Annotated in this window: 18 protein-coding genes; 5 read left to right on the top strand and 13 right to left on the bottom strand. The window is 70.5% G+C overall.

The features are described 5' to 3' along the window. The 3 genes from KO481_RS42205 to KO481_RS42195 form a co-directional block, all read right to left on the bottom strand. Positions 1-4,499: type I polyketide synthase (locus KO481_RS42205; protein ID WP_215924320.1), on the bottom strand; the 4,499-nt coding region annotated here is incomplete at its 3' end. Between the two features lie 15 nt (positions 4,500-4,514). Continuing rightward, positions 4,515-18,689 (bottom strand): type I polyketide synthase, encoded by a 14,175-nt coding sequence (locus KO481_RS42200; protein WP_215924318.1) that lies wholly within the window; start codon positions 18,687-18,689, stop codon positions 4,515-4,517. Between the two features lie 46 nt (positions 18,690-18,735). Continuing rightward, entirely contained in the window at positions 18,736-36,588 is a 17,853-nt protein-coding gene (locus KO481_RS42195; RefSeq protein ID WP_215924316.1) for a type I polyketide synthase, read from the bottom strand. Positions 36,589-37,035: 447 nt separating this feature from the next. Between KO481_RS42195 and KO481_RS42190 the strand changes: the two genes are divergently transcribed. Next, positions 37,036-38,466 carry an MFS transporter gene (locus KO481_RS42190; protein ID WP_215924314.1) on the top strand — a complete coding sequence of 477 codons (1,431 nt, stop codon included), beginning with the start codon at positions 37,036-37,038 and terminating at the stop codon, positions 38,464-38,466. A gap of 141 nt (positions 38,467-38,607) precedes the next feature. Here the strand turns inward: KO481_RS42190 and KO481_RS42185 are convergent, their stop codons facing one another. The 9 genes from KO481_RS42185 to KO481_RS42145 all read right to left on the bottom strand — a co-directional run bounded on the left by KO481_RS42185 (position 38,608) and on the right by KO481_RS42145 (position 46,108). Next, positions 38,608-38,979, bottom strand: a complete 372-nt coding sequence (locus KO481_RS42185; RefSeq protein ID WP_215924312.1) for a hypothetical protein — start codon at positions 38,977-38,979, stop codon at positions 38,608-38,610. Positions 38,980-38,997: 18 nt separating this feature from the next. After that, complete coding sequence (locus tag KO481_RS42180; RefSeq protein WP_215924310.1) at positions 38,998-39,366, bottom strand: response regulator transcription factor; 369 nt, start codon at positions 39,364-39,366, stop codon at positions 38,998-39,000. Between the two features lie 930 nt (positions 39,367-40,296). Beyond that, on the bottom strand, positions 40,297-41,709 hold the full coding sequence (locus KO481_RS42175; protein ID WP_215924308.1) for an MmgE/PrpD family protein: 1,413 nt from the start codon (positions 41,707-41,709) through the stop codon (positions 40,297-40,299). Beyond that, positions 41,706-42,539: an HpcH/HpaI aldolase/citrate lyase family protein gene (locus tag KO481_RS42170; protein ID WP_308166998.1), complete on the bottom strand. Its 834-nt coding sequence runs from the start codon at positions 42,537-42,539 to the stop codon at positions 41,706-41,708. Before KO481_RS42170 ends, KO481_RS42175 begins: the two co-directional genes overlap by 4 nt. Before the next feature lie 32 nt (positions 42,540-42,571). Then, entirely contained in the window at positions 42,572-43,030 is a 459-nt protein-coding gene (locus tag KO481_RS42165) for a nuclear transport factor 2 family protein (protein WP_215924306.1), read from the bottom strand. 50 nt (positions 43,031-43,080) lie between these two features. Continuing rightward, positions 43,081-43,224, bottom strand: coding sequence for a ferredoxin (locus tag KO481_RS42160; RefSeq protein ID WP_245402308.1), 144 nt, complete (start codon positions 43,222-43,224; stop codon positions 43,081-43,083). Positions 43,225-43,249: 25 nt separating this feature from the next. Continuing rightward, positions 43,250-44,440, bottom strand: a complete 1,191-nt coding sequence (locus KO481_RS42155) for a cytochrome P450 (protein ID WP_215924302.1) — start codon at positions 44,438-44,440, stop codon at positions 43,250-43,252. Between the two features lie 7 nt (positions 44,441-44,447). Continuing rightward, positions 44,448-45,281 carry a cyclase family protein gene (locus KO481_RS42150; RefSeq protein WP_215924300.1) on the bottom strand — a complete coding sequence of 278 codons (834 nt, stop codon included), beginning with the start codon at positions 45,279-45,281 and terminating at the stop codon, positions 44,448-44,450. Next, the gene (locus KO481_RS42145; RefSeq protein ID WP_215924298.1) at positions 45,278-46,108 is read right to left on the bottom strand and encodes an HpcH/HpaI aldolase/citrate lyase family protein; all 831 of its coding nucleotides are present in this window, start codon (positions 46,106-46,108) and stop codon (positions 45,278-45,280) included. Before KO481_RS42145 ends, KO481_RS42150 begins: the two co-directional genes overlap by 4 nt. 271 nt (positions 46,109-46,379) lie before the next feature. Between KO481_RS42145 and KO481_RS42140 the strand changes: the two genes are divergently transcribed. From KO481_RS42140 to KO481_RS42125, 4 genes are read left to right on the top strand one after another with little or no spacing between them, the layout of a single operon-like run. After that, positions 46,380-47,585, top strand: a complete 1,206-nt coding sequence (locus tag KO481_RS42140; protein WP_215924296.1) for a cytochrome P450 — start codon at positions 46,380-46,382, stop codon at positions 47,583-47,585. A 23-nt stretch (positions 47,586-47,608) separates the two neighbouring features. Beyond that, positions 47,609-47,803: a ferredoxin gene (locus KO481_RS42135; protein ID WP_215924294.1), complete on the top strand. Its 195-nt coding sequence runs from the start codon at positions 47,609-47,611 to the stop codon at positions 47,801-47,803. A gap of 4 nt (positions 47,804-47,807) precedes the next feature. Further along, entirely contained in the window at positions 47,808-48,668 is an 861-nt protein-coding gene (locus tag KO481_RS42130; protein ID WP_215924292.1) for a hypothetical protein, read from the top strand. Between the two features lie 10 nt (positions 48,669-48,678). Next, a complete protein-coding gene (locus tag KO481_RS42125; RefSeq protein ID WP_215924290.1) occupies positions 48,679-49,728 on the top strand; it encodes an aldo/keto reductase in 1,050 nt (349 codons plus the stop codon). Positions 49,729-49,807: 79 nt separating this feature from the next. Here KO481_RS42125 and KO481_RS42120 read toward each other — a convergent pair whose 3' ends face one another. Next, positions 49,808-50,653 (bottom strand): methyltransferase domain-containing protein, encoded by an 846-nt coding sequence (locus tag KO481_RS42120; protein WP_215924288.1) that lies wholly within the window; start codon positions 50,651-50,653, stop codon positions 49,808-49,810. Between the last annotated feature and the right edge of the window lie 134 nt (positions 50,654-50,787).

Genomic DNA, 50,787 nt, shown 5'->3' with positions numbered 1-50,787 from the left:
GGTCCCCAGGCGATGGTGGTGGTGTGGGGGTGGTGGTGGGTGAGGGCGTCGAGGTAGGCGTTGGTGGCGGCGTAGTTGGCTTGGCCGGGGGAGCCGAGTGTGGCTGCGGCGGAGGAGAAGTGGATGGTTCGGGTGTTGGGGTGGTGTTGGTGGAGGTGCCAGGCGGTGGTGGCTTTGGGGGTGAAGGTGTGGTGGAGGTGGTGTGGGGTTTGGTTGGTGAGTGTGGCGTCGTGGGTGGTGCCGGCGCAGTGGATGATGGTGAGTGGTGGGTGGGTGGGTGTGGTGGTGAGGGTGTGGGTGAGTTGGTCCGGATCGGACAGATCGCACACAACGGATTCGACATGCGCCCCGGCGGCCGTCAGGTCGTCCAGCAGATCCGCCGGAATCGGGCGGCGTGCGAGCAGTACCAGCTCGCGTGCGCCGTGCCTATGCACGAGGTGCCGGGCGACGAGCCCACCGAGCGCACCGGTCGCACCGGTGATCATGACCGTGCCCGCGGTCCAGTCCGGACCCGCGGACCTGCCCGGTGTCGCGCGTGCCAGCCGCGGGACGTACGCCTCGCCGTGCCGGATGGCGATCTGCGTCTCACCCGCGGTGACGGCGGCGGTGACCAGGGCGTGCCACGACGAGTCCGGTTCGTCGACATCTACCAGGACGAACCGGTCGGGGTGTTCGGACAATGCCGACCGCATCAGCCCCCACACGGCCGCATTCGCCAGCGCGGCCGGGACGTCGGGCGGAGCGTCCCTGTCGAGCAGGGCGGAGCCGGTGGTGGTCACCGCGAGCCGGGTGGTCGCCGATCGCTCGTCGGACAACCAGTCCTGAGCTATCGAGAGTGCTTGGGCCGCAGCTGTTTCTGCGTCCACGCCGTTATGGTGCAGCGCCACGAAGACCGGCTCCGGCGCGGTGGCGGGCGCGCCGTGCGCCAGGCGTACCCAGGACACCCGGAACAGCGAACGGGTGAGATCCCCGGGCTCTGCCACTTCGTGGGGCAGCGGACGAAGCGTGAGCCGGGCGACGTCGAGCACCGGCTGTCCCGAGGCGTCGGCGATCAGCAGCGAGACCGCGTCCGGCGCCGTCCGGGTGAGGCGGACCCGCAGCCGCCGGGCGCCGATCGCGTGGGCGGCAACGCCTTTCCACACGAACGGCACGAGGGGGGAGTCGGTGGAGTCCAGGAATGGGCCGAGCCCGAGGGGATGCAGTGCGGCGTCCAGCAGCGCGGGGTGAACGGCGAAACGGTCGTCGTGCCGGACGTCGCCCAGGTCGATCTCGGCGAACAGCACACCCTCCCGGGCCCATGCACAGTGCAGCCCCTGGAACGCGGGTCCGTAGCGTGGCTCGGACCGGTCGGTGTATCGGGAATCGGTGTCCAGCAGTTCGGCCCGGTGCGGCGGCCACGTCGTCAGGTCGGCGCCGGCGGCGCCGGCGGCGCCGGGATCCGTTGCGGTGAGCCGGCCGACGGCGTGCCGGGTCCACGGATCGTCCGGGGAGGCGTCGGCCGCGCGGGAGAAGATGGTCACCGCGCGGCCGTCGGCGTCGGGCTCGTTCACCAGAACCTGAAGGTGCACCGCGGTATCCGGGGACAGCGCCAGCGGCACATCCAGGGTGAGCTCGGCCAGGTACGGATGATTCGCGCGGTGTGCGGCGTGCACCGCGAGTTCGACGAATGCGGTGCCCGGCAACAACGCCCGGCCGTTCACCGTGTGATCGGCGAGCCACGGATGGGCGGCGAGAGACAGCCTGCCCGTGAGCACTATCCGGTCGCCGCCGGCCAGCCCGATGGCGGTGTCCAGGAACGGATGATCGGACGTGCCGGTGGATTCGGCGGATTCGAGCCAGTAACGGCGTCGCTGGAACGGATAGGTGGGCACCGGCACCGGTCGTGCGCCGGAGCCGGCGAAGTAGTTGTGCCAGCGGGGATTCGCGCCGCGGACCGTGAGCTGCGCCAGGGCGGTGGCGAGGGCCTCCACCTCGGATCTGCCGTGGCGCAGGGAGGCGACGCCGATGCCGGGGAGATGGGAGGTCAGGGCGGCGTTGGGTCCGATCTCGAGGCAAGTGGCGGCGGTGAGGTGCGCGGTGGCCTCGGCGAAGCGAACGGTGTTGCGGGCGTGCCGGACCCAGTGGCCGGGGTCGCGGAGGGCGGTGTGATCGGCCGGCGCGCCGGTGACCGTGGAGACGATCGGGATCGCGGGCGGGTTGAACGACAGGCGTGCGACGACGGCGCGGAATTCGTCGAGGATCGGATCCATCAGGGGCGAGTGGAAGGCGTGTGAGACGCGCAGCCAGGTGATGCGGTGATCGCCCAGCGTGTCGGTGATCCGGACGAGCGCGGTGTGATCACCGGACAGGACAAGGGATTTCGGCCCGTTGACCGCCGCGATCGCGACCACGTCCTCGTGTCCGGTGAGGTGGGGGAGGACCTCGGGCGCGCCGATGTCGACGGCGACCATGGCACCGCCGTCGGGGAGCGACCGCATCAGTCTGCCGCGATGGGCGATCAGCGTCGCGGCATCGGCGAGGGTGAGGACCCCCGCGACGTGGGCGGCCGCGATTTCACCGATCGAATGTCCCGCCACGACGGTGGGTGCGATGCCCCAGGATTCCCACAGCCGGTACAGGGCGATCTGCAGGGCGAACAGGGCGGGCTGGGCATAGTCGGTGCGATCGAGCAGTTCCGGGTCGTCGCCGAACACGACGCCCCGAAGTGGCTGGGGGAGATGGCGATCCAGTTCCGCGCAGGTGCTGTCGAAGGCGTCGGCGTAGACCGGGTAGGCGTCGTAGAGTTCGCGCCCCATGCCGAGCCGCTGGGTGCCCTGTCCGGAGAACACCATCGCCGTGCCGTCCCCGGAGCCGTGGCCGGTGACGAGTGCGGGGTGGGGCAGCCCGTCGGCCAGTGCCGCCAGGGCCTGCCTCCGCTCGCCGGGGTCACCCGCCAGCACTATCGCCCGTTCCTCGAAGGCGGTGCGGGTGGTCGCCAGCGCACAGCCGATATCGAGCACCGACGCGTCGCCGTCGGCGAGTTCCGCCAGCTGTGCGGCCTGGGCCCGCAGCGCGACCTCGTCGCGCGCCGACACGACCCATGGCAGCACCGCCGGATCCGTGCCGCGGTCGCCGGCGATTTCGGTCTCCGCCTGCTCGAGGATCACGTGTGCGTTCGTCCCGCTGAAACCGAACGACGACACCCCCGCCCGGCGGGTGCCCTCCCGCTCGTCCCAGGCGATCGGGTCGGTCAGCAGCGAGACCGCGCCCGAATCCCAGTCGATCTCGGTGCTCGGCGCGGCGACGTGCAGGGTGCGGGGCAGTACCCCGTGCCGCATCGCCATGATCATCTTGATGATGCCCGCCACGCCGGCCGCCGCCTGGGTGTGGCCGATATTGGACTTCACTGAACCGAGCCACAGGGGCCGGTCCCGATCCTGCCCGTAGGCCGCCAGCAATGCCTGCGCCTCGATGGGGTCGCCGAGCCGGGTGCCGGTGCCGTGCGCCTCGACCGCGTCGATCTGATCCGCGCGCAGCCCGGCATCCAGGAGGGCATCCCGGATGACCCGCTGCTGCGACGGTCCGTTCGGCGCGGTCAGGCCGTTGGACCGGCCGTCCTGGTTCACCGCGGTGCCGCGGACGACGGCCAGGATCGGATGCCCGTTGCGCCGGGCATCCGACAGGCGCTCGACCACGAGAATGCCCGCGCCCTCCGCCCAGCCGGTGCCGTCGGCGGTGCGGGAGAACGATTTGCACCGGCCGTCCGAGGACAGGCCCTGCTGCCTGCTGAAGTCGATGAACGGCGCCGGGCTCGCCATCACCGTCACGCCGCCGACCAGCGCGAGCGAACACTCCGATCGCCGCAGGGCCTGACCCGCCAGGTGCAGTGCGACCAGCGACGAGGAGCACGCCGTATCGATCGTCACGGCCGGACCCTCGAGGCCGAGGATGTACGCGAGCCGGCCCGAGGCGATGCTGCCCGACGTGCCGGTGCCCAGGTATCCCTCGACGACGTCCGGGATCCGGGCCAGCCGCGAGGCGTAATCGTGGTACATCATGCCGACGAAGACGCCGGTTCGGCTGCCCCGCAGCGTGTCCGGGACGATCTGTGCCCGTTCGACAGCCTCCCAGGCCGTCTCCAGCAGCAGCCGTTGCTGCGGATCCATCGACAATGCCTCCCGCGGCGAGATGCCGAAGAACCCGGCATCGAATTCCGCTGCGTCGTAGAGGAATCCACCCTGCAGGGTGGCGCTGCCGCCCGCCTCTCCCGAGCGTGCGGACCGCAGCCCGTCGATATCCCAGCCCCGATCCCGGGGGAACGCGCCGATGGCGTCCCGCTCGGAGGCGACGACCTGCCACAGCTGTTCCGGGGTCCGCACGTCACCCGGATACCGGCAGGCCATTCCCACGACGGCGAGCGGTTCATGGCCGCTGTCCTGTACCTCGCGCAAGCGCTGCCGGGTGTCCCGCAGCTCAGTGGTCAGCCGCTTCAAGTACTGAAGGGTCTTGTCCTCGTTCACATCAAGCCATTCCCGTCAGGACAAGCCCAGCTCGTCGTCGATGATGTCGAACATGTCTTCCAGGTCCGCGGCGGACAGTGCGGTGTCGACGTCGGCGCCGTCGGCCGGGCTCTCCCATGCGCGCAGCAGAGACTGCAGGCGACTGCGTATCCGCGTCGCATACTGCGGCCCTGCCTGTGCGAGATTCGCCTCCAGCCGGTCGATCTCGGCGAATATCGCCTCCGGCGCCGCGGGCCGATCGGACACCAGTTGAGCCAGCAGATGCTGCTGCAGCGCCGCAGGTGTCGGATGATCGAAGATCACCGTGGCCGGCAGCCGCAGCCCGGTGACCCCGCCGAGCGCGCCCCGCAGCTCGACGGCGGTCAGCGAGTCGAAGCCGAGCTCGGTGAACGGGCGATCCATCGAGATCGCCTCGGCGGCACCGTGACCCAGCACCGCGGCGGTACGGCTGCGGACCAGATGTGCGACCCGGTCCTGCTGTTCCTGGGGCGGCAGACCGCGCAGGGCGTCCCGTAGGGACTGCGCGCGCGCCGTCGGCAGGGTCGTGGCGCGCGCCGTCTGCGGCACGAGATCGCGGAGCACCGCGGGCAGGTGTCCGTCGGCGGCGCGGCGGCGCAGCGCTTCTCGGCTCAGCGGCAGCGCGACCACGTTCGGTGTGCCGGCCGCGACGGCCGCATCGAACAGGGCGCATCCGGTCTGCTCGTCGATCGGGACGAGGCCGCCGTCCGTCATCCGCTTGCGGTCCGCGGTGTCGAGGTGTTGTGCCATGCCGGTGGTCCATGGTCCCCAGGCGATGGTGGTGGTGTGGGGGTGGTGGTGGGTGAGGGCGTCGAGGTAGGCGTTGGTGGCGGCGTAGTTGGCTTGGCCGGGGGAGCCGAGTGTGGCTGCGGCGGAGGAGAAGTGGATGGTTCGGGTGTTGGGGTGGTGTTGGTGGAGGTGCCAGGCGGTGGTGGCTTTGGGGGTGAAGGTGTGGTGGAGGTGTTGGGGGGTTTGGTTGGTGAGTGTGGCGTCGTGGGTGGTGCCGGCGCAGTGGATGATGGTGAGTGGTGGGTGGGTGGGTGTGGTGGTGAGGGTGTGGGTGAGTTGGTCCGGATCGGACAGGTCACAGGCGATCTGCGTGACCTCGGCGCCGGCCGGTTCCGGTGCGTCGCCCCGGCGGCTGAGCAGCACCAGTCTCCGTGCTCCGTGCGACTCGACCACATGGCGGGCGATGAGCGAGCCCAGCGCGCCGGCGGCGCCGGTGATCAGGACGGTGCCGGCGCTCCAGTCCGGCGTGCGCTCCGCCGCGGCGGGCACGGGAACGAGCCGGGGAACGCGGATCTCGCCACCGCGCAGCGCCAATTGTGGCTCGCCACAGGACAATGCGCGGGGCAGCGCCTGCCACGATCGCTCGTCGTCGTCCAGGTCGACCAGCATCAGCCGGCCCGGCTGTTCCGCCTGCGCGGTGCGCACCAATCCCCAGACCGCCGCGCCCGCCGGGGCGGGAGCGTTGTCCACCGCGACCGCACGGGATGTCACGACCACGAGCGGGCGCTCGTCCGAGAAGGCCTGCAGCGTGCCGAGCACCCGTGCGGTCGTCGCCTGCGCCGTCGCGGGATCGAGGTCGTCACCGTTGTGTACCAGTGTCAGGACGTGGGTAGCGTCATCCGGCCCGCCGTCCTCGCCGAGGATGCTGAATGCCGTTGTCGTATCGGGCGTTTCGATCGGGATCCAGGCCTGCTCGAACAGTGGCCGCTGTCCGCTCGTGAGCAGCGCGCCCGCGACCTTGCGCAGGGTCAGGCGCTCGATCTCGGCCACCGGGCGGCCCGTGCCGTCGGCGATCCGCACCGCGATCGTGTCCTCGTCCCGAGGCGACAGCACGGCCCGCAGCGCCGTGGCGCCCGCGGAGTGCACGGTCACGCCCGCCCAGGAGAACGGCACCCGTGCCCGGCCGTCCGCGCCGAGTATCCGGGCGGCGCCCGCGCCGTGCAGCACCGCGTCGAACAGGGCCGGGTGCAGGCCGAATCCGGGGGCGGGCTCCCGGTCCGGCGGCGGTGCCACCTCGACCGCCACCTCCGAGCCGACCCGCCAGGCCGCCCGCAACCCTCGGAATGCCGGGCCGTAATCGAGCCCGGCGGAGGCGAATTCGGTATAGACATCGGTGATGTCCACTGCGGTGGCGCCGGACGGCGGCCAGACGCTCAGCGACCACGAGGGCTCGGGGGCCTGCACGCCGCCGAGAACGCCGACCGCGTGCGATTGCCACGGGGACTCCGCATCGGGCCGGGAATGGACGGTCACGGCGCGGCGGTCGTCCGGGCCCGGCGCGGTGACCGCGACCTGCAGCTCGACGGCGCCGTCCGCGGGCAGTACCAGCGGACTCTCGACCGTGAGCTCCTCGACACTCCGGTGCCCGGTCAGGTGGGCGGCGTGCCTAACGAGCTCGACGAACGCGGTGCCGGGGAAGACGACCGCGCCGGCGAGGACGTGGTCGGCCAGCCACGGAGGGGAGGTCGCGGAGATCCGGGCGGTGAGCAGCACCCCGTTGTCGTGCGCCAGTTCCACGCTGGAGGTGAGCATCGGATGCCCGGCATCGAGCGCGCGGCGGGACTCGGTGGAGGTCTCGGGCCAGTAGCGGGTGCCCTGGAATGGGTAGGTGGGCAGGGGAACTCGACGAGCTCCGGTACCCGAGAAGTAGCGCTGCCAGTCCGGGCGTACGCCCTCGGCGACGAGCCGGGCCAGCGCGGTGGACATTGTCTCGGATTCGGGGTGCTTCGCCCGCAGCGAGGCGATCGCCGCACCCGGGATGTGGGGCGCGAGCGCTGCCCCGGGCCCGATCTCGAGATGGGCCGATGCCGTGACGTGTCCGAGTGCCTCGGCGAATCGGACGGTGTCGCGGGCGTGGCGGACCCAGTACTCGGGCGCGGCTAGGCCCGCGCCGTCGATCGGCCGGCCGGTGACAGTGGAGACGAACGGCACCCACGGGTCGGAGAACGTCAATTGTGCGATGGTGCTGTGGAATTCGGCAAGGATGGGTTCCATCAACGGTGAGTGGAAGGCATGGGAGACGCGCAGCCGGGTGGCCCGGCGCCCGGGTAGTGCGTCGAGGATCGCCGTCAGCGCAGTGTTCTCCCCGGACAGGACAAGGGATTTCGGGCCGTTGACGGCGGCGATGCCGACCAGATCCGCGAACCGTTCGAGGTGGGGCCCGATCTCGTGCTCGGTCGCGTCAATGGCGACCATGGCCCCGCCCGCCGGCAGCGATTGCATGAGCCGCCCGCGCGTGGTGACGAGATGGGCGGCGTCGGCGAGGCCGAGCACCCCGGCCGCGTGTGCGGCAGCGATCTCGCCGATGGAGTGGCCGACCACGACCGCGGGGCGCACGCCCCAGCTCTCCCACAGCCGGTACAGCGCGACCTGCAGCGCGAACAGCGCGGGCTGGGTGTACTGCGTGCGGTCCAGGAGAGCCGCATCGTCACCGAAGACCACATCGCGCAGCGGGTGCGGAAGTTCGATTGCGGCACAGGCGTTGTCGAATGCCTCGGCATAGACCGGGTAGGCATCGTAGAGTTCCCGGCCCATGCCGGGGCGCTGGCTGCCCTGCCCGGAGAACACCATCGCCACTCCCGCGCCATCGCCGTCCCCGACGAAGATTCCGGAGGGAAGCTCGCCGCCGGCCAGCGCCACGAGTGCCCGTCGGCGTTCGTCGAGGTCGCCGTGCGCCAGGACCGCGCGATGATCGAGTGCGGCCCGGGAGGTGGCCAGCGCGTAGGCGATGTCGGTGATCGAAGTGCCCTCGGCGAGCCGGTCTGCCAGCCGCGCCGCCTGGGCCCGGACCGCCGCATCGTCCCGCCCCGAGAGGATCCACGGCAGGGCGGGAAGATCGGCCGAGGGGGCCGCGGGCTCGGTGGCGGGCGCCTGCTCGAGGATGAGGTGGGCGTTGGTGCCGCTCACCCCGAACGAGGACACCCCGGCCCGCCGCGGCCGCTCGTCGGCCGGCCACGGGGTGTTCTCGGTCAGCAGCGACACCGCACCCGCGGTCCAGTCCACGTGCGGCGTGGGCTCGGCGACATGCAGTGTGCGGGGCAGGATCCCGTGCCGCATGGCCATGATCATCTTGATGACGCCCGCGGCGCCCGCCGCGGCCTGAGTGTGGCCGATGTTCGACTTCACCGATCCCAGCCACAGCGGCTGCTCGCGGTCCTGCCCGTAGGTGGCCAGCAGCGCCTGGGCCTCGATGGGGTCGCCGAGCCGGGTCCCGGTGCCATGGGCTTCGACCGTGTCGATGTCGCGCGGGCGCAGGCCGGCATCGGCGAGGGCCTGGCGGATGACCCGTTGCTGCGAGGGCCCGTTGGGTGCGGTGAGCCCGTTGGAGGCGCCGTCCTGGTTGACCGCCGAGCCCCGGAGCACCGCGAGCACGGAGTGATTGTTGCGACGCGCGTCCGAAAGCCGTTCCAGCAGTAGCAGTCCGACGCCTTCGCCCCAGCCGGTGCCGTCGGCGGCGCTCGAGAACGCCTTGCAGCGGCCGTCGGGTGACAGGCCGCCCTGGCGGCTGAATTCGGTGAACGTGGTGGGCGTGGACATGACCGTCACCCCGCCGGCCAGAGCCAGCGAGCATTCCCCGTTGCACAGCGCCTGCGCGGCCAGGTGCATGGCGACCAGCGACGACGAGCAGGCGGTGTCGACGGTGGCGGCCGGGCCCTCGAGCCCGAAGGTGTAGGAGATCCGGCCGGACGCCACGCTGGTCGTGTTGCCGGTGAGCAGGTATCCCTCCGCGCCCTCGCGCAGCAGCGAGACGTAGTCCTGGCTGTTGCCGCCGATATAGACCCCGGTTCGGCTGCCGCGCAGCGACCGGGGGTCCAGGCCCGCGTGTTCGAAGGTCTCCCAGGATGTTTCGAGCAGGAGGCGTTGCTGGGGATCCATCGCGAGGGCCTCGCGCGGCGAGATGCCGAAGAACTCGGCATCGAATTGCGCCGCGTCGTAGAGGAATCCGCCCGTGCCGGCGGTGCTGGCGCCGGCCGCGAGATCCCAGCCGCGGTCGGTGGGGAAGTCCGATACGGCGTCGCGGCCCTGCGACACCAGCTGCCACAGGTCCTCCGGACCACGCACACCACCGGGGAAGCGGCAGCCGATGCCGACGATGGCGATCGGGTCGCCGGACTCGGCGACGGTCACCTCCCGGTCCTCGTGCGGTTCGGCGCCGAACAGCGAGGCCAGGTGGGCGCCGAGCTGTTCCGGACTCGGAAAGTCGAAAACGACCGTCGTGGGCAGCGCGACGCCGAGCGCAGAGCCGAGCCGGTTGCGCAGTTCCACCGCGGTCAGCGAGTCGAATCCGAGGTCGCGGAAGGCCCGGTCGGGCGCCAGGTCGCCGGCCCCGGAATGGCCCAGCACCGCCGCCGCCTCGGTGGTGACCACCGTCAGCAGCCGAGCCCGGCGCTCGTCGCCGCTCAGTGCCGAGAACCGGTGCGGGACGGCGCCTTCGGTGGCGATCGGCGCGTCGAGCGCCGATCGCGCCTCCGGGAGGCCGGCCAGGAGCGCACTGGGACGTGCGGAGACGAACGGCGGCGCGAACTCCGCCCAGCGCACGTCCGCGACGGCCGGACAGGGGTCGTCGTCGCCCAGCGCCCGCTCCAGCGCCGCCATCGCCACGTCCGGCGGCAGCGGAACCAGGCCGCGGCGGCGCATGTGCGCACCGGATTCGCCGCGGGCCATGCCGTCTCCGGCCCACGGTCCCCAGGCCACCGATGTCGCGGCGAGCCCGCGGTCGCGACGGTGGCGCGCGAGCGCGTCGAGATGGGCGTTCGCCGCGCCGTACGCGGTCTGCCCGCCGGTGCCCCAGACCCCGGACACGGAGGAGAACAGGACGAACGCGTCGAGTTCTCGATCGCCGAGCAGTTCGTCGAGATGCGTCGCACCGGCCGTCTTGGCTCGCACGATATCCGCGAATTCGTCGATTCCGGTGTCCGCCAGGGGTTTCAGCTGGCCGATGCCGGCGGCGTGCACGACCGCGGTCAACGGCCGATGCGGCGGCACCGCCGCCAGCAGCTCCGCGACCGCCGCGCGATCGGACACATCGCAGGCCGCGACGGTCACCTCCGCTCCCGCCGCCGACAGCTCCGCCTCCAGCGCCGCGGCGCCGGGCGCCTGCGGTCCGCGGCGCCCGACCAGGAGCAGATGCTCCGCACCGCGCCGGGCCAGCCATCGGGCGACATGCGCGCCCAGCGCACCCGTGCCACCGGTGATCAACACCGTGCCGCGCGGCGCCCATGGAGCGTCCGGCGAAACGCGCTGCGGCGCATGCGCGAGACGGCGGGCGAAGACGCCCGAGGCGCGCAGGGCGAGCTGATCCTCACCCGCGGGGTCGGCCAGCAGCCCCGGCAACCGGGACAGTGCCCGGGCATCGATCGTCGCGGGCAGATCGATGAGTCCGCCCCAGCCGTGCGGCCATTCGAGCGCGACGGCGCGCCCCATGCCCCAGAACTGTGCGTGGGCGGGAGTGCGCAACGGCTCGGCGCGGCCGATGGAGACGGCGCCGCGGGTCAGGCACCACAGCGGCGCGCTCTCCCCGTCGCGGTGCATCGCCGTGATCAGGGCGGCGGTCTCGGCCAGACCGTGCGACAGCACCGGATCCGCCCGGTCGGGCCGCTCGTCGAGTGCCAGCAGCGAGACCACGCCCGCGATGCCGGAGACATCGCCGATCTCGGCGGCCTCGGCGACCCGGACCTCGGCGCCACCCGCGCGCAGGGCGGCGCACACCGCCGCCACCTCGGGACGCTCCCGCTGTGCGGCGCCGACGACCGCCAGCCAGACGCCGGAGAGCCGGGACAGCGTGGGGGACAGCGGAGTCCAGGTGATGCGGTAGCACAGCGAATCCGTCAGCGACTGTGCGCGCCGCCGGCGCCGCCAGTCGGCGAGCACGGGCAGCGCGACGGACAGCCGCGCCTGTTCCTCGCCGCCCACCGCCCGCGACAGCGCGGGCAGATCCTCCCGCTCGATCGCGTCCCAGAACCGGGATTCGGCCGTGTCCGCCACGGTGCTCGGGGCGCCGGAGCGCTCGTCCGGGTCGAGCCAGTAGCGTCGGCGCTGGAACGGGTAGGTGGGCAGGTTCGTGCCGCGCGCGCCGGTGCCGGCGAAATAGCTGTGCCAGTCGGGGTTCGTGCCGTTGACGGTGATCCGGGCCAGGGCGTGGACGAGGGCCTGGACTTCGGGGCGGTCGTGACGCAGCGAGGCGACGGCCGTACCGGGGAGGTGGGTGGTCAGCGCGCCGTCGGGACCGATCTCGAGGTACGTAGGATTCCGCCCGGCGAGGTGGGCGATGACGTCGGCGAAGCGAACGGTGTTGCGGGCGTGGCGGATCCAGTGGTCCGGATCGGCGAGCGTGGCACGGTCGACCGGCCTGCCGGTGACGGTGGACAGCAGCGTTATCCCCGGCGCGGAGAACGACAGCCGCGCGACGACCCGGCCGAACTCGTCGAGGATGGGGTCCATCGCGGGGGAGTGGAAGGCGTGTGAGACCCGGAGCCACCTCGTCCGGTATCCGGTGAGCCGCTCGGTGATCGCCGCCAGGGCGGTGCGATTGCCCGAGAGGACAAGCGATGTGGGGCCGTTGATGGCGGCGATGCCGACGGTGTTCGTGAATCCTTCGAGGTGGGGCAGGATTTCGTGTTCGGTGGCGTCGACGGCCATCATGGCGCCGCCGGGTAGTGACTGCATGAGCCTGGCGCGGGTGGTGACGAGTGTGGCTGCGTCGGTGAGGGTGAGGACTCCGCAGAGGTGGGCGGCGGCGATCTCGCCGACGGAGTGGCCGGTCATCGCGGCGGGACGAACACCCCAGGATTCCCACAGCCGGTAGAGCGCGACCTGCAGGGCGAACAGGGCGGGCTGGGCGTATTCGGTGCGATCGAGCAGTTCCGGATCGTCGCCGCACACCACATCCCGAAGTGGTTGGGGGAGATGACGATCCAGTTCCGCGCACGCGGCGTCGAAAGCGCCGGCGTAGACCGGGTAGGCGTCGTAGAGTTCGGCTCCCATGCCGAGGCGCTGGGTGCCCTGCCCGGATAACACCATCACCACCTCGCCGTCGCCCGCACGACCCGCCACGATGCTCGCCGCGGCGTGCCCGTCGGCGAACGCCCGGAGTGCTCGCCTGCGCTCGTCCGGATCGCCGCCGACCACGATCGCCCGCTCCGGCAGCGCGCTGCGGGCGGTCGCGAGCGAATACCCGGCATCGAGCACGGTGGCATCGACGGGCAGGCGATCGGCGAGGCGGCGGGCCAGGGCCGTCAGCGCGGCCGTGTCGTGCGCCGACAGGAGCCACGGAACGGCCGGTGGCAGCGCTGGAACCCGGTCGGAAGGCGTTGGGGGCGGGCACTGTTCGAGAATCACGTGCGCGTTCGTGCCGCTCACGCCGAATGCGGACACCCCCGCCCGGCGTGGGTGCGCGCCGTCCGGCCACGGCTGCTGGTCGACGAGCAGCCCGATCGCCCCGGAGGTCCAGTCGACGTGCGGGGTGGGCCGGTCGATGTGCAGCGTGCGCGGCAACGTGCCGTGACGCATCGCCATGACCATCTTGATCACGCCCGCGATGCCGGCGGCGGACTGGGTGTGCCCGATATTGGACTTGATCGAACCCAGCCACAGCGGTCGCTCCCGGTCGCCGCCGTACGTGGCCAGCAGCGCCTGCGCCTCGATGGGATCGCCCAGCCGGGTACCGGTGCCGTGCGCCTCGACCGCATCCACCTCCGCGGCCCGCACTCCCGCGTCGGCCAGCGCCTGGCGGATCACTCGCTGCTGGGCCGGGCCGTTGGGTGCGGTGAGTCCGTTGGAGGCGCCGTCCTGGTTGACCGCCGAGCCCCGCAGCACCGCGAGCACGGGGTGGCCGTTGCGATACGCGTCCGACAACCGTTCGAGCAGAACGACTCCCGCGCCCTCGGCCCAGCCCGTCCCGTCCGCGGCGGCGGCGAAGGATTTGCATCGTCCATCGGCGGCCAGGCCCCGTTGGCGGCTGAATTCCACGAATGCCGCGGGCGTCGACATCACGGTCACCCCGCCGGCGAGCGCGAGCGAGCATTCGCCGCCGCGCAGCGCCCGCGCGGCCAGGTGGAGGGCGACCAGCGACGACGAACACGCGGTATCCACGGTGACGGCGGGCCCCTCGAGCCCGAACGTGTAGGAGATCCGTCCCGATATCACCGCGGTCGCCGTGCCGGTGAGCAGATAGCCCTCCGTGCCGTGCCCGGCGTCGTGCGTCGCATAGTGCGAGGTGGCGGCGCCGATGAAGACGCCGGTTCGGCTCTCCCGCACCGTATCCACGGCGATCCCCGCGCGTTCGAAGGCCTCCTGGGAGGTCTCCAGCAGCAGTCGCTGCTGCGGATCCATCGCCAGCGCCTCCCGGGGGGAGATCCCGAATGCCGCCGCGTCGAATTCGGCAGCCTCCGAGACGAATCCGCCCTCCCGGGCGTAGGACGTGCCCGGGCTGTCGGGGTCCGGATCGTAGAGCGCGTCGATGTCCCAGCCGCGGTCGGCGGGGAACTCCGACACCGCGTCGCGGCCGTCGGCGACCAGATCCCACAGCGCCTCTGGGGAATCGGCGCCGCCGGGGAAGCGGCAGCTCATCGCGATGATCACCACCGGATCGTCGTCACCGCGCACCGACTCGCCGGTGGGATCCGCCGCGGCGGGCGCGCCCAGCAGCTCGTGTTCGAGGTGGGCCGCCAGCGCCACCGGCGACGGGTGGTCGAACACCAGCGTGGTGGGCAGCGCAAGTCCCGTCACCGTCTGCAGCCGGTTGCGCAGCTGCACCGCGATCATGGAGTCGACGCCGATGTCGCGGAACGCCGCTCGCGATGACACCTGGTCCGGCGAGGAGTGTCCGAGCGCCGCGGCGACCTCCTCGCGCACCAGGTCGAGCAGGAGGCGGGCACGTTCGGCGTCGGTCGTTCCGGAGAGTCGCCGGCGCAGTCCGTGCTCGCCGCTGTCGGCGGGTGATCCGTGCACCGCCGCTCGAGCCTCGGCGAGGTCGCCGATCAGGGGACGGGGTCGGGCGGCGCTCAGCATGGGGGCGAAGATGTCCCACGCGATGTTCGCGACCGTCACGGCGGTGTCGCCGTGGTCGAGCGCCCGGCTCATCGCGGTCACCGCCAGCCCGGGGTTCATGGGGAGTAAACCGCTGCGGCGCAGCGATTCTCCGGCACCGTCCGCGGCGGCCATGCCGCCGCCGGCCCAGGTTCCCCAGGCGATGGCCAGGGCGTGCAGGCCGCGGTCGCGCCGGGCTTGTGCCAGCGCGTCCAGATAGGCATTGGCGGCGGCGTAGGCGCCCTGCCCCGCGCCGCCCCAGACACCCGCACCCGACGAGAACAGGACGAAGGCGTCCAGTGCCGGGTCGGCGAACGCCGCGTCGAGGTTTCGCGCGCCGCGTGCCTTGCCGTCCCAGGCGTGTGCGAGCAACGCCGGATCGGTGTCCCGCAGCGGTGCCGCGGTGCCCGCGCCCGCGGTGTGGAATACCGCGGTGATCGGCGTGTCCATGCCGTCGAGCAGACGGCCCAGCGCCGCGCGGTCGGCGATGTCGCAGGCCTCGATGCGCACCCGGACGCCGGGCGCCATCCGCTCCAGTTCGGCGCGCAGCTCGCTCGCGCCCGGAGCCTGGATGCCACGTCGGCTGGTGAGTACGAGATGCCGGACGCCGCAACGGATCAGCCAGCGCGCGACGTGACCGCCCAGCGCCCCGGTCCCGCCGGTGACGAGCGCGGCGCCCGCGGTGGACCACCGAGGCCTCCCGGCGGTGCCGGGGGCGCGGATCAGCCGCCGCGCGAAGACGCCCGAGGGACGCACCGCGAGCTGATCCTCGGCCCACTGCCCGGACAGGATCGCCGCGAACCGCGCCGCGGCCCGATCGTCCATCCGTTCCGGCAGGTCGATGAGCCCGCCCCACCAGCGTGGATATTCCAGGCCCGCGACCTGCCCCAACCCCCATACCGCGGCCTGATCGGGATCCCGCAGGCGGTCGGCGCGACCGATGGATACCGCTCCGGACGTCAGGCACCACAGCGAGCCCTCGAGCTCGGCATCCGCACAGGCGTGGAGCAGGGACAGGGTCGCGGCGGCCGAGCCCAGCGCCAGCAGGGACACGACCCGCGCCGGCCGATGCCGGGCGAGCAGTTCGGCGAACTCGTCGCGAGTGTGCTTGTCGCCGCACGAGATTCGCACGGCATCGGGCGGCAGCGCGCGCAGGACGGCGGATATGGCGGGACTCTCGTCGTGGTCGGCCGGAACGAGGATCAGGTAATGCCCGTCGTTCGCCGGCGCCGGAACGGGTGCGGCGAGCGGTCGCCAGACGACCTGGTATCGCCACGAATCGACGGTGTCGTGGGCCGCCTGCTCGCGTCGCCAGCCCGACAGCAGCGGCAGTGCCGGAGCCAGGGCCTCCCGCGGGTTCGCCTCGCCGTTCGTCAGCATGGCCGTCAGGGCGTCGAGGTCCTCGCGCTCGACCGCGTGCCAGAAGTCCGTGTCGCCGCCGCTGGCCGAGGTCGGCGCGGCGGGGCCGTCGAGCCAGTAGCGGTTACGTTGGAAAGCGTAGGTGGGCAGGGGAATCGGCCGGGCTCCGGTTCCGGAGAAGTAGCGTCGCCAGTCCGGGCGGACGCCGCCCGCGACGAGCTGTGCCAGCGCGGTGGCCAGTGCCTCGGTGTCGGGCCGGTCGGGGTGCAGGCTGGGGATCGCCGCGCCGTGGATGTGGGTGATGAGCGTTGCGCCGGGGCCGATTTCGAGGTGGATCGCGGCGGCGGAGTGTTCGAGGGCGTCGGCGAAGCGGACGGTGTCGCGGGCGTGGCGGACCCAGTAGCCCGGGTCGGCGAGGGTGGCGTGGTCGGCTGGTTGCCCGGTCACGGTGGAGATGATCGGGATGGTGGGTGGCCGGAATGTGAGTGTGGCGATGGTGTTACGGAATTCGCTGAGGATGGGGTCCATCGCTGGGGAGTGGAAGGCGTGTGAGACGTGGAGCCAACGTGTCCGATGTTCGGTGAGCCGCTGGGTGATCGTGGTGAGTGCGGCATGGTCGCCGGAGAGGACCAGTGATGTGGGGCCGTTGATTGCGGCGATGCCGACGGTGTCGGTGAATCCTTCCAGGTGAGGCTGGATTTCGTGTTCGGTGGCGTCTACGGCCACCATGGCGCCGCCGGGCAGCGACTGCATGAGCCCGGCGCGGGCGGTGACGAGTGTCGCGGCGTCGGTGAGGGTGAGGACCCCCGCGATGTGCGCCGCGGTGATTTCGCCGATGGAGTGGCCGATGAGTGTGGTGGGGTGTATGCCCCAGGATTCCCAGAGTCGGTACAGAGCGAGCTGGAGTGCGAACAGGGCGGGTTGGGTGTATCGGGTTTTCTCGAGCAGGTCGGTCTCGTCGTCGAAGATTACGTCTCGAAGTGGTTGGGGGAGATGGGGATCCAGCGCGGCGCAGGCAGTGTCGAATGCTTCCGAGTAGACAGGGTAGGTGTTGTAGAGCCGGTGTCCCATGCCGGGGTGCTGGCTGCCCTGTCCGGAGAACACCATGACCACACCGCTGCCGGAGTCGTGACCGGTGAATACCTGCGGAGGGGTCCGGCCGTCGGCCAGCGCGGCCAGCCCCCGTCGCCGCGCGTCGAGGTCGCCGTCGGCGATGACGGCGCGGTAGGCCAGCGGGGCACGGGTAACCGCGAGTGAATAGCCGAGGTCCCGCGGCGATACATCGTTTCCGGAATACTCTGCGAGCCTTGCTGCTTGGGCGCGTAGGGCCGCCGGGGTGTGTCCCGAGACGACCCACGGCACCGGAGCGTGGTCCGGTTCGGTGGTGTCGGGTTCGGTGGTGGGGGGTTGTTCGAGGATGATGTGGGCGTTGGTGCCGCTGATGCCGAAGGAGGAGACCGCCGCGCGCCGGGGGCGATCGTTGTCCGGCCAGGGGGTGTTGAGGGTGAGGAGCTGAACTTTGCCTGCGGTCCAGTCGACTTGGTGTGTGGGCTTGTCGACGTGCAGTGTGCGGGGGAGCAGGCCGTGGTGCATGGCCATGATCATTTTGATGATGCCGGCGGTTCCGGCGGCGGCCTGGGTGTGGCCGATGTTCGACTTCACCGAGCCCAGCCACAATGGTTCGCTGCGGTCTTGTCCGTAGGTGGCCAGAAGTGCTTGGGCCTCGATGGGGTCACCGAGAGTGGTTCCGGTGCCGTGGGCCTCGACGGCGTCGACGTCCGGAGGCTGGAATCCGGCGTTGGCCAGGGCCTGGCGGATCACTCGCTGCTGTGCGGGTCCGTTGGGTGCGGTGAGTCCGTTGGAGGCGCCGTCCTGGTTCACAGCCGAGCCGCGGATGATGGCGAGGACGGGGTGGTTGTTGCGCTGTGCGTCGGAGAGTCGTTCCAGGAGAAGGAGTCCGGCGCCCTCGCCCCATCCGGTGCCGTCGGCGGTGTCGGAGAAAGCCTTGCATCGGCCGTCGGGGGCCAGTCCGCCTTGGCGGCTGAATTCGACGAAGGTCCGGGGTGTGGACATCACCGTCACACCGCCGGCCAGGGCCATCGCGCATTCGCAGTCGAGCAGTGCCTTCGCGGCCAGATGCACAGCGACCAGGGATGAGGAGCAGGCGGTGTCGATGGTGATCGCGGGGCCCTCGAGCCCGAAGGTATAGGAGAGGCGGCCGGAGGCGATACTGCCCGCGCTGCCGTTGCCGAGGTGCCCGGCGACTTCTTCGGGGGCGTGGGTGAAGCGGCCGGCGTAGTCGTTGTACATGACTCCGGTGAAGACGCCGGTCCGGCTGCCGCGCAACGAAGTCGGGTCGATGCCCGCGCGTTCGAAGGCCTCCCAGCAGGTTTCCAGGAGCAACCGCTGCTGGGGATCCATGGCCAGCGCCTCGCGGGGTGAGATGCCGAACAGGGCAGCGTCGAATTCCGCCGCATCGTGCAGGAATCCGCCCTCCCGGGCCACCGAGGCCCCCGGACCCTGCGGGTTATCGGCGAACAGGTCGGTCAGCGGCCACCCGCGATCCTGAGGAAAGGCCGACATCGCGTCCCCGCCGGAGGCCACCAGGTTCCACAGCGACTCCGGGGAATCCACGCCGCCGGGAAATCGGCACGCCATCGCCACGACCGCGATCGGCTCGCGGTCGCGACTCTCCAGCTCCGACACCCGCGCACGCGCCTGCTGCAGATCGGCGGTGACCCGCTTGAGATAGCCGAAGAGCTTGTCCTCCTGCGCCATTGCGCACAACCACCTGTCGTTTCGAACGGACTGGGACGGGACTGCGTCACAGGTTGCGGTCGATGAAATCCATCAGTTCCTCCGGAGTGGTGGTGCCGGCGAGGTCGCCGTTGCGGTTCGCCGAGTCGCGTCGATTCCACTCGGCCAGTAGATGTTCCAGGCGGTCGGCGATGCGCGCATGGTCCGCGCTCTCCCATTCCGCCGCCAGCAGCTGCGTGCCCACCCTGTCCAGTTCGGTGACGAGAGTGTCGGTGGCGCTGGGCAATCGGCCGTCGAGGAACCCGGCCAGCGCGTCGGTCGACGGATGATCGAACACGACCGTCGCCGGCAGTGCGATACCGGTGAGCGCCGCGAGCCGATTGCGCAACTCGACCGCGGTGAGCGAGTCGAAGCCCAGGTCGGTGAAGCTCCGTTGGGCGTCGACCGCGGTCGGTCCGGCATGGCCGAGCGTGGTCGCGACCTCGGCGCGAATCGCGTCGGCGAGCAGGTCACGGCGCGCCTGTCCGGTGAGCCCGCCGATCCGGTCCCGCAGCGTCGCCGTGCCGTTCCGGGACGGTTCGTGCGTCGGAGCGCCGGGAACTTCGCGGAGCACGGCGGGCAAATGCGTGCCGCGGGCGCGCAGCGCGGCACGATCGAGCAGCAGCGGGACGATCGTTGCATCCCGAGACGTCATCGCCTCGTCGAACATCGCCAGGCCATGGTCCTCCCGGATCGGTAGCACGCCGGTGCGTGCCAGCCGCCGCCGGTCGGTGTCGCCGAGCTCGCCCGCCATGCCGTCCTCGACGTCCCACAGGCCCCACGCCAGCGACACCGCGGGCAGTCCCTGCGCGCGCCGGATCTCGGCGAGCGCATCGAGGAACCCGTTGGCGGCCCCGTAGTTCGCCTGCCCGGCCGACCCCAGCACACCGGCGGCCGAGGAGAACAGGACGAATGCCGACAGATTCAGCTCGCGGGTCAGCTCGTGCAGATGCCAGGCGCCGACGGCCTTGGGCCCGAACACGGTTCGTAGCCGCTCGGCGGATTGTCCGGCGAGGGCGGCGTCGTCGACGACACCCGCGCAGTGCACGACCGCCGATATCGGCCACCGCGCGGGCACCGATGCCAGAATCCCGGCCAACGCGGGCCGATCGCTCACGTCGCACGCCGCGAATTCCACCGCGGCGCCGGATGCGCGCAACCGCGCGGCCAGTTCGTCGCTCCCGGGCGAGGACTCGCCCCGGCGGCTGACCAGCAGGAGCCTGCGGACACCGTGCCGCTCGACCAGATGCCGTGCGACCCGGCCACCGAGCGCCCCGCCCGCCCCGGTCATCACGACCGTCCCCGGACGCCAGGGCGAATTCGCCACCGGGGACGACCGGCGCACCAACCGCGGCACGAATGCCTCCGTGGCGCCCAGTACGACCTGGGGCTCACCCGAAGCCACCGCGGCGGGGAGCCGATCATCGCCGTCGGCCAGTACTACCCGCCCCGGGTGCTCGGCCTGCACCGACCGCACCACACCCCACACCGCGGCCGCGGGCAGGCGGCGGGCCGGATCGTCGGAGGCGATGCCGTCGGTTACCACGACCAGACGCGACCGCGGATCGGTCTGCCGGGCGAACCAGTCCTGTACCGACCCGAGCACATACTCGGCCGTGAACCGGGCCGATTCAGCGATATCGCCCGAATCGGCGTGCTGCGCAGCCGCGTTCAGCACGGTGGTGTCGGCGGGCAACACGGTCGCCGACGGCAATGTCACGGGATGCCAGTCCACCCGAAGCGAGCCGACGCGCGCCGGTGCGTCGGAGATCGGCCGCCCGGCCAGCGAGGAGACCGAGGCGACGGGACTGCCGGACGGATCGGCCAGCTCGAGGGCGACCTCGTCGTCACCCCGCCGGACCAGCCGGACCATGAGCCCGGTGCCGGCGCGGCCGTGCAGCGTGACCCCGGTCCAGGAGAACGGGAGATGCGCTCGTTCCCCGCCCGCCTCGATCGCGGTGAGGTGCACGGCGGCGTCGAACAGGGCCGGGTGCACGGCGAAATCGCCGGTGCCGCCGTCCATTCGGATCTCGGCATACAGCTCGTCGCCGCGCCGCCACACCGCCCGCATACCGCGGAAGACCGGACCGTAGACGATGCCGGATTCGGCCATCCGGTCGTAGAAGTCACCGATGTCCAGCGCCGTCGCGTCGGCGGGGGGCCAGTGCACGGATTCGGCCGCACGGGAGACGTTTTCGGCATCCAGGACGCCCGAGCAGTGCCGCGTCCACGGCTCGCCGGGCGCGGCGCTCTCCGGGCGCGAATACACCGCCACCGCGCGGCGTCCGTCTCCGGGTTCGCCGACCTCCACGCGCACCTGCAGGCGGTCCGACTCGGTCAGAGCCAGCGGCACGTCGAGGGTGAGCCCGGCCACGCCGGGGTAGCCACTGCATCGTCCGGCGTGCAGCACCAGATCCAGGAATGCCGTGCCGGGGAACAACACCGCATCGTGTACCCGGTGATCGGCCAGCCAGGGCAGCGAGGCGAGCGAGACCCGACCGGTGAACAGCATCCGGCCGGACGAGGGGAGGGTCACCGATGCCTTGAGGATCGGGTGATCGGCACTGTCCAGACCGGCCGCGCCGAGATCCACCACCCCGGCCGGCCGGTTGTCGAGCCAGTAGCGCTCGTGCTGGAAGGGATAGGTGGGCAACCTCGTGCCGCGGGCGCCGGTATCGGCGAAGTAGTTGCGCCAGTTCGGGTCCACACCGCTTACCACCAGCCGGGCCAGGGCGGCGGCGAGCGCGCTCGGCTCGGGCCGATCGTGCCGCAGGGATGCCACGGCCGTGCCGGTGACGTGTGCGGTCAGCGCCGCGGTGGGGCCGATTTCCAGATGGACGGCCGGGCCGAGTTCGGCCATGACCTCGAGGGCGTCGGCGAAGCGAACGGTGTTGCGGGCATGGCTGATCCAGTAGCCGGGCTCGGTTAATTCGGCGCGCTCGATCGGGCGCCCGGTGACGGTGGAGACCATCGGGATGGTGGGCGCCGTGCTCGGCAGCTGCGCGACGACCCTGCCGAATTCGTCCAGCATCGCGTCCATCAGCGGTGAGTGGAAGGCGTGCGAGACCCGCAGCCAGGTGATCCGATGACCGTCGAGGGCGCCGGTGATCCGGGCCAGCGTGGCGTGATCCCCGGACAGCACAACGGATTTCGGGCCGTTGACGGCGGCGACGGCGACCGATTCCGGGAATCGGCGCACATGGGGCAGGATGTCGTTCTCGGCCATGTCGACCGCGACCATGGCGCCGCCCGCGGGCAGGGCGTGCATGAGCGTGCCGCGGGCGGCCACCAGGGCCGCGGCATCGGTGAGGGTCAGCGCCCCCGCGATGTGTGCGGCGGCGATCTCGCCGATCGAGTGACCCGCCACCACCGCCGGGGTGACGCCCCAGGACTCCCAGAGCCGGTAGAGGGCGACCTGGAGGGCGAACAGTGCCGGTTGGGCGTACCGGGTCTGGTCGAGCAGCTCCCGGTCGGCACCGAACACGATGTCCCGCAACGGCTGTGCGAGATGGCGGTCGAGTTCCGCGCAGACGGTATCGAATGCGGCGGCGTAGACGGGGTAGGTGTCGTAGAGCTCGTGGCCCATGCCGGTGCGCTGGGTACCCTGGCCCGAGAACACCATCGCCACACCGGTTCCCGTGGCCCGCCCGGTGATCACCGCCGGGTGCGAGGCGCCCCGGGCGAGCGCCTCGAGCGCCTCGGCGCGATCGGTGCCGCCGCCTGTCAGCACCACCGCTCGGTCGTTCAACGCCGCCCGGCCGGTCGCGAGCGACCAGCCGATGTCCAGGGCCGAGTCCTGCGGCCGCACCGCCGCGGCCAGCCGGGCCGCCCCCGCCGCACGCGCGGCCGGCCCGCGACCGGAGATCACCCACGGCACGATCGGTGGCGTGTGCCGGTCGCTCGGAGGAGAGTCGGATTCCCCCGCCTGCTCGAGGATGATGTGGGCGTTGGTGCCGCTGACGCCGAAGGAGGACACCCCCGCGCGCCGGGGTCGGCCGTGATCCGGCCAGGGCGTGTTCTCGGTGAGCAGCTCGACGCTGCCCGCGGCCCACTCGACGTGGGGCGTGGGCTGGTCGACATGCAGTGTGCGGGGCAGGATTCCGTACCGCATGGCCATGATCGTCTTGATGACGCCCGCCGCTCCGGCGGCGGCCTGGGTGTGGCCGATATTGGATTTGACCGATCCGAGCCGCAGCGGCTCCGCGCGGTCCTGCCCGTAGACGGCGAGCAACGCCTGTGCCTCGATCGGGTCGCCCAGGCGCGTGCCGGTGCCGTGCGCCTCGACGGCGTCGATCTCGGAGGGCTGGAGCCCGGCGTCGGCCAGGGCCTGGCGGATCACCCGCTGCTGGGCGGGGCCGTTGGGTGCGGTGAGCCCGTTGGAGGCGCCGTCCTGATTGACCGCCGACCCGCGCAGCACCGCCAGGACCGGGTGATTGTTGCGCCGCGCGTCGGAAAGGCGTTCCAGGAGAACGAGTCCGGCGCCCTCGCCCCACCCCGTCCCGTCGGCCGCCGCGGCGAACGCCTTGCACCGTCCGTCCGGGGCCAGGCCGCGCTGCCGGCTGAACTCGACGAACGGCGCGGGCGTCGCCATCACCGTGACGCCGCCGGCCAGGGCCATCGTGCATTCGCCGTTGCGCAGCGCCTGCGCCGCGAGGTGCATCGCGACCAGTGACGAGGAGCATGCGGTGTCGACGGTGACGGCGGGACCCTCCAGGCCGAAGACGTACGCGACCCGCCCGGACGCCACGCTGCCCGCGCTGCCGTTGATCAGATAGCCCTCGACGTCGGCGGGCACGTCGGTCAGGCGGGCACCGTAGTCGTGGTACATCACCCCGGCGAAGACTCCGGTTCGGCTGCCGCGCAACGACATCGGGTCGATGCCCGCACCCTCGAAGGTCTCCCACGCGGTCTCCAGCAGCAGCCGCTGCTGCGGATCCATCGCCAGGGCCTCGCGCGGGGAGATCCCGAACAGATCCGCGTCGAAGCCGGCGGCGTCCGGCAGGAACGCGCCCTCGGTGCACAGCACCGAGCCCGGTGTGGCGCCGGTGGGGTCGTACATCCCGGCCGGATCCCACCCGCGGTCGGACGGCATGGCCGCCACCGCGTCGCGGGCGTCACGGACCAGGTGCCACAGCGCTTCCGGCGAGTCGGCGCCGCCGGGAAACCGGCAGCCCATACCGACGATCACCACCGGATCGTCGGTATGGGCGGTGACCGGCGCGACGGCGGCCGGCGCGTGCGACGCCCCGGAGAGAGCCCGCTCGATGTGCTCGGCCAGGGCCGCCGGGCTCGGATGATCGAAGACGACCGTGGCCGCAAGTCGCAGGCCGGTCGCGGTATTGAGGCGATTGCGCAGGTCGACGGCGGCGAGCGAGTCGAATCCGAGGTCCCGGAACGCCCGGGTCGGCGGAACCTCCTGCGCCGAGTCGTGACCGAGCACGGCCGCGGCCCGGGTCCGCACCAGCTCGAGCAGGCCCCCGGGGGTCCGGTCACGCAGATCGGGTGCGGGGAGGGCGTGGTCGGCGGGACGGATTGCCCTGCGTCGCACGGGCACCCGAACCATGTCGCGCAGCATCGCGGGCACCGGTCCGCCCGCCGCGGCCAGCGCCGCGGAATCCATCCGCATCGGGACCACGGCCGCGTCGGCGCCGCCGTTCCAGGCGATGTCGAACAGCGCGAGCGCGGCGTCGGTCGCCATCGCGCCGATGCCCAGCCCGGACAGTCGTCGCACATCCGCGTCGGTCAGCGTGGCCGTCAATCCGCTGCTCTCGTCCCACAGCCCCCAGGCCAGCGAGACCGCAGGGTCGCCGTGGCTGCGCCGGTAGCAGGCCAGGGCGTCCAGATAGGCGTTCGCCGCCGCGTAGCCGGCCTGACCCGCCGAGCCGAGCACACCGGCGGCCGAGGAGAACAGGACGAAGCGAGGCACATCGTGCCGGCGCGTCAGCTCGTGCAGATGCACCGCGGCGGCGATCTTCGGGCGCAGCACCCGGACGACCCGATCCGGGGTGAGCGAGTCGATCGTGCCGTCGCCGAGCACGCCCGCGGCGTGGACGACCGCGGTGATCGGATGGGTCGCGCCCAGCCGGTCGAACAGGCGTGTCAGCGCACTCCGGTCGGCGGCGTCGCACGCGAGGATGTCCGCGTGGGCACCCGCGGCCCGCAGATCGGCGAGCAGTGCGGCGGCGCCCTCCGCCGCCGGCCCCTGCCTGCTGATCAGCAGCACGCGTCGCACGCCGTGGTGGTCGATCAGGTGCCGGGCCACGAGGCGGCCGAGCGTTCCGGTGCCGCCGGTGATCAGCACGGTGCCCTCGGAATCCGCAGGGGCAGCGGCCGTCTCGGCGACCCTCGCGCGGATCAGCCTGGGCAGCATCGGCCGTCCGCGCCGGACGGCGATCTGCGGCTCGCCCCCGGCGACCACGATCGGCAGGATCTGATGGGAGGCATCGGCCTCGTCGACATCGGCCAGGACGAACCGGTCCGGATGCTCGGTCTGGGCCGAGCGCACCATGCCCCAGACCGCCGCGAATCGGGTGCGTATCGGATCGTCCGGCACTGCCTGTACGGCATGCCGTGTGACCAGCACCAGCTGCGATTCATCGAACACCGGCTCGGCGAGCCACGTGCGCAGCAGTTCCAGGATCCGCAGCGCCTCGCCCTGTGCGTGCTCGGCGCAGGGCGTGTCCGGCTCGTCTTCGTCCTCGCGACGGTCGAGGCGTGCGAACACGAGTGCCGGTGGCGCGGTGGCGAGTTCGGTGGCCAGCGTGGCGAGTTCGGCCGCGTCCAGCACATCGGCACGGGAGATCAGATCCGCGGGCACCACCGAGGGCGGGGTGAATTCGCTCCACTCGACGCGAAACAGCCCGTCGCCCAGGCCGGCGCGCGCGAGCTCAGCGGGGTTCACCGGGCGCAGCACCAATGCCCCGGCCTCCGCGATCGGGACGCCCGCGGTGTCCATGAGTGACAGGCGGGCCTCGGAGGGACCGGCGGTGCGCAGGCATACGCGCGCCGCCGTGGCGCCGGCGGCGGAGACCGCGAACCCGCGCCACTCGAACGGCAGCACGGAGGGCATCTCGTCTCCGGTCGCGGCGGCCAGCAGCACGGTCTGCGCGGCCGCGTCGAGCAGACCCGGATGCAGCGTGAACTGTTCGGCGGACGTCCACTGTTCTTGCGGCAGCGCGATTTCCGCGAAGATCTCGCTCCCGCGCCGCCACATCGCCCGCAGTCCCCGGAACGCCGGACCGTAGGAGTAGCCGTTCGCGGCGAGGCGCTCGTATGCCGAATCCACGGGGATCGAGGTGGCGTCCGGCGGGGGCCAGGTGCCCGGCGCCGCCGGGGCCGGTGTCTTCGAGCGCGTCAGTGTGCCGCCGGCGTGCAGGGTCCAGGCGTCGTCTCCGGGTGCGTCCTCCGGCCGGGCGTACACGCTGAACCCACACCGCCCATCGCGGGCGGGCTCCACCCGCACGTGCAGCTGGACGCCGCCGGATTCGGGCAGCGGGAGCGGAGCGGTCAGGGTCAGGTCCTCCACGAGGTCGCACCCGACCTCGTCGCCGGCCCGCACGGCCATCTCGAGCACGGCCGTCCCCGGCAGCAGCGGCACGCCCGCGATGACGTGGTCGGCTAGCCACGGGTGCGTATCGAGCGCGATTCGGCCGGTGAACAGCGTCCCCTGCCCGTCCGGGTTGTCGATGCGGGCCGACAGCAGCGGATGGCGCACGGGCCGCTGCCCGGCTGCCGCCAGGTTCGACGGGCCCGCGCCCCGATCCTCCATCCAGTAGCGGGCGCGCTGGAAAGCATAGGTGGGCAGGGGAATTCGGTGCGCACCCGGGAACTGGGAGGTCCAGTCGACGGGCAGGCCGTGCGCCCAGGCCTGTGCCGCGGAGGTGAGCAGGCGGGTGAGGTCGCCCTCGTTGCGGCGCAGGGTGCCCACGACGGTGACGGCCTCGGAGGATTCCTCCAGGGGCGCGGTCAGGATGGGGTGGGCACTGGGTTCGATGAAGGTGGTGTGGCGATCGGCGATGAGGGCCTCGACGGCGGGATGGAACAGAACGGGCCGGCGCAGATTGCGATACCAGTAATCGGGGGTGAGCTCGCCGCCGTCCAGCCGGGCGCCGGTGACGGTGGAGTAGAAGGCGATATCGCTCTCGCGCGCGACCACGTCCGCGAGCGCCGCGTCGAGTTCGGTGCGAATCGACTCGACCGCCGCGGTGTGCGAGGCGTAGTCGACGGGGATGCGACGGACACGAATGCCGTTGTGCTCCATTGTCCTCAGCAGTCGATCCAGCTCCGGCTCCGGGCCGGCGACGACCGTGGACCGCGGCCCGTTGACGGCCGCGATATCGATGCCGGGATGGGTGGGCAGGTGGGGCCGGACGCCGTCCACGGGCAGTGCGATCGATGCCATCCCGCCCTGTCCGGCGAGCCGTTCGGCGATGATGCGGCTGCGCAGCGCGACGATGCGCGCGCCGTCGTCGAGGGACAGCGCGCCCGCCACACACGCCGCGGCGATCTCGCCCTGCGAATGCCCGATCACCGCGGCGGGTTCGACTCCGAGGGACCGCCACGTCTCGGCGAGGGAGACCATGACGGCCCAGAGGGCGGGTTGCACGATGTCGACGCGATCCAGCGGAGAGTCGGTGTCGCGCAGGACATCCGTCAGCGACCAGTCTACGAACGGCTCGAGGGCGCGCGCGCAGCGACCGATCCGATCCGCGAAGACGGGCGAGCTGTCCAGCAGCGCGGCGCCCATGCCGGGCCATTGCGAGCCCTGGCCCGGGAAGACGAATACGACCTTCCCCGCCGCTGTCGCCGAGCCCTCCACGACGAGTTCCGCCGGTGAACCATCGGCCACCGCGGCCAATCCGGTGATGAGCTCGTCGCGGGTGCGGCCGAGGACGACGGCGCGGTGCTCCAGCGCGGCGCGCGTGGTGGCCAGCGAGTAGGCGACATCGGCGGGATGCGGGTCGCCGAGCTCGAGCAGGCGCTGCGCCTGGGCGCGCAGCGCCTCGGGGGTCTTCGCCGACACCACCCACGGGGTGACGGCGGGTTCCGGTGCGCTGGTGGCCGGTACGGCGGCGACAGGCGGTTGCTCGAGGATGACGTGTGCGTTGGTGCCGCTCACACCGAACGACGACACCGCGGCCCGGCGGGGCCGCTCGTCCGCGGGCCAGGGCAGGTTGTCGGTGAGCAGCGCGATCGCGCCGGCGTCCCAGTCGATGTCGGGCGCCGGGTGCTCGGCGTGCAGGGTCCGCGGCAACAGGCCGTGCCGCATGGCCATGACCATCTTGATGATGCCCGCGGCGCCCGCGGCGGCCTGGGTGTGGCCGATGTTCGATTTGACCGATCCCAGTAGCAGCGGGCGTGCGCGGTCCCGGCCGTAGGTGGCCAGCAGCGCCTGTGCCTCGATAGGATCGCCGAGCCTGGTTCCCGTGCCGTGGGTTTCGACGGCGTCGACATCGGCGGGCCGGAGCCCGGCGTCGGCCAGCGCCCGGCGGATGACCCGCTGCTGAGACGGGCCGTTGGGTGCGGTGAGGCCGTTGGATGCCCCGTCCTGATTGACCGCCGACCCGCGCACCACCGCCAGGACCGGGTGCGCCAGGCGCTCGGCCCGCGACAGTCGCTCCACCAGCAGCAGGCCCACGCCCTCCGCGGCGCCGAACCCGTCGGCGTCGCGGGAGAACGCCTTGCAGCGGCCGTCGGGGGAAAGTCCCTGCTGCCGACTGAATTCGGTGAACATGTGCGGTGTCGCCATCAGCGCCACGCCGCCCGCCAGGGCCGCGGTGCACTCGCCGCGCCGCACCGCCTGCGCCGCGAGATGCAGGGCGACCAGCGACGACGAGCACGCAGTATCGATCGTCACGGCCGGCCCCTCGAGCCCGAAGGTGTAGGCGATCCGCCCCGAGGCGACACTGGCCGTCACGCCGGTCAGCAGATAGCCCTCCAGCTCCCGCGGCGGTTCGGCGACCCGGGTCTGATAGTCCTGATAGGTCAGGCCGACGAATACCCCGGTTTCGCTACCGCGCAACGACTTCGGATCGATGCCCGCGCGTTCGAAGGTCTCCCATGCGGTTTCCAGCAGCAGGCGCTGCTGCGGGTCCATGGCCAGCGCCTCGCGCGGTGAGATCCCGAACAGCGTTGCATCGAAATCCGCGGCGTCGTAGAGGAATCCGCCGCGACCGGTCACCGAGGCGCCGGGGCCGTCCGGGGTCTGCCGCAACCGCCGCAGGTCCCAGCCGCGATCGGTGGGGAAGTCCCCGATGGCGTCGCCGCCGTCGACGACCAGACGCCACAGCTCCTCCGGCGAGCGGACATCGCCGGGGTAGCGGCAGGCCATCGCGACGATCACCACCGGGTCGTCGTCGCCGGGCTCCGCGGTGGCGGCGACCGGCTCGGGCTCCTGCGCGCCGGTCAGCAGGGACTCGATGTAGCGTGCCGCGGCGGCCGCGGTCGGATGGTCGAACACCAGGCTCGACGGCAACCGCACGCCCGTCTCCGCGCCGAGCCGGTTGCGCAGCTCGACGCCGGTGAGCGAGTCGAATCCCAAGTCGTGGAAGGGCTTTTCGGCGTCGATGTGCGGTGCGCCGGCATGTCCCAGGACGGCCGCAACCTGGGCGCACACCGCCTCGAGCACCGCCGCCGACCGCTGCGGCCCGCGCAGCGCGCGCACGCGGACGGCGAGGCGCGACCCCGGCTCGTCGTCCCGGCCGCCCGTCATGGCCTCCGCATGGGCGCGGACCTCGGGCAGGCCCGCGATGAGCGGCCGCGGCCGCGCCTCCGCATAGGCGAGATGGAAACGGTCCCAACGGATATCGGCCACCATGACGCACGCCCGGTCCTCGTCGGCGCCGCGGAGCAGGACCTCCAGCGCACGATCGGGATCCAGCGGCGGGACACCGTGCCGCCGGAGCCGATCCGCCACCGCGTCCGGTGCGGCCATGCCGTCACCCGCCCACGGTCCCCAGGCGTAGGAGGCGGCGGGCAGCCCGCGGGCGCGCCGATGCTCGGCCAGGGCGTCCAGATAGGCGTTGCCGGGCGCGTAGCCGCCCTGACCGGGGATGCCGAGCACTCCGGAAATCGAGGAGAACAAGACGAATTCGTCCAGATCGCGCCCGGCGGTCAGCTCGTGGAGATGCCGCGCGCCGTCGGCCTTGACACGCAGGACCCGGCCGAGCTGGTCGACGGTGAGCGAATCCACCACCGCGTCGTCGAGCATGCCCGCCGCGTGGAATATCGAGGTCACCGGGAACCGGGCCAGCAGCCGCGCCACCGCCGTCCGGTCGCCCACGTCGCAGGCCACGATGTCGACCGCCGCCCCGAGCGCGCGCAGCTCCGCCGCGAGCGCGTCCGCGCCCGGCGCCAGCGGCCCCCGCCGTCCCGCGAGTACGAGATGTGCGGCGCCGTCCCGGGCGAGCCGCCGGGCGACCCGGGCGCCGAGCGCACCGGTACCGCCGGTGATCAGGACCACGCCGCGCGCCCGGTGCCGCTCGGCGACAGGGGTTTTCGCCGGTGCGTGCACCAGCCTGCGGACGAACGTGCCGGAATCGCGGATGGCGACCTGATCCTCGGCCCGCTGCGCCAGCACGGCCGTCAGCCTCCGCACCGCGGGCTCGTCGGGCAGGTCGGGGAGATCGATGAGCCCGCCCCAGCGCTCGGGCTGCTCCAGCGCGACCACCCGGCCCAGGCCCCACACCTGGCTCTGGGCGGGGTTGCGCACGGAGTCGGCCGTATCGACCGCGACGGCGCCCGTAGTGATCGTCCACAGCGGGATGTCCAGCCCGGCATCGGCAAGGGCGTGGATCAGCGTCAGGCCCGCCGCGGCGCCCGGCGGTACGGCCCGGCCGTAGGGAGCGACGTCGTTCGCCGCCGGCAGCGACAGCACCGCGTCGACGTCCGGTGGCAGCAGGTCGGCCAGCGAGCCGCGCTCCTGCGCACCGAGCCGCAGCTCGATCACCTCGGCGCCTCCCGCTCGAAGCCGATCGCGCACCGCCGGCGCCCAGGCCGTCTCGTGCTCGCCGTCCGGCGTGACGACCAGCCACCGACCGGCCGGTGTGCCGGCGCCGATCGCGGCCGACGACGTCCACTCGATCGCATAGCGCAGGGCGTCGATCCGCTCACTCGCGCGGCGTATTTCGCGTCGGCGGGCCAGCGCGGGCATCGCCTCTGCCATCCAGTCCGGCCGATCCTCCCGCAGACCGAGCAGCGAGGCGACGGCGGCGGTATCACCGGACTGCACCGCCGACCAGAACTCGCCGTCACCACTCTCGGGCTCCTGGGACCCGGCGGACGTGTCCGGCCAGTACCGGGTGCGCTGGAAGGGGTAGGTGGGCAGGGTGATCGGGCGAGCGTCCGGATACTCTGCGGCCCACTCGATCCCGATGCCGCGGGTCCAGGCGTGTGCGGCCGAGGCGAGCAGGTCCGCGCGGGCGCCGTGCTCGCGGCGGAGGGTGCCCAGGGTGACGACGTCGGTGCCGGCCGCCTCGGCGGTGTCCTGGATGGAGGCGGTCAGGACCGGATGCGGGCTCGGCTCGAGAAAGGTCGTGTACCGGTCGGCGATGAGCGCCTCGGTCGTCGGATGGAACAGCACCGGGTGGCGGAGGTTGCGAAACCAGTACTCCGCGGTCAGTTCGCTGCCGTCGAGCCGCGTGCCGGTGACCGTGGAGTAGAAGGAGATCCGACCGGTGCGCGGAGCGATCGGGGCCAGCGCCGCGGCCAATCCGGCGCGCAAACCCTCGACGTCCGGTGTGTGCGACGCGTAGTCGACCGGGATTCGCCGCACTCGCACGCCCTGTGGCTCCAGCCCGGACAGCATGGCCTCCAGCGCGTCCCGGGGTCCGGCGACGACGGTCGACCGCGGCCCGTTCAGCGCCGCGACACCGACGCCGGGGTGTTCGGACAGGCTCTCGCGGACGTCCTGCGCGGACAGCGCGATGGACGCCATGGTGCCGGTGCCCGCGAGGTCACGGCCGATGAGGCGGCTGCGCAGCGCGACGATGCGGGCCGCATCGTCCAGGGTGAGGATGCCCGCGACGCAGGCGGCGGCGATCTCACCCTGGGAGTGGCCGATGACGGCGTCCGGTTCGACGCCGAGAGAGCGCCACACCTCGGACAGCGACACCATGACCGCCCACAGCGCCGGTTGCACGATGTCGACTCGATCGAGCGCGGAATCGTTGTCGCGCAGCGCATCCGTGAGCGACCAGGCCACGAACGGCGCGAGTGCCCGTTCGCACCGGTCGATCCATTCGGCGAAGACCGCCGAGGTGTCCAGCAGGGCCGCGCCCATGCCGGGCCACTGTGAGCCCTGTCCCGGGAAGACGAACACGGTTCGGCCCGCGGCGGCGGCCGTACCCCGGACGACGCCCGGATGGGCGGTGCCGTCGGCGAGTGCCGCCAACGCCGCGGCGCGTGCCGGGATGTCCTCGCCGAGCACCGCGGCGCGCCTGCCGAAGCGGGAGCGGGCCACCGCGAGTGTGTAACCGATATCGGCGGGATCCGGTGACGGATCGCGCGTGAGGTGCTCGTGCAGCCGGCGCGCCTGTGCGGCCAGCGACACTTCGTCGAGCGCCGACAACAGCCAGGGCGCGTCGACCGCGCGGTCCTGCGGTCGCACCGCGCCCGGGCTCCCATCGGCGGGCGGCTGTTCGAGCACCACGTGCGCGTTGGTGCCGCTGATGCCGAACGAGGAGACGCCCGCGCGGCGGGGTCGGCCGGTATCGTCCCAGCGCCTCGGTTCGCGGAGAAGCTCGACTTTTCCTGCGGTCCAGTCTATTTCCCGGGTGGGCTCGTCGACGTGCAGGGTGCGGGGGAGCAGGCCATGGCCGATGGCCATGACCATCTTGATCACCCCGGCCACGCCGGCGGCGGCCTGGGTGTGGCCGATATTGGATTTGAGCGATCCCAGCCACAGGGGTTCGTCGCGGTCCTGACCGTAGGTGGCCAGCAGGGCCTGGGCCTCGATGGGGTCGCCGAGCGCGGTCCCCGTGCCGTGGGCCTCGACCGCGTCCACGTCGGCGGGCTCGAGCCCCGCGGTGGCGAGCGCCCGGCGGATCACTCGCTGCTGGGACGGACCGTTGGGGGCGGTGAGCCCGTTGGAGGCGCCGTCCTGGTTGACCGCCGATCCGCGAACGATCGCCAGGATGGGATGGTTGTTGCGTTGTGCGTCGGAAAGGCGTTCCAGGACAAGCACTCCGGCACCCTCGCCCCAGCCGGTGCCGTCCGCGGCCGCGGCGAACGCCTTGCACCGTCCGTCGGCGGACAACCCGCCCTGACGGCTGAACTCCACGAAGATGCCGGGCGAGGACAGTACGGTCACCCCGCCCGCCAGGGCAATCGCGCAGTCGCCGCGGCGCACGGCCTCCGTGGCGAGATGGAGGGCGACCAGGGACGACGAGCAGGCCGTGTCGACGGTGATCGCCGGCCCCTCCACGCCGAGGGCGTACGCCACCCGGCCCGACGCGACGCTCGTCGTCGAGCCGGTCAACCGGTAACCGTCGGTTCCATCGGAGGGGTCGTGCAGTCGCGGGCCGTAGTCCTGCGCCATCACCCCGGAGAAGATGCCGGTATCGCTGCCGCGCAGGCTGTGCGGATCGATTCCGGCCCGCTCGATCGCCTCCCATGAGATTTCCAGCAGCAGCCGCTGCTGGGGGTCCATCGCCAGCGCCTCGCGCGGGGAGATCCCGAAGAACGCTGAATCGAAATCCGGTACGTCGTAGAGGAATCCGCCGCGGGATGTGATCGAGGCGCCGAAGCTGTCGAGGTCCCAGCCGCGATCGGCGGGGAAAGCCCCGATCGCGTCGCGGCCGTCGACGAGCAGTTGCCACAACTGTTCCGGGGTGCATACTCCGCCCGGATAGCGGCACGCCATCCCGACTATCACCACCGGATCCCCCTCGCGCACAGCGGGCGTGGCGATCGCCGCCTCGGCGATCGGCCCGCCCTGCGCTCGCTGCTCCAGATGCGCGGCCAGCGCGATCGGTGTCGGATAGTCGAATACCGTTGTCGCGGGCAGTGATACGCCGGTGGCCCGGGCGAGCGTGGCGCACAGTTCCGCACCCGCAACGGAGGTCAGTCCCTGTTCCCGGAACGGCGTCTCGTCCGCCACGGCGCCCGGATCGCTCAGGCCCAGTACCACTGCGGTATGCCTGCGCACCATATCGCGCAGAATGTCGGGCAGATCCTCGCCGTCGGCTCGCCGCAGTGCCAGCGCGGACGCCGCCTCGGGCCGTTGCGCATCCGAGGTGTCCAGCCAGTGCCGCGTGCGCTGGAACGGGTAGGTCGGCAGCGGCACCCGGCGCGTTCCGGTGTTGCGGAACAGCACTGTCCAGTCGACGGCGACTCCCGCCGTCCACGCCTCGGCGGCGGAGGTGACCATCCGATCGAGCGTGCCGTCATCGCGACGAAGCGTGCCGATCGCGGCGACCGTGCGGCCTGTCTGCTCGGCTGTCTCCTGGATGCGCACGGTGAGTACCGGGTGCGGGCTCGGTTCGATGAAAACCGTGTGGCGGGTCAGCAGCGACTCGACGGTGGGCTGGAATCGCACCGTACGGCGCAGATTCCGGCACCAGTACTCCGGGGTCAGTTCGGCGCCGTCCAGTTCGGTGCCGGTCACGGTGGAATGAAAGGCGACGGTGCCCGACCGGGGCGTGATGGGCGCGAGGGCGTCCATCAGCTCGTCGGTCAGGGCATCGACATGGGCCGAATGCGAGGCGTAGTCGACCGGAACCCGCCGGACCCGCACCCGGACCCCGCTGCCCTCCAGCAGCGCCAGTATCCGATCGAGCGGTCCGGAGGGGCCGCTGATCACGGTGGACCGGGGCCCGTTCAGTGCCGCGAGCTCGATGCCGGGATGCTCGGCGAGCAGCGCACGCACCTCCTCGGCCGGCAGGGAGACCGACGCCATGCCTCCCTCGCCCGCGAGGCGACGAGCGATGATCCTGCTCCGCAGCGCCACCACCCGGGCCCCGTCGGACCGGGACAGGATCCCCGCCACCGTCGCGGCGGCGATCTCGCCCTGGGAGTGTCCGATCACGGCGCTCGGCCGCACTCCCATCGCGGCCCAGGTGTCGGCGAGCGCGACCATGACCGCCCACAGCGCGGGCTGCACCACATCGACGCGGTCCAATGCGGCGGCGGGGCCCTGTCCGCGCAGCACCTCGATGAGCGACCAGTCCGTGAATGGGGCGAGAGCCTCAGCGCACGCCGCGATCGATTCGGCGAAAACGGCCGAGCTGCCGAGTAATTCGGCCGCCATGCCCACCCACTGCGGGCCCTGGCCGGGGAAGACGAACACCGGATCGGCCGTGTCGGCGGCCAGTCCCTGCACCACCGCCGTCGCGGGCTCTCCGGCCGCGATCGCGGCCAGTCCGTCGCGCACGGGCCCGGCCGCGGTGCGATCGGACGCGATCACCACGGCGCGATGCTCGAACCGCGAGCGCGTGGTGATCAGCGACCATCCCGCGTCGAGCAGGTCCGGCGTCCCGTCCAGCACGGCCGCCAGCCTGCTCGCCTGTGCGCGCAGCGCGCCCGGGTCCGCGGCCGACAGGACGATCGGTATCGGCGCCGGCTCCGCGGGGCGCGGCCGCGCTCCGCGCCGCTGGCGCGGTGGCGCCGATACCGCGACATGGCAGTTGGTTCCGCCCACGCCGAAGGAACTGATCCCGTAGACGGCCGCGTCGCCGGGGATCGGTTCGAGGCTCGTCTGGACCCGAAGATGCATATCCGCCAAGGCGATCCGCGGATTCGGGGTGTGGAAGTCCGCGGTGGGAACCAGCGTTCCCGCCCGTGCGCACAGGGCGGTCTTGAGGAAGCCGGCGATACCCGCCGCCGCCTCCAGGTGCCCGATATTCGATTTGATCGACCCGACCCGCAGCGGATTGCCCGCCGTTCGCGCCGTGCCGATCGCCGCGCCGAGCGCGGCGGCCTCGACGGGATCACCCGTCGGTGTGCCGGTTCCGTGCAACTCCACGTGCACGACCGCCGCAGGATCGACCCGCGCCTGCCGGTAGGCGGCCCGGATGGCCTCGGCCTGACCGTTCACCGTCGGCGCGGTCAGCTGCTCGCCGCCACCGTCGTTGGTGACGGCGCTGCCGCGGATCACGCAGTAGATGTCGTCGCCGTCGGCGAGCGCGGCCGCCAGCGGCTTGAGCACGACCGCGCCGCCGCCCTCGCCCTGGGCGAATCCGTTTGCGCGCGCGTCGAAGACGTGGCACCGGCCGTCCTGGGACAAGGCTCCGATCCGGTTGGCGGCGATGGCGTGGTGCGGGGTGAGACGAAGACACACACCGCCCGCGATGGCGATATCGGACTCGCCGCGGCGCAGGCTCTCTGCGGCGAGGTGCACCGCGACCAGCGACGAGGACTGCCCGGTGTCGACGACGAGACTGGGGCCCTTCGCTTTCAGGAAGTACGACACGCGGTTGGCGATGAGGGAGCGCAGCGACCCGGTGAAGGTGTGTGCGGTGATTCCCGCGGCGCCCCGGGCGCGAGTGAGTGTGCTGTAGTCGTCCGTGGCCGCGCCGATGAACACACCGGTTCGGCTGTGGGACAACGACTGTGCGGTGATCCCGGCGTCCTCCAGCGCCTCCCAGCCCAGCTCGAGCATCAGCCGCTGCTGTGGATCCGTCATCGCGGCTTCCCGCGCTGTCATCCCGAAGAACCCGGCATCGAATCCGGCGACGTCGCCGAGGAAGGCGCCGCGCCGGATGATCCGCCGCTCCTGCTCGGGCAGACCCGCGAGGGCGCCGGCCTCCCAGCGCCCGTCGGGCAGTGGTGCGTCGACGGTGATCCCGGTCGTCAGCAGCGACCACAGGGCGTCCGGTCCGTCCGCGCCGGGAAACCGGCAGGAAACTCCGACCACCGCGATGCCACCTTCGAGGCGCAGTGACATCTTCATCCCCCTTCATGGGTTCACGCTCATGGCGCCGGCGGCGACTCTCCGCCGATTTGCGGATCGGTTTCCCGAGAAAAGTGCGAATGCGTGCCGCGCGGTGCGTCGCAGGCTTACTTGTTTCTACAAATATCGCACCCGATGCGTAAAGTGAACCTTGGTACATCGGCGAAAATTACATGTACCAAGGTCCATTCCTCGGGCAATAATCGCAGACTTCTCGATGTGTATTCTCGCAGGCCGGAACAAAATTGTCGCAGGGCGTACCTCGCGACACGTTTTCCGTCTATTTGCGCAGGTCATGCGCACCGCCGGGCCGCTCGAACGCCACCGGAAAACGTATCGTACGAAAGGTCAATTTACATCCGGACGAATATCACGTAGAAAGTTCCCAGTGTAGAGAAAGGTGGGACGGTGGTGGGTGAGGTTGTCGACAGTGGCCCGAGTGTGACTTCTCGGGTCGATGCTCGGATTTCCGTGGTCCGTGGTCCGCTGTGGTATGTCGCGGTGATCGCCATGGTTGCGCAATTCATGGTGCAATTCGATCTCTCGGTCACGAGCATCGCACTTCCCTCGATTCAGCGCAGCCTGGGATTGGATGCGAGCGGGCTCCAATGGGTGGTGAATTCCTACACCCTGGTGTTCGGCGGATTGCTGCTGTTCGGCGGTCGTATCAGTGATCTGCTCGGCCGGCGGGAGGTGTTCCTGGCCGGATTGTGGATGTTCACCTTCGGCAGCGTGCTGGGCGGATTCGCGCAGAACGGCGGGGAGTTGGTGGCCGCGCGGGCAATCCACGGAATCAGTGGTGCGATTCTGATGCCGTCCACGCTCGGGCTGATCCTGGCCGCCTACCAGGACAAGAACCGGCGCAACCGCGCGATCGCGATCTGGGGCGCGGTCAGCATCATCGGCGGGACCAGCGGCGTGGTACTCGGCGGCGTGCTGACCCAGCACCTGGGCTGGCGCTCGGTGCTGTTCATCTGCCTGCCGATCGGTTGCCTGCTGTTGATCTTCGGCACCCGGACGCTGACCCGTCGGTCGGTGGCCCCCGCCAGGATCTCGTCGCTGGATATCCCGGGCGCGCTCAGCGTGGTCGGCGGTGTGGCCGCGGCGGTGTACGCGACCATCGGCCTCCAGAAACACTCCTGGGGGTCCGCCTACACGGTCGTGTCCTTCGCCGTGGCCGCCGTCCTGTTGATTGCGTTCGTTGTCATCGAGCGGCGGTCGAAGAATCCGCTGGTGCCGTTGGACCTGTTTCGGTCGCGCTCGATCTCGATGGCAAATGTGGTGTCCTTCGTGGGCACCAGCGCGATCAACGCGCAGGTTTTCATGATCACGCTCTACATCCAGAAGGTTCTGGGCTACGGGCCGGAGAAGGCGGGCCTGGCCGAACTGCCCTCCGGGATGACCACTTTTCTCGTCGTCACCCTGACCGGACAATTGGTGAAGCGGACGGGTGCGCGCCGATTGCTGATCATCGGCCCGATCGTCTACGCCGCCGGTCTGGTGTGGATTTCACGCCTGCCCGCACACGGCGGCTATCTCGGCTCGGTCCTGTTTCCCCTGGAGTCGCTCAGCCTGGGCATGGGACTGACGCTGCCGTGCATGACGATCGCGGCCACCGCCGGCGCCCCCGAGGACAGCGCGGGCCTCGTCTCCGGAGTGGCGACGACGACCCGCCAGGTCGGCGGCGCCATCGGTGTGGCGGCCTTCGGCAGCCTCGCGGCCATGGTCACCCAGCGCACCGTGGGCAACTCCGCGGCCGCGCTGGCCGGCGGTTACCGCGCCGCACTCCTGGCCGCTGCGGTCGTATCCATCGTCAGCGCCCTCCTGGCACTGGCGCTTCCCCGGGATCGCCCACCGGACGCACCAGCTTGATCGCGCCGTATCGTCTCGGCACACGGGCCCGTGTGCCGAGCTGCCGTGTGCGGCGGCCACCGCGCCCACGTGAAAACCGCCGCATCCTCGATATCGAGGCCACGGCGGCATCAGCGTTCGGAGCTGTCGGCCCTCGCGGAATTACCTCTCGTGCTCGCGCAGCCAGACCGCGAGTATCTCGTCTCCCTGGGGCCGGGCGATGATGGAATGGCGAATTGCGATATCGATGGCGTTCTGCACGCAGTGTATCTCGGGACCCTGCGGCGAACTCGGCGTGTTTTTTCGTACGAGTGTGCCGTGCCCGGTGCCGTATTCCAGGTCCGTCGGGGAGATCCGCACGGTTCGCCCGTGGTCGTCGGATCGAGTTCGGCACTCGATCTCGACATCGATGAGCTCTTCATCCAGGTCCACGATCAATCCGGAGGCGCCGTACAGGCAGTGTTCATGGTGGCATTCACCGACGACCGTCACGCGGTCGCCGATTTCGAGCGGCCATCCGTGCCTATCCAACATAGTGCACATCGTGTACCCCTAGCCGATCCTTCGTGATTCGTTGAATCCGCATTGCGGACATTCGCCCGCGAGGTCCGAGTGGTGGGCGCTGTGGTAGGCGTAGGAGATCAGTCCTGCTTGAAGGCGTGACTCGACACCGAGTTTTTCCATGATGTGTGCTACATGAGCCTTAACCGTCCGCACTGTTATTTTCAGCTTTCTGCTGATGGTCTGGTTCGAACTGCCGCTGCCGAGCTCCACGAAGACCTCGAACTCCCGGGGGGACAGCGACGAAACTCTCACGGTATTGCTATACCACCCAGGTAGTTCGCTCGAATCAGTTGCGGAAAAGTGGTTTTCTCTGGCGATCGAACTGGGTAAGCCAATATCACTGGCGGATTCTCTCATTTGCAGTCTCCAGATAGCGAGAACATCTTCGGATGCTTTGTACCGACCTGACTGTATGGAGCATCTTCAGGCAAATCTCCCCTCTATGAACCCGGGGTTCGGAATCCTATGAAAGAACCGGCTGATTAGTGCCGGACCCTGCAGTGGGTGACAGGGTTCGCTACGACATGGGGCTGCGCGAACGCCTATATTCGAGTGTCTCATCCGCTCGCCGTTCTGTCCATCGATGTGACGAAATACGGCGGGTGGTCCGACAGCAATCGGTAAGGCGGGTGTAGAACTTTCGTATCGACTGCAGAATTGCATCGATACGGCGATCCGTCGGGGCTCGGTGTCGTGGAGTGGGACCGGAACGGCCGTCGCAGACGGCTGCCGGGTGCGGGGAAGGCGATGAGCCGAGGGGGAGGGCGTTGTTGCCGGTGCGATGCTGCGATCGGCGAATAGCCGACAGGCGTGCGATGCAGACCCGGCATCGGCAACCCCCCACTCTATGCATGAAACCTGTTGTGCAGCTAGGTAATAGGATGATACCACCTGGTTCTATCCCGTGCTGGAAAACCGGTCCTGGCCCGTGCTCGCGGGCGAGCTCAGGGTCCGCCGGTGCTATCGAAGGTCGAAGATGCACGGCAGCAGTGGAATTCGCCTGTGTAGCTGGTGAACCAGAGTCGTATCGACTGTGGCAGTGAGATGTTCGAGTGCGTCTCGCAGGAGGCGCACATGTGTCGGTGGCGTCACAGTGCCGGGAACCGGGGGGTGACGACCGGATGCCGATATCTTGCTGACTCGAGGCAGGGTAATTTCTGACGAGTGCTCGGATCGTGAATATTCCGGCAGTAGGAAATGGCGGCACATTCGCATGGGTGAATTCGATCGAAATTGGCAGTACGCGAAATCTCCCCTTTCGCATCGGTCGTCGAAATACCGAGCGCCTCATGTCTTCCGGCCGCGCAGAATGGCGGTCAACGTGCCGATGTCGGGTGCCGTCGGCAGCTCGGTCGTCAACTCCGCGACGTGGTCGGCCTGCCCGGAGGTCAGTGTCCGCCGGGCATTGGCCCGGAACTTGGTGACCAGTTCCGCTGGGGTGAGCGGATTGTCGGGACCACCGCGATTCGCCCGAACACGCTCGACATAGCTGGAACCATCGGCGAGTTCGGCGGTCAGCACTGCGGGGAATTGGTGCGGAAAGATGCTGGTGCACTCCGCGTCCGCGATGACGCGAACCTTCCTGGCCAGTGCGAGCCGGTCCGCAGCACGCACGGCGGAGTCGGTGAAGTCGGCATGGGACACCCCGAGCCCGCCCCCACCCAGCAGAGCCGCGGCGACCGTGAACGGTCCGCTGAACGCACCGTGATAGCCCGAGATCGGCGCGATCTTGGCCTCGCGCGGTTCGCCGATCGTATGTACCACCGGCGCGGGAACCCCAAGCGTCAGGGCCGTGATCGATTCCGGGACCACGCCCTTCGCGCGCAGCCGCAGAGCCGCGTCGATTCCGGCGTGGGTGAAATGGTTGCAGGGATAGGGTTTGACGAACAGTCGCCGGACCTCCCACCGCCTCCCGAGATCGTCGGTGATGCGGTTGGCGTCGGCGCGGTCACCGCAGAACGCGGTGAGGAAACCGAACCGCCCCTCTAGAGCCGTTGCCGGTCCAGTCATTCCGTGCCCGGCGAGATCTGCGGCAACGACTCCGGCGTGTGCCGCCCAGCCGCAGTGCACCCGCTTGACGGTGCCGCCGGTCCGGTTCGCCTCGATGATCCCCGAGCCCATACTGCACGCGATGCCGATCGCCGAGGTTAGTTCCGCCTCTCCGAGGCCGTACAGCATTCCGGCAGAGACGGCCGCGCCGACCGTGCCGCAGATCGAGGTGGCGTGCAGGCCGCGGTCGAAGAAGATCGAATTATTCTCTGCCGCTTCGTAGCCCGCCATGCCGAGGCGGCACGTGACCTCGATGCCGACGGCCGCGGCGTCCAGGAATGCCGCGCCGGGCGCGCCAGCGGTCTCGGCGGCGGCGAGTGCGGCCGGCAGGACGGCGGCGGACGGGTGCAGGACGGAGGGCAGGTGAGTGTCGTCGAAGTCCAGGCTGTGCGCGAGCGTGCCGTTCACGAGCGCGGCGGCGTGCGCGGGCAGTCGCAGGTCGGCGCCGATGGCCGTGGCTTGCGGTGTGCCGCCCCAGGATCCGGCCATGGCGGAGACGGACGCCGCGATATCGGTTGGGACGGCGGCGAGGCTGTTCCCGATCATATCCAGTACCCGTCTGGCCATCTCGTCGCGGAATTCGCGCGGTAGTCCGGTCGCGGCCGTGGTGTGCGCCAGCCGGGCCAGGCGCTGTGCGGGGGTGTCGGTCATGCGCGAATCTTCCTGCGGTCTATCGCATCCGCCAGATCGACCAGCCACTGCGCGTTGGCCAGCAGTGCGGCATCGACGAATCTGCCCTGAGCGTCGAGCCAGGCGGCGTCCGTCCGGCCCGCCCGGTCGGCCAGCCTCGCGCGGGCCGCGGCCACCTCGTCGGGGCCGGGGGTGAAGAGCCGGTTGACCACGCCGACCTGTGTGGGATGCAGGACCGAGCGGCCGAAGAAGCCGCGTTCCCGGGCGCCGAGGGTATCGGCGGTGAGGCCGTCCAGATTCGCGACATCCGTCCAGGCGGACAACGGCGGGCTGGGCAGCCCGGCCGCGCGGCTGGCATGGACGATTCGCTGCCGCGCCCAGTCCAGCGCGCGGATGTCGCCCAGTCGCAGATCCGCCATGAGATCGGCCTCGCCGAGGGACACGAAGGCGACATCGGGATGGGCGGTGGCGATCCGGAAGGCGTTCTCCACGCCGAGGGCCGATTCGATGATCGTGTGCACGGCCAGCCCGCACTCCAGCGCCACCGCGCGCACCCGGTCCGGATCCTCCGCCTTGGGCAGCCGCAGCCCGGCCGCCGCCGTGCCCGTTAATGCCACGAGATCGGCTGTGCCCCAAGGGGAGTCGAGCGAATTGACCCGCACCCAGACGGGTTTGGGCCAGTCCGCGGACAGCGCCTCGATCACCTGGTCGCGGGCGAAGCGCTTCGCATCGGCGGGCACCGCGTCCTCCAGGTCCAGTACCACGGCGTCGGCGTCCCCGGACATGGCCTTGCCGAACAGGTCGGCTCGATGGGCCGGCACGTACAGCCAGCTTCGGATGGGTTCGGCCACCGCTCGCCTTTCGTTGGTGCGCTCGGGCGCCGTCAGTAGCGCCGTTCCCCGTTCGCCGTCAGCGGTGACCACCACTGGGTGTAATTCGTCTCGCCGGCGCCGAAGATGCCGCCGTATCCCTCGACGACCTTGCCGTTCTCCCACTTGAGCATCTGCACTCCGGAGATGTCCAGGACATCGAACGGTGACGTGCTGCCCTCCGGTGCGCCCTTGCGGACCGCGTGAATCCGATTGGCGTCCACCGAATATCCGTCCTCGTTGTTGATCAGCAGGGTGATCGGCTCCATGCTCCATGTACCGCCGGAGATGGCCAGCATCCCCTGGACGTAGGACAGGAAATCGTCGATGCCCACGCGCCATCCGGCCTCGGCGTGGCTGCCCGGTGCGAGGAAGCGCAGGTCCTCGGACCAGTACTGCGCGGTCTTGTCGCGGTCGCCGCAGGTGACCGCCTCGTAGGCGGCTGCCACCAGTTCGGGGGTGATCTCGGTCATCTCTTCTCCTGTTCTCCGGGGTCGTTCGGTGCTTGCGGTGCGCGGCACGGTCATCGGATGGTGATCGCGTGCTCCGGGCAATTGGCGGCGCAGCGGCGCACGAGCTGTTCGGATTCGGCGGGCACCGGGCCCGCCAGGGCGACGACCCCGTAGCCCAGGTCGTCGCAGTCGAAGACGCCGGGTGCGAGATTCATACAGCGCAGATGCCCCTGGCACCTGTCAGCGTCGATCAGTACGCGCATGCGAGCTCCCGAGTATCAGATCCAGCCGGCGTGGTCCCCAGACGTGTCCGGTCGACCACTTGACCGCGTCGCCGGGCGCCAGGGTGAAGTCCGGGATCGCCCGCAGCCACTCCTCGAGCGCGATCCGCATTTCCATCCGGGCCATCGATGAACCGATGCACCGGTGAATTCCGACGCCGAAGGCCAAGTGCCGGTTGAATTCCCGGTCGATGTCGATCCGTTCGGCGGCGGGGAACACCGCGGCATCCCGGTTGGCCGACGGCAGCCCCAGCAGGATCGAATCGCCCGCGGCCAGGCGCACACCGTGAAATTCGGTGTCCCGGGTGACGACCCGGGCGATCTGAACCGGGGAGAAGGCGCGGAGAAACTCCTCGACTGCGGTCGGGATCAGCTCCGGCTCGGCCACGAGCCGCTTGCGGTCCCCGGGATGCTGGGCCAGGTGCCACAGGCTGCTGCCCAGCGCGCTCCAGGTGGTGTCGATGCCCGCGGTGATGATCAGCACCAGCGACCCGATCAGCTCCGGTCCGGTGAGGGTGCGTCCGTCGATCTCGGCGGAGAGCACGCAGCTCACCAGGTCCTCGCCGGGCTCGCGACGCCGCAGGGCGATCAGCTCGTCGAGGAACTGCTGGGTCTGTTCCATCGAGGCCTGGATCTCGTCCATCTCGTTGGATTCGAGCAGGGCGCGCATGCGTTCGGCGAACTCGTCTTGGCGATCGTCGGCGCACCCGATCATCCGTGCCATGAATCGCGACGGGATCTTCTTGGCGTACTCGGTCGCGGCGTCGCAGCGATCCCGTCCGGTGATCCCCGCCAGCAGCTCGCGGGCGTGCTCGCGGACCGACGGTTCCAGCGCCTTGATCTGCCGCGGGCTGAAGGCCGGGAGCAGGGTGCGGCGGAACGGGCCATGCCGCGGCGGATCCAGGGTGATCGGCGGGCGTTCGGCCAGGTCGTCGCCGAAGGCGTTCTTGGGCACGCTGATCGAGATCGAGGAGAACAGGTCGGGATTCTTGGCCACGTCGTCGATGGCCTGGTAGTTCGTCGCGATCCAGTATCCGCCGTGCTTCTCACTGCGCGCCACGGGGCATGCGCCGCGCAGATCGTCGTAGACGGTGAAGGGGTTGTCCGCGACGGGTGGGGCGAACAGATCAAAATCGCTGTCGGAGGGCATAGCGTGCTCACCTGCCTAGGAGTGCCAGTGGACGGACGGGAGATCCGGTGCCGCCGAGGATCTTCAGCGGCGCCAGTACGAATCCGAACTTCGCCGCGGTGCATCCGGCGAGCCCGTCGAATCGCATGTTCTCCACGATGTGGACACCGCCGTCGACGAGCATGATCCGGTGCACCGGCATGATCGTGTGACCGCGTCCGGCCGGGATCTGCTCGAACGCCGTCGTATCGGTGCCGGCCGCGCGAATTCCCTTGGCCACCAACCATTGCGCGGCATCCGTGGTCACCCCGGGGACGCCGGTGGAGAACCCGAGGTAGGCCTCCGGGTCGTGCCACCAGCGGCTCCAGCCGGTATTGATCAGGCAGACCTCCCCGGCGGCCGGCTCGGCGCCGGCTCGGCGCGCCGCGGCGGTCAGCTCCGCCGCGGTGATGCCGTGCCCCGCCGGCAGGCAGTCCACGCCGTGCAGGGCCGCGATGTCGAGCAGGACCGCCCCGCACACCATCGGTGCGACGCTGTCGATCCCGTGCACGGAGAACACGCCGCCGCGCTGCGCCTCGGCGCTGTCCCGGCCTCCGTGCAGCAGTCCGTCCTGGGAGACGTGGGCGAGGGCGTCGATGTGCGTGCCGACATGTCCGCCGGTCGTGATGATCTCGCTGGCCGACGAACCGCCGTCGGCGCGCACCACATCGCCGTGCCGCCGGGCCAGCGCCATGCGGAAGCCCGGATGGTTCGGCGAGCAGGGCATGCCGTTCGCCAAAGGCTGTGCCAGATCGACGATCTCCAGGCCACCGGCCAGCGCGGCGAGCAGACGATCGGTGGTGGTTGTCTCCGGCGCGGTCATGACGGATCCGGGAGCAGTTCCAGGGCCCGCGCCAGGTCGAGTATTCGCCGTGCGTTCGCGATGATCGGCGGCGCGACCAGCCGCTGCCGGTCGGACACCACGACCGCGCTGTCCTGAGCCCGGGCCCGGTCCGCCACCTCGCAGATGCCGGCCGCCTCGGCGATCTCGTCGGGCCCGGGCCGGTACACCTGGTGAATGGTCGGCACCTGATCGGGGTGGATGGCCATGCGGCCCAGGAAGCCCAGGGCCTTGCCGTGTGCACAGCTGCTGCGCAGCCCCCCGGGGTCGCGGACCTCGGCGTATACGCTCTGGCAGGGACTCGCCAATCCCGCCGCGCGCGAGGCCATCACGACGCGGATGCGGGCGGCGTCCATCGTCCGGCCGTCCAGATCGCAGCCCAGGTTCACCCGCAGATCCGATTCTCCCAGCCCGATCATCGCCACCGCCGGCGCGGCGGTGGCGAGCGGATAGGCCAGCTCCAGCGCGGCGGCCGATTCGATCAGGATGTGGATGTCCGCCCGATGGCCGGCTTCGTCGAGCAGCCTCGCGACATGCCGGAGGTCGTCGACGCCGCGCACCTTCGGCAGCCGCAGCCCGCGCAGCGCCGGCCCGGCGACCGCGAGCACGTCGTCGGTGCACAGTCCGCTCGCCACGGGGTTCACCCGCACGAACGTCGGCTTGGCGACCGGTCCGGCCATGATGTCCGAAATCGTCTCGCGGGCGTACTTCTTCTTCGAATCCGGTACGCCGTCCTCGAGATCGAGTACGACGGCGTCCGCGTCGGAGGAATACGCACGGTCGATTTTTTTCGATTGATGACCCGGCACGTAGAGATAGCTCAGGAATAGTGATCGGACGCGTTCGGCTCGTTTCTCTACGGAATTGTTCGCATCCGCGCATTGTGGCTCGGAAATTTGCACAGCACCCCCAAGGTGGATACCGCGGACGGTGACAGTAATTCGATCGACGTTCGCCGATCGGCGTCGAATCCTTTCTACACAGAATGCGCCGCCAGGGTAAGTGGACCTTCGTACAAGGAAATTTCTGTGTACCAAAGTGCACTTTACGCATTTCGGGCGGATCGGTAGGACTGAAAACATGTCGATTCCGCTCGAGGCTCCCTTCTATCCGATGGAGCGGGCGTCCGGATGCCCACTCGATCTACCGCCGCAACTCCGGGAAATCGCCCGGACCGCACCGGTGTCCCGAGTGCGGATCTGGGACGGCAGCACGCCGTGGCTGATCACCGGGTACACCGAGGCCCGGGAACTGCTGGCCGACCCCCGGGTCAGCTCCGATCAGCGCATGCCGGGATATACGTTCGCCGCACCGCAGGCCAAGGCCTTCCACACCCGTAACCGCTCCATGCCCACCGTCGACGATCCCGAGCACGCATATCTGCGGCGCATGGTGACCGCCGACTTCGCGAACCGGAGGATGGAGGCGCTGCGTCCCGCCTTCCAGCGGACCGTCGACGAACTGATCGATGGCCTGCTGGCCGCCAGGAACACCGCGGATCTGTTCTCCGAATTGGCCGTGCCGATGTCGTCCAAGGCGATCTGCGAGATCCTCGGTGTGCACAGCAGCGAGGGGGAGCGGTTCTTCGCGCTCGGCAAGATCATGGCCGTGCCCGGCTCGCCCGACGAGGTGCACGCCCGGGTCGTGCGGGATATGCGTGCGCTGCTGAGCTCGCTCGTCCAGCAGGCCCACGCCGCGCCCGGGGACGGCGTGATCGGGCACCTGGTGCGTGCCGGTGAGCTGCCCGACGAGGAGATCGTCGCCACCGCGCTGCTGCTGATGGCGGCCGGACACGGCGCCACCGCGCACATGATCACGCTCGGGACGATGGCCCTGCTGGCGCATCCGGATCAGCTCGCCCTCGTGCGCGAGTCACGGGATCCCGCATTCATCGCCGATGCGCTCGAGGAATTGCTGCGCTATCTCAGCGTCGCGCATCTGGGCCGGCGGCGGGTGGCCAAGGCCGATATCGAGGTCGGCGATGTCCTGATTCGAGAGGGCGAGGGAATCATCATCGCCACGGATACGGCGAATCACGATCCGCGAGCCTTCGATGGCGACCCCGGCACACTGGATCTGCGCCGCGATGCCCGGCATCATCTCGCATTCGGATTCGGTGTGCATCAGTGCATCGGCCAGCAACTCTCCCGGGTGCTGCTGCAGGTGGTGTACGGGACGTTGTATCGGCGCATACCCACCCTGGCACTCGCAATTCCGGTGGAGCAGATTTCGTACAAACTCGATCTGGCCATCTACGGGGTGAACGCACTTCCGGTCACCTGGTGACCGTCTAGGCGAGGAGAGGGCTCGTGCACATTCACTTGGACAAGGAAAAATGTATCGGCTCCGGTCAGTGCGTCCTGGCCGCGCCGGAATGGTTCGATCAGGACGACAACGGGATAGCGCTGGTGCTGGAGGGCTCGAATTCCGAAGGCGCGGCGGACGTGGTGGGCCGGGCGGCATACACCTGTCCGGCGCGGGCTATTTCCGTGGACCCGGACTGACGCGATGGTGGTGGATCCGACCGCAGCCGATCTGTCCGGGCTCTCACCCAGCGCCGTCTCGCTGCGGCAGAGCTGGGATGCGCTGTCCGCCAACGCCATTGTCGCGATCGAGGCACGGACGGGACCAATTCGGGAGGTGCGGCCCGCCCGCCTGGGCTACAGCAGTCACATCGCGGCGACCCTGCGCACCGCCCGGGGCCATGTCTTCGTGAAGGGATTGCGCACGGAGCATCCGGCCGCCCGCACCCAGGAGTGCGAGGCGGCGGTGAATCCGCATATCGTTCCGATCGGGCCGAAACTGTTGTGGCGCATCGGCGTGGACGGCTGGGACGTGCTCGGATTCGAATATCTGGAGGGCCGCGGCGCCGACTACGGCGCCGAGTCCGGGGACCTGTCGCTGGTCGTCGATCTGATGACCGAGCTCGGCGCGGTCACCGGCGGCGATGTTCCGGTACCCAGGGCCGAACAGCGGTGGGCGCGGCACCTGCCCGCCGCCGGGCGGGCCTTGGTGCACGGGGACAGCCTGCTGCATACCGATTGGCACCATACGAATGTCCTCGTCCCGCCTACCGGCTCCGCGCGCCTGGTCGACTGGGCCGTCGCGACGCGGGGGGCCGCATGGATCGATCCGGCCTGCTGGGTCGTGTGGCTCGTCTACGCCGGGCATTCGCCGGATTCGGCCGAACGGTGGGCCGCGAGGGTACCGGCATGGCGCTGCGCCGAGGCGACCACGCTGGACGCCTTCGCGCGCGTGCTGGCCGCGCACTGGCACTACATCGCAGAGAACCATCCGAACCGAATGACCGCCGAGCTCCGCGACGCTGCCGCACAGTGGGCGGCGCACCGACGTCGGGCGAGGCAGTGAGGACGAACCCATGAAGCATGTCCGACTCGGCGCCAGCGGGCTGGGCACCTCGATCTACGGGCTCGGCACCGCGACCTTCGGTGACAGCACCGACGAGGACGAGATGGTCCGGGTGCTCGACACGTTCGTCGACGCCGGTGGACTGCTGATCGACACGGCGGACGCCTATACCGACGGCCGCGCCGAGCAGTTGATCGGCCGATGGTTGCGAACGCAGCCGGCGCAGGTCCGCGAGCGGGTGCTGCTGTCCACGAAGGGCGGCGGCTACACCACCACGGCGGGCCTGAATCAGTGGGGGAACACCCGGCACAACCTGACCCGCGCGCTGGAGACGTCCCTGCGCAGTCTCGGCGTCGACTGCATCACGTTGTATCAGGCGCACACCTGGGATCCGCTGACGCCGTTGGAGGAGACCCTGCGCTTTCTCGACGATGCGGTGCGCGCGGGAAAGATTCGCTACGCCGGGATCTCCAACTACACGGGCTGGCAGGTCCAGAAGACGGTCGATCTGGCCGGCACGCTGGGCCTGGCCGCGCCGATCACCTTCCAGGCGCAGTACAGCCTGCTGTGTCGCGAGATCGAATGGGAGATCGTCCCGGCGGGCCTGGCCAACGGCCTGGGTCTGCTGGCGTGGTCGCCGTTGTCCGGCGGCCTGCTCACCGGCAAGTATCTGCAGGATGAAACACCCGTCGGCCCAGCCAGATTCGCCGATACGACCGAACGCGGCAAGATGCACGACGCCTACGTGGGCGCGCTGTACAGCAGACACGTGGTCCGCGAGGGCACCTGGCAGGTGCTGAAGCTGCTGGGCGAGATGGCCGCGGCGAGGAATGTCTCGCCGGCGGCGGTCGCGCTGGCGTGGCTGGCCGGACGGCCGGGCGTCAGCGGGATCATCCTGGGTGTCCGGAATGCGAAGCAGCTCGCGGACAATCTCGAGGCTCGGTGGATCACGCTGGACGACGACGAGATCGCACGCCTGACCGACGCGAGCGATCCGTGCGGCGCCGGATATCCCTACGGACATTTCGGCGCGATGCAGCGTACCCGGACGATCGAATGACGCAGCCGGACGATCGAGTGACGAGACCGCTCGTGGCCCGTCCGGCAACGGACGGGCCACGAAATCGATTCCGCACGGTTCAACCGAGCGTCGCGGAAATTATCACGTAACCGAATTCCGGCGTGGTCGAGAACTGCCGCGTCAGGTCGATCATGGTGTCGACCGCGGCGTCGTTTCCATTCTCCACCAGCTGATCGCGCACGGACTCCATGGCATCGGCAAGCAGAATTCCCGTGCGCGCAATATTGTCGCTGATGTCGAGAGCGTCGATATCGGTGAAACTATGCGCGGTGAGCTGTTCGACATAGGCGTCCAGAGTGGTGAGCGAATGCACTCCGAATTCGGCGCAGATCTGATCGACGACCGCCATTCCCGCGGCGCTGCCCCGCGGCCGCAGCACGAAATCGGCGAGCACCAGCCGGCTGCCCCGGCGCAGCACCCGCGCGGTATGCGCCAGCACTCGATCCCGGTCGGGCATGTGGAACATCGACTCCAGGGCCCAGGCGGCGTCGAACGAGTCGTCGGGGAACGGCATCAGCATGGCGTCCGCGTGCTCGAACGCCGCCCGGTCCGCCAGGCCTGCCTCGGCGACCCGCGCCCGGGCCTGGCCCACCTGGGACTCGCTGACCGTGATGCCGACGACGTGCACGGGATTCATCGTGAGTAGACGGGTGGCGGGTTTGCCGACCCCGCAGCCGATGTCGAGCACGCGCTGCCCGGGTTTCGGGTCCAGCCGGGTGATCATCAGGTCGGTGAGCCGATCGGTCGCCACGTCCGGGGGTGCGGTGTCGTCGGCATCGTCCCAGTACCCGTTGTGCAGGTTGCCGCCCCACATGGATCGTAATTTCCCAGCCAGGGATACCTGGCCCGTGCCGTTGTAGAATTGTGCGACGTCGTTATTTCCGTCGGATGTGCCGACTGTCATGGGATCACTTCCTCGCGATAATTGCGCACCGCAGCGGTCCCGGGTGAATTTACCCATTCCCGTGCCGTTTCGAGAAGTGGGGGGGGGAAAGCAAGGCCCGAGCGGGAAGAAAATACAAGAGAAAATAAAAAAAA

This window comes from Nocardia albiluteola, assembly GCF_018860155.1.
GTDB lineage: Bacteria > Actinomycetota > Actinomycetes > Mycobacteriales > Mycobacteriaceae > Nocardia > Nocardia albiluteola.
The sequence above is the reverse complement of the archived record's forward strand: the minus strand, read 5'-3'. Positions and strand labels throughout refer to the sequence as shown.

Bases quoted from the DNA above. Each gene is read 5' to 3' on its own strand.
- KO481_RS42200 (WP_215924318.1), bottom strand. From the start codon at position 18,689: ATGGCGCAGGAGGACAAGCTCTTCGGCTATCTCAAGCGGGTCACCGCC.
- KO481_RS42195 (WP_215924316.1), bottom strand. From the start codon at position 36,588: ATGTCACTGCGCCTCGAAGGTGGCATCGCGGTGGTCGGAGTTTCCTGC.
- KO481_RS42185 (WP_215924312.1), bottom strand. From the start codon at position 38,979: ATGTTGGATAGGCACGGATGGCCGCTCGAAATCGGCGACCGCGTGACG.
- KO481_RS42180 (WP_215924310.1), bottom strand. From the start codon at position 39,366: ATGAGAGAATCCGCCAGTGATATTGGCTTACCCAGTTCGATCGCCAGA.
- KO481_RS42175 (WP_215924308.1), bottom strand. From the start codon at position 41,709: ATGACCGACACCCCCGCACAGCGCCTGGCCCGGCTGGCGCACACCACG.
- KO481_RS42165 (WP_215924306.1), bottom strand. From the start codon at position 43,030: ATGACCGAGATCACCCCCGAACTGGTGGCAGCCGCCTACGAGGCGGTC.
- KO481_RS42160 (WP_245402308.1), bottom strand. From the start codon at position 43,224: ATGAATCTCGCACCCGGCGTCTTCGACTGCGACGACCTGGGCTACGGG.
- KO481_RS42155 (WP_215924302.1), bottom strand. From the start codon at position 44,440: ATGCCCTCCGACAGCGATTTTGATCTGTTCGCCCCACCCGTCGCGGAC.
- KO481_RS42150 (WP_215924300.1), bottom strand. From the start codon at position 45,281: ATGACCGCGCCGGAGACAACCACCACCGATCGTCTGCTCGCCGCGCTG.
- KO481_RS42140 (WP_215924296.1), top strand. From the start codon at position 46,380: ATGTCGATTCCGCTCGAGGCTCCCTTCTATCCGATGGAGCGGGCGTCC.
- KO481_RS42130 (WP_215924292.1), top strand. From the start codon at position 47,808: ATGGTGGTGGATCCGACCGCAGCCGATCTGTCCGGGCTCTCACCCAGC.
- KO481_RS42125 (WP_215924290.1), top strand. From the start codon at position 48,679: ATGAAGCATGTCCGACTCGGCGCCAGCGGGCTGGGCACCTCGATCTAC.
- KO481_RS42120 (WP_215924288.1), bottom strand. From the start codon at position 50,653: ATGACAGTCGGCACATCCGACGGAAATAACGACGTCGCACAATTCTAC.